Source organism: Streptomyces sp. NPDC039430, from assembly GCF_055639435.1.
In genome coordinates this window covers 36482-93503 of the sequence record NZ_JBVKAK010000007.1, presented here as the reverse complement: position 1 = coordinate 93503, position 57022 = coordinate 36482, and the positions used below count along the sequence as shown (strand labels likewise).

The following is a 57022-nucleotide window of genomic DNA, read 5'->3' as shown; positions in this document are numbered from 1 at the left end:
GGCCAGTACGCCTCCGTGGACGGCGAGCTGACGGGCCGGGAGAACCTCCGGCTCTTCGCGAAGCTGCTCCGCCTCAGGGGCGTCGCGGGCCGGGCCCGCGCCGATGAGCTTCTGGAGCGCTTCGAACTGGCGGACGCGGCGGACCGGCCGGCCCGGACCTACTCCGGCGGGATGCGGCGGCGGCTCGACCTGGCCGCCAGTCTGCTGACCCGCCCCCGGGTGCTCTTCCTCGACGAGCCGACCACCGGGCTCGACCCGCACAGCCGCGACCAGATCTGGCGGGCCGTGCGCGAACTCGCCGGCCTGGGCACCACGATCCTGCTGACCACGCAGTATCTGGAGGAGGCCGACCGGCTGGCCGACGACATCGTGCTGATCGACCGGGGCCGGGCCGCCCACCGCGGCACCCCGGCCGAACTCAAGGCGCTCATCGGCTCGTACGCGGAGGTCGTCCTCGCCGAGGAACCCACGGGGACGGCCACGGCGACGCGGCCGGCGGCGGAGACGGCCACGGCGGCGGAGACGGCGATCCTCGCGGCGGCGGCCGTACTGGACCGGCTGACCGGCGCCGAGCCGGTGCTCGACCGGGAGCGCCGCACCGCCGGGGCCGTGGCGAAGGACCCGGCGCTGACCCTGCCCCGGCTCGTGCGGGAGCTGGACGCGGCGGGGGTGCCGGTGGCCGACGCCAGCCTGCGTCCGCCGACGCTCGACGAGGTCTTCCTGCGGCTGACGGACCGTACGGACCCCCGCGCGCCCCACCGGCACGACGAGCGCCGCGCCGAACGACACGGCAGACGACACGACGAGCGGCGCACCGAACGGCACGACGGGCCACACGACAAGGAGCACGCCGCATGAGCACCCTCGCGTACGACAGCGGCGCCGTCCTCGGACGTCACCTCCAGCGCATCAGACACGCGCCGGGCGTGGTGATCCTCACCCAGGCCATGCCGATCAACATGCTGCTGTTCTTCGGCTATGTCTTCGGCAGCGCCTTGGCGGTGCCGGGTGAGCAGTACCGCGCCTATCTCGTGCCGGGGCTGCTCGCCGCGACGGCCGCGGGCGGCATCATGACCGGGATGTTCCAGGCGTCGCAGGACGTGCAGCGCGGGGTCATGGACCGGTTTCTGACGCTGCCGATGAGCAGGGCCGCCGTACCACTGGGGCAGACCGCGGCGGATCTGCTGACGACGGCCGCGGGGATGGTGCCGCTGCTGCTGGTGGGGCTCGCGGTGGGGTGGCGGATCGAGGGCGGCGTACTCGGCGCGCTCGGCGCCCTCGGGCTGCTGCTGCTCTTCCGGTTCGCGGCCAACTGGGTCGGTACGTATCTCGGGCTGCTCATCCGAAATGAGGAAGCGGCCGGTCAGCTCGGCGCCACGACATTCATCCTGCCGCTGCTCTCCAACGCGTACATCCCGGCCGAGGGGCTGCCCGGCTGGCTGCGTGCGGTCGCGGAGTGGAACCCGATCAGCGCGCTCGCGGCGGCGGTCCGCGATCTCTGCGGCAATGCCGCGCCGGCCGCGGACGCCGCCTGGCCGGTGGCGCATCCGGTGGCCGGATCGCTGTTCTGGTCGCTGCTGCTGCTCGCGCTGTTCGTACCGCTCGCGCTCCGGCGGTACGCGGGAAGCGACGCCTGAGGCGGAGAAGGCCGGGGCGGCCGGCCCGGACCGGTGTCGGGGAGTGGATTCACCGGCCGGGGCCACCGCTTCGACGCTCCGGCGCACTGCCGCGGGCCCGCTGGGGATGACGGACGAGTGGAGTGCGGCACTGCGCCGGGCAGCGTGATCACCCGAGCGCGTGCGGGAACGCCCGGACGCGCTCAGGCATGCCATAACGCCGTGAGGCGATCACCCGCTCACGGTGTTGGCGCGCCGACGCCATGGAGCCGTGAGGATCAGCGGCGGCTGCCGAACAGCGAGCGGCGCAGCCGCCGCAGCGGCGCGAAGAGCGAGACGCGCGCGCCCTTGCTCCCATGAGTCTCCGAGCGGTCACGCGACGTCAGCTCGCGCATCAGCAGCGTCGCCTCGGCCGTCTCCCGCTGTGGCACGGCGGGACCGCCGAGCACCGAGAGATGTCGGTCGAGGCGCGAACTGGACGCGCCGCTCCCGCATGTGATCGCAGGGACTCGCGCCCTGCTGTGCACCGTTATCTGTTCCATTTCACTCCCCACCCGTACGAGGGCACCCGGCCCGGGCAGGTTAACCCTATCGCCCCACCGGGACACCCGTGTATACCGCCTTTGCGACGGACCACACCCGTACGGGTAGCGACCGCCACTGCCCGATCCATCTTATTTCAGGGCGAGTTGGACACTTCGCCGTATCAGGGGCCACCGCGTGCGGCGGGGCCGGTTCCGGGTCTCACCAGGCCCCGGCGACCGGCCCCGCCCTCATCGACCGGGCGTCATGCCGCCGAGCGGAAGGCCGGCAGATAGCCGCCCGACTGACCGGCGGCGGTGGGGTGGTACGACTCGCCGATGTTGAGCCAGTTCACGCTGTGCAGCCACGCCGCGCCGGAGCAGATCTCGTGTCCGGTGAAGGCCCCGGCGACATCGGCGAAGGTGAAGCCGTGGTCGGCCGCGCGCTTGGCGGTCGCCGTGTTGAGGTAGTCGGCGGCGCTGTTGATCGCGGCCCGCTCGTTCTCGCTCAGCCCCGAGGTGCAGGTGCCGTTGAGCTGGTAGAAGCGCGGATACCCGAGGACGACCACCCGGGCCGACGGCGCCTTGGATCTGATGGCCGTGTACACCGAGTTGAGGTTTCCTGGCAGGGTGCTGTCGACGAACGCGCGTGCCTGCGCGACCCGGTTGAGGCAGGTCGCCTCCGACTGGAGCACGCAGGTGGTCATCACATCGGCGAAGCCGGCGTCGTTCCCGCCGATGCTGATGCTGATCAGATCGGTTCCCGAGTTGACCGGGCCCAGCTGACCGGCGGTCACATCACCCGTACGAGCGCCGGAACAGGCGGTGAACGCGAAGGAGGCGGGTGCGTTCGCGGCCGCCCAGAGCGCGGGGAACGCCTTGGGGGTGCGTTTGCAACTGCCGCTCCCGCTGTCGTAGCTGCCGGATCCGACGCCCGAGGAGTACGAGTCGCCGAGCGCCACATAGTCGACGGCTGCCGCCGAGTCCGCGGCCTGGGCCGTGGCGGCTCCGGTGAGAGCGAGCACGGCGCCGAGGAGGAGCGAGGACGAGAACGCTGTGATGCGGGACAGTTTCATAAGACCTCTCCTAGCAGGATTGCTGCCTCAACTTAGTTACCAGGCAGTTCACTTCACTGGAAGTGTTCATGCCAAGAACATTCCATGAGGCTTCCGGCCGGAGCATCGAATGCGCGCGCTTCGCCCCTATTCGAATAGATCTGATCGAGGAGGTTACGGAATCGACCGGCGATGTACGGCCAAAGAAGCGAAAAGCGCGCTGACGTTCCAGGTCTTGCCATAGGGTCCCAATCATCAATACCGTCGTACATCCACCCGCATCGGTCCATCGCACGAGCGGCTCAAGGGGAGGGCCCAGGAGTCGCGTCGGCCTCCGGAGCGGGTCGCGGCAGGGGGGTGACCGCACTCGATGACCGGGGGCGGTGCCAAGTCGTGCGCCGCGCGACACGTTCCACAGCTCGCCCGTCCAGCGGGAGTTCTCCGTTCCATGCCGTCATGGCCCGGGTGAGAACCCCCCTTTCGAACCGGAAACACAGCCGGACCGCCCAGGGGCGGGCGGTCCACCGGACGAGAGGGAAATCGACAAGTGAGCGCTGTTCTGCGCCCGGAATCACCGGGCGAAGATCCGTTGGCCATTCCGTCCCGGACCACGGCGGGCCGGCCGCATCCGATGGGCGAGCGCCCTTACCGGGCGGTCTCCTCGCATCTCGCGATCGCTCCGCCCGTGAGCGTCGTGATCCCGGCGATGAACGAGGCGCGCAACCTGCCGTACGTCTTCAGGTCCCTGCCCGACTGGATCCATGAAGTCGTGCTCGTGGACGGCAATTCGACCGATGACACCGTCCGGGTCGCCCGTGCGCTGCGGCCGGACGTGAAGGTCGTGGAACAGCGCGGCACGGGCAAGGGCGACGCCCTGATCAGCGGCTTCGCCGCCTGTACCGGCGACATCATCGTGATGGTCGACGCGGACGGCTCGGCCGACGGGCAGGAGATCGTCTCGTATGTGTCGGCCCTGGTCTCCGGCGCCGACTTCGCGAAGGGCTCACGGTTCGCCAACGGCGGTGGTACGGACGACATGACGCGGATCCGCAAGCTCGGCAACAGAGTGCTGTGCGCGGTCGTCAACGCCAAGTTCGGCGCCCGGTACACCGATCTCTGCTACGGCTACAACGCCTTCTGGCGCCACTGTCTGGACGAGATCACGCTGGACTGCACCGGGTTCGAGGTCGAGACCCTGATGAACATCCGGGTGGTGAAGGCCGGGATGAGGGTGCAGGAGATACCGAGCCACGAGTACGACCGGATCCATGGCGTCAGCAATCTGAGAGCCGTCCGCGACGGCCTCCGGGTGCTGCGGGTCATACTGCGCGAGCAGGGCATCCCCCGGTCGGTCCGGTCGGTCCGCCGCCGCCCGGCCGGGCTCCGGCTCACCATCCCGGCGGTCCCGGTCGTGCCCGTGGCACCCACGATGCCCCGGGGAGAGGTGCTGTGACCCGCCCTCACCAGGACGACCGCCACCGCGAACCCCCTCCGCGGTCGTTCTCCGTGGTGATCTGCGTCTATACCGAGGAGCGCTGGGACGACATCCTCGCGGCCGTCGACTCGGTACGGCAGCAGTCTCTGCCGGCCCTGGAGACGCTCCTCGTGGTCGACCACAACCCGGCGCTCCTGGCCCGGCTCGGCGGAGAGTACCGGGAGCACCGGGAGCACCCGGAGCACTCGGCGCGCGGGGAGGTGCGGGTGCTCGCCAACGCGGGCCCGCGCGGTCTCTCCGCCGGCCGGAACACCGGTATCGCGGCCGCTCGCGGTGAACTGGTCGCGTTCCTCGACGACGACGCCGTCGCCGAGCGGGACTGGCTGCGTTTCTTCGACGAGGCGTACGACGATCCGCGCGTACTGGCGGTCGGCGGGCGGACGGTTCCGGTCTGGGCCTCGGGGCGACGGCCGGAGTGGTTCCCCGAGGAGTTCGACTGGGTCGTCGGCTGTACGTACCGGGGGCTGCCGGGCGGCACGGCGCGGGTGCGCAACGTACTCGGCGGGAACGCGTCGTTCCGGCGCACCGCTTTCGACGCGGCCGGGGGGTTCGCGACGGGAATCGGACGCGACGGCGACAAACGTCCGCTGGGCTGTGAGGAGACGGAGCTGTGCATCCGGCTCGCCACGGCCGTGCCGGACGCGGTGATCCTGCTCGACGACCGGTCGGTCATCCACCACAAAGTGCCCGCGGTCCGCACGCGGCTCGACTACTTCCGTACGCGCGGTTACGCCGAGGGGTTGTCGAAGGCGCTGGTCGCCAGAAGCGTGGGCGTGCGAAAGGGGCTCGCGTCCGAACGCCGCTACACCACCCGCGTGCTTCCGGCGGGTGTGGTGCGCGGCGTACGCGACGCGTTACGGGGGCGGCCGGGCGGTCTGGGCCGCGCCGGCGCGATCGTCGCGGGGGTGACGGTGACGACCGCCGGCTATCTGGTGGGGCGCTTCCGGACCCGGCGCGGGGTCGTCGCCTTCTCGTGGGAGCCGATCGCGACGAACCCGGTCACGACGAATCAGGTCGCGACGGGCCCGGTCGCGCGTGCCGCCGCGCCGAGCGCCGGCCCCCCGGGGGCGGTCGCGTGAGCCGGGGCGGAACGGGCGCCCCCGTACCGATCCTCATGTACCACGCCGTCGGGCACCGGCCCTCGGCCGCCACGTACGCGCTCTCCGTCTCGCCCGAGGCGTTCGCGGAGCAGCTGGCCCTGCTCCACGGGCGCGGGTTCACCCCCGTCACCACGGCACGGCTCGCCGATGCCTGGCGCACGGGCGCTTCCCTGCCGAAGCGGCCCGTACTGATCACCTTCGACGACGGCTACGAGGGCGTGCACCGGCACGCGCTCCCCGCTCTGGCCCCGTACGCCTTCCCCGCCACGCTGTTCGTCTCGACGGGGTGGCTGCGCGGGCCGTACGACGAGGGCGGCGCGCCCGGCACCATGCTCGACTGGGACCAGGTGCGCGAACTGGCCGCCGCCGGTATGGAGATCGGCGGCCACAGCCACACCCATCCGCAGCTGGACCAGCTGGACGGCCGGCGGCTCGGCTTCGAGACCCGGCGCTGCCGGGAGATCATCGCGACGGAGCTGGGCGCCCCGCCCGTCTCCTTCGCCTATCCGTACGGCTACTCCAGCCGGCGCGTGCGGCGTACGGTCCGCGCGGCCGGGTTCGCGCAGTCGCTCGCCGTGGGGAACGCACTCGCCCGCCGGAGCCAGGGCCCCTACGCCCTGGCACGGGTGACGGTGCGCCGGGGAACGGGCATCGAGGAGTTCGGGCGGCTGGTGGAGGGCAGGGCGGTCGGCCGCTCCTTCGCCGGGGACCGGGCGCTGACCAAGGCGTACGCCGTGGTGCGCCGCGCCCGGCGTGCGGGGGCGATCGGCGGGGAGGTCAGCCGTACGATCACGGCCGGCCGGGGGTGACGGCCACAGGTGCGGGCGCGCGGAGCGAGCTCCGGCGCGTTCGGTCACCAGGCCCCGTCCGGTCGCCGCCACAGGGCAAAACACCGTGCATCGACCGCCCCCGTGCCGGATCATGGGCGACATGTCTGCCAAGCCTCAGGACGCCCTGCCGATCCGGCTCAACGTCGACGACAGCGACTCGCCCTCGGATGTGGTCGACGCGCTGTTCCTCGGCCGCTTCGCCACGGGCGAGCAGCCGTACTCCCACAGCTCCACGATCGACCGGGTCAGAACGGGGGTGACGCTGCTGCCGCCGGACGCGACCGTGCTGCGCGCGGCCCGCGACGACGACCGCAGCGCGACACTCGCCGAGGGCGCCGGCTGGACCCTGCTGGTGTCCCGCTGGAACCGCGGCGCCGATGTCACGGTGACGGCGGTCAGCTCGGAACTGGCCGAGAAGATCCACCACCAGGTGACCGACGGCGCGCAGGACGAGCCGGAACCGCAGCCCGAGAACGTGACCATGGGCTTCTGGTACGTCTCGCCGCGCCGCGGCCCGCACCGCACCACCCGGCAGATCGCGGCCGGTACGTGGGACGAGGTCAGGCCCAACTACACCGCGCCGGTTGCCGACGCGATGGACCGGCTGATGAAGGTGACCCCGGACGACATCGCGGGCCGGCTGCTCCTGCTGCACGGCCCGCCGGGCACCGGCAAGACGTCCGCGCTGCGCACGCTGGCCCGTTCGTGGCGCGACTGGTGCCAGGTGGACTGTGTGCTCGACCCCGAGCGGCTCTTCAACGATGTCGGCTATCTGATGGACATCGCGATCGGCGAGGACGACGGCTCGGCGAAGGGCCGCTGGCGGCTGCTGCTCCTGGAGGACTGCGACGAACTCATCCGCGGTGAGGCCAAGCACACGGCGGGGCAGGCGCTGTCACGGCTGCTGAACCTCACCGACGGGCTGCTCGGCCAGGGCAGGAACGTCCTGGTGGGGGTGACGACCAACGAGGACCTGGAGCGGCTGCATCCGGCGGTGGTCAGGCCGGGGCGCTGTCTGGCCAGGATCGAGGTCGGCTCGCTGACCCGTCCCGAGGCGCTGTCCTGGCTGAGCCGGGAGGACGGCGACTGGGAGACGGCGGTCGGCCGCGAGGGTGCGACGCTGGCGGAGCTGTACGCGCTGCGCCGCGGCACCGGCCCGGCGTCGGTCCCGGCCCAGCACACGGGCGAGGACGCGGGCCTCTACCTCTGACATCGCGCGTCCCGCGCCCGATGTCCTGTCCGTCATCCGTCACCGTCATCCGGCGGCCGGCCGTGCCGCTTCCGGTCATCTGGCGTAGACGGCCCGTACCGCTTCCTCCACTGCGGCGAGCGCGGCGGCCCGGCCGAGCCCCAGTCGCTGGGCGCGCTCCGCGTAGGCCCGCGCGGCCGCGGCGGTCTCCCGCTCGGCGGCCTCCCCCGCGGCGGCGACGAACGTACCGTTCCTGCCCCGGGTCTCGATCACCCCGTCGGTCTCCAGCGCGCGATATGCCTTGGCGACGGTGTTGGCGGCCAGCCCCAGCTCCTCGGCGAGCCCCCGCACGGTCGGGAGTCTGTATCCGACGGGCAGCGCGCCCGACCGCGCCTTCGCGGAGATCTGAGTACGCAGTTGTTCGTACGGTGCGGTCGTGGCGGCCGGGTCGATCACGATCTTCAAGGTCACGAATCGATTCTCCCCCACGACCCACCGCCACCGTGCGGTACACGGCAGGGGTGGCCGGAACGCGACGGGAGCGGGGCGCGTAAGGGGCGGCGCCCCGGTGGTACCCGGTCAACGGGCCTGCGCTCCCGCGCTTCCGGAGACAACGGAGTCGGCGGTGCCGGCGGAGTCGGCGGTGCCGGCGGCGGTGTGGCTGGTCATGGCGGAGGCGGTGGCGGTCGCCGGCAGGATGACCGACCGGTCCGGGGCGCCCGGGGTGTGGGCGATCGGGTCGTCGTCCTCGTGCCAGTGGATGACGAAGCGGTCGCCGGCGCGGTAGGCGTCGAGTCCCGCGCGGCAGTAGGCGACCAGATCGTCCGGGAGCGCTGCCAGCGGATGCCAGGAGAGGCCGGAGCACTTCTCCGGCTCGCGGTTGTACGGCTCGCCCCCGGCGCCGTACTCGGCCTCGAAGAACCAGCCGATCCGGGGCTGTCCGGCCGGTCCCCTGTGCTGCATGACCAGCGCGACGCGCAGATCGGCGGGGGTCAGCTCGACGCCGATCTCCTCGCACGCCTCACGGATCATGGCCGTACGGACGTCCTCGCCCCGCTCGACATGTCCTGAGGGGCCGTTGAGCAGGCCGTCCCCGTATCCCGTGCCGGAGCGGCGGGCGAGCAGGACCTCGTCGCCCCTGCGCAGGATCAGATGGACGTCGACCACCTCGGTATGGCGCACGGGCGGGGCCGGCCGGGCGATCAGCGCGTACCGTTCGTCGTCGACCGGGCGGCCCCAGAGGGCGGGCTCCGCGGAGAGCCGCTCATGGTGGACCCGTTCGGTGAGCGGGGCCAGGGCGGCGGTGAGCCGGGCGGCGGGCAGGCCCGTACCGCCCCAGACCCCTTCGATCAGCACCAGCCGCCCGCCCGGTCGCAGCAGCGACGCCCAGTGCCGCAGGGCCTCTTCGGGATCCGGCAGCATCCAGAGCACATGGCGGGCCAGCACCACATCGAACGTCCGCTCCCCCACCGGCGGCCGTCCCGCGTCGCCGACCAGCACCTCCGCGTCCGTATCCGCCAGCTTGGCTCTGGCCAGAGCCACCATGCGGGGCGAGAGATCGACGGCCGTCACCCGATGGCCGCGCTCCGCGGCGAGCAGGGCCAGGCTACCCGTACCGCACCCGAGGTCGAGCACCCGGGACGGTGCCCCGGGCAGCCAGTCCGCCAGCCGGGCGGCCCAGGCGGCGCGGACGGCGGGGTCCAGCAGCCCGTGATCGGGCTCCTGGTCGAAGGAGTCGGCGAGAGCGTCCCAGTCGATCGTGGTCATGCCCCGATGGTGGCAGCCACCACTGACAACGCCCCTGACCTGCTCCTGAATACGCGCCTGAGCCCGCGTACACGCCTGAGCCCCGCGACCACCGGAGTGGCGATCGCGGGGCTCAGGGGTGCGGCCGTGCGTCAGACCGTCACGTCCTCGCGGTCGCCGCGGTCACCGCGGTCGCCGCGGTCGCGGCGCAGCGCGATCAGCTTCTTCACCCCCGGCCAGGCGAGCAGCAGCACGATCACCGCGTACACCGTCACGGAGAAGGGCGTGTTGACCAGCCCGGACACGCTTCCGTCACTGATCTGGAGCGCGCGCCGCAGCTGCTGTTCGGCGGCCGGGCCGAGGATGACGCCGATCACGGCCGGCAGCACCGGCAGTCCGTAGCGCCGCATACCGAAGCCGATCAGACCGATGATCAGCAGGATGACCAGGTCCAGCGCCTCCCCGCCGACCGCGTACGCGCCGACGGCCGCGAAGAAGAGGATCCCCGCGTAGAGATAGGGGCGCGGGACGCGCAGCAGCTTGGCCCAGACCGGTGCGAGCGGCAGGTTGAGCGCGAGCAGCAGCACCATGCCGACGAAGAGCGAGGCGATCAGGCCCCAGACGAGGTCGGGTTCGCGTTCGAAGAGCAGCGGTCCCGGCTGGATGCCGTACTGCTGGAAGGCGGCCAGCATCACGGCGGCGACGGCCGTCGTGGGCAGTCCGAGGGTCAGCATCGAGACCAGCGTCCCGGCCGCCGAGGCGGAGGCCGCGGACTCGGGTCCCGCCACGCCCTCGATGGCGCCCTTGCCGAACTCGTCCTTGTGCTTGGAGAGCCGCTTCTCCGTGACGTACGAGAGGAACGTGGGGATCTCCGCACCGCCGGCCGGGATCGCGCCGAACGGGAAACCGATGAGCGGGCCGCGCAGCCAGGGCCGCCAGGTGCGGCTGACGTCCTTCTTGCCGAGCCAGGGGCGGCCGACCGGGATGGCCTCGCCCGTGGAGCGCCGCAGGTGCGCGGCGACCCAGAGGGCCTCGCCGATCGCGAAGAGCCCGACGGCGACGATGACCACGTCGATGCCGTCGGCGAGCTGGAGTGTGCCGAAGGTCAGGCGCTGCTGGCCGGTCATCTGGTCGAGGCCGACCAGACCGAGGGTGAGTCCGATGAGCAGTGAGGCGAGTCCGCGGATCCGGGAGGAGCCGAGGACGGAGGTGACGGCGATGAACGCCAGCACCATGATCGCGAAGTAGTCGGGGGCACCGATGTCCACCGCGAGCGAGGCGACGGTGGGCGCGAGGACCACCAGCAGAATCGTGCCGATCATGCCGCCGGCGAAGTGCCCGCCGGCCGCCGCGGCGAGCGCCTGTGCTCCCCGTCCGGCCTTGGCCATCGGGTTGCCCTCGATGGCGGCCACCACGGCGGCGCTCTCACCTGGGGTGTTGAGCAGGATCGAGGTGGTCGAGCCGCCGAACATCGCGCCGTAGTAGATGCCGGCGAACATGATGAACGCGCCGGTCGGTTCGAGCCCGTACGTCACGGGGAGCAGCAGGGCGACGGCCATGGCGGGGCCGATGCCGGGCAGGACCCCGATGGCCGTGCCGAGCAGCACGCCTATCGCGGCCCAGAGCAGATTCATCGGCGTGAGCGCCGTACCGAAGCCGTCGATGAGCGAGTTCAGGGAGTCCATCGGTTACAGCACCCCCATCAGCGGGCCACCGGGGAGGGGGACACCGAGCAGGTTGTTGAAGACGAAATAGGTGGCCAGCGAGAGGCCCGCGGCGATCAGCGGGTCACGGTGGTGGTGGCGGCTGCCGAGCGCGTACGCCGAGCCCCAGAAGAGCAGGGCGCCGGAGATCGGGAAGCCGAGCGGGCCGATGAGGACGGCGTTGCCGAGGAAGACACCGGCGAGCAGCAGTACGGTCCGCCAGTCGCTGGGCTCCGCGAGGTCGATGTCCTCGCCGCCTTCCGCCTCGCCCCGGCCGCCGCGCAGGACGTCGAGGGTGAGCAGTACGGCGACGACGAGCAGGCCGATGCCGACGACGACCGGGACGGTCTTGGGGCCGACGGGGCCGCGCTGGGCGATGTCGACGTTCATGGTGAGCGCGTCGGTGAGGACGAGGACACCGAGGACGAGCAGGAGGAGTCCGACGCCGATCTCGGAGTGCTCGCGCAGCCAGGAACGGGCGCCGACGCCGGAGTCCGGGGTCCCGGACGCTCCTCGCGCCTCGGTGGCCGTGTGCGGCTTGTCCGGTGTTTCCGGCGTGCCGGTGGGTGTCGTCACAGTCCCAGCTCCTTCAGGACCGAGTCCACGCGGCGGTCTTCCTCGGCGAGGAAGTCACCGAACTTCTCGCCGGTCAGGAACGCGTCGTCCCAGCCGTTCTTCTTGAGGGAGTCCCGCCACTGGGGCGAGTCGTGGAGCTTCTCGAAGAAGGCGAGAAGCTTGGTGCGCTCGGCGTCGGAGATTCCCGGCGGGGCGACGATGCCGCGCCAGTTGGTGAAGTCGGTGTCGAGGCCGGACTCGCGCAGGGTGGGGGCGTCCAGGCCGGGGATCCGCTCGGGGCCGGTGACGGCGAGAAGCCGCAGCTCACCGGATTTGATCTGGTCGAGGTACTCGCCGAGACCGGAGACGCCGAAGGCGACCTTGTTGCCGAGGATCGAGGCGAGGAGTTCGCCGCCGCCGTCGAACGGAACGTAGTTGACCGTCTTCGGGGCGATGCCCGCGGCCTCCGCCATCAGCATGGGGGCGAGATGGTCGGGTCCGCCGGGTGACGATCCGCCGCCGACGGGCACCTTGGCCGGGTTGGCCTTCCAGGCCGTCAGCAGGTCGTCGATGGACTTGAACGGGGAGTCCTTGCCGACGACGACGATGTCCGATTCCTCGGTGATCCGGGCGATCGGGGTCGTGTCGGCGAGGGTCTTGGGCGACTTGTTGGTGTGGACGGCGCCGACCACCCCGAGCCCCATGGACATCGCGAGCTTGCCGTTGCCGTGCTCACCGACGAGGCGGGTGAGCCCGACGGTGCCGCCGGCGCCGGGCAGGTTGAAGACCTCGATGTTGTGGGTCAGTTCGGCGTCCTCGGCGTTCTTGGCCAGGGTGCGGGCCGTGATGTCGTAGCCGCCGCCGGGGGTATTGGGGACCATGAAGCGCAGGCCGGGGATCTGCGTACCGGTGTCGGCGCCACTGCCCGCGGAGAGCAGCGGTGGCCCCACCAGCACCAGCAGCGCCGACCCGAGCAGGGCCAGGGGGGTGCGGGATCGCACGTGTGCCGCCTTTCGAAGTGCTGCGCGCGCAGAAGTGCGCGAAGAGCTGTGAAGTGGGCCACATGTTGCCTTCGCGTTAACAAGCTGTCTCTCTTCCGGAATCAACGGACGTTGTGGTCGTTGTGGTCGCCGCCTAGCGTGTCGGCGTGATGAAAGTGCTGGTGGTGGACGACGACTTCATGGTCGCGAAGCTGCACAGCCGCTATGTGTCCGCGATGGACGGGTTTTCGGTCGTCGGGGTGGCTCACAGCGGTGCCGAGGCGCTGCGCGCCGCCGAGCGGCTGTGGCCCGACCTGGTCCTGCTCGACATCTATCTGCCCGATATGGACGGTATCGCCGTATTGCGCGAGCTGCGGGCGGCGGAGGAACGGGACCGAAGACCCAACAGCGTCGACGCGCTGTTCATCACGGCCGCGCGGGACGCGGGCGTGATCAGGGCGGCGCTGCGCGCCGGCGCCCTGCACTATCTGATCAAGCCCTTCAGCCAGGCGGCGCTCCAGGAGCAGCTGCGCCACGTCGCCTCCCTCCGCTCGCGCCTGGCCGGCCTGGGCGAGGCGCGCCAGGAAGACGTGGACCACATCTTCGGCACCCGCCCGCCCGGCAGCCGCGGCCTCCCGAAGGGCCTCGCCCCGCACACCGCCGACCTGGTGGAACGCGTCCTGCGCGAGCACGCGGACGGCCTCTCCGCCACGGAGTGCGCGGAGGCGGGCGCGCTGTCGCGGGTGAGCGCCCGCCGCTATCTGGAGTACTTCGCGACCACGGGCCGAGCGGACATCACCCTCCGCTACGGCGGCACGGGCCGCCCGGAACGCCGCTACCGCTGGCGGGCCTGAGCGCGTCGCCGGGGTCGTCCAGCCACACCCGGTGCTCGTCATCGGCCGTGACGGTGAGCCCGAACCGTTCAAGTCCGGGCCGTCCCCGCGCGACCCACCAGCGGTGGGCCGCCTCGATCTCGTCCCAGAGCCGACGCGGTCCCGACTGACGGACCTCGAACGACTCGGCGCCCCGTACGGAGTCCACCGTGGCCCACGAGGTGACACCCGTGTCGAAGAACCACCACGTCCAGCCGTCGCCCTCGGGTGACCGCCGGTAGTAGAGGTCCGGCACCAGCAGCCCGAGGAGGAAGGTCAGCCAGCTGCCCCGGAACGTCTCCGGGTCGAGCGACGTGGACTCGCGCGGAGCGCCACCCGGCCACTCACCCGGCAGATAGTCGTCCACGGACGGGGCCCGGTACCTCTGCCGCCGGAGCCGCATGAACGCGGAAGAACGCGTGAACGTGCCCGAGGCCGAGCCGTCCCCGCCCACGACCAGCCGGGCGATCGCGCCGTCGCCGAACAGTGTGGACACCGGAGTCACGATGACTCCACCTGGCCTGCACTGCCTGATCCACGCACCGGGGACGCGCAGGACGGAACAGGTGGCGATGAGCCGGTCGTAACGCTCTGCCGGTGGTGACTCCTCGGCACCGTCGGCGTGGAGGACGCGCGGCCGCAGCCCGGCATCGCGAAGCACCCGCCGGGCCCTCGCGGCAACGCCGCCGTCCACCTCGACCGTGGTCACATTGGCGTCGCCCAGCCGGTGCGCGAGAAGCCCCGCGTTGTAGCCGGTCCCCGTACCGATCTCCCTGACCGTCATGCCCACTTCGACGTCCAGGTCGCCCAGCATGGCCGCCACCATGGTGGGCATGGTGGGCATGGAGGCCGAGGACGTGGGCACCTCGCGGCCGTCTCCTTCACCGTCGTCCCACTGCGTCACGATCGGAACGTCGCTGTACGCCAGCCGCATCCACCGGACCGCGTCCCGCGATGCCGCGCACTCCGCGTCCCCGCCGTCCTCCGTCGCCCAGAAGACGTCCGGGAGAAACAGGTGGCGGGGCACACCGAGGAACGAGTCCCGCCACCCGAGAGGGAGGGTGCCGGCCTCTTCGAGCGCCGACACCATCGCCATCCGTGCCGTCTTCGCATGAGTCACAGCGCCCGCCTACTTGTGCTTGGGGGAGGCGTCGGCCCCGCCCCGTCCTTGGAAGGCTTGTCTCCGATCAGCGGACCACCAGGCTTGGCGGGAGATCTCGGCATCCCGCTCTCGGCGTGGCTCATGCGCGATCTCCCTGGTGGCACGACTGGCTGTCGTCCGGCTCGTCCACGTCATCGTGGGCGGTCGCGGACAGCCGTCCGCCCCTGCTTTCGGCGACCCGCAACGCGTCACGTAATGCCTCACACAATCGGTGCCCCAGGAACCGGAGTTCCCAGGCTTCCGCCTTGTGATCGTTGAGCATCTCCGCGGCGTGACCGAGCACAGCCTCACCCGCGCCGAGCTGGACCGCTTCCATCTCATCGGCCAATTGCCACAGGTAGCTGTCACCCCCCTCATCGGTCACCAGGTACGAGCGTTGTCCGGACGGGCCAAGCCACGGAAGCAGCCGGGGATGCGTACTCATGCCGCCACCCCTGACCAGTGCGCGTCGCACATCGGATCCGTACGCCAGACGTACGGATCAGGTGCACGCATCAGGCCCAGTGCCGGTACATACGGATACTCCACGCGGCTCGCACCGACCGCGCGACGACGGGACGCGGAAGGCGACAACAACCGCCATAGCCAGTTCACGATCGGGGGGATTTCGTTCGTCACGTTGACGCTCCTCAGCCAGCGTTGGCCATGCCCCGGACGCTCGCATCGTCGCGGGGCCTATCAGCGCCAACTGTGCTTCGGAGTCAGGCCGCTGGCTTCCCCTACGTGGGTATCCCCTTGTTGGGTAGGCTGACGCGAAGGGGAGTGGGACACACTGTCACCAGCAGGCGCAATGGGGCACCACTATGACCGCTTACCAACCGCCGACAGCTCTACCGGGCGAACTTCTTGAGCAGCAAAAGATGCGAGCAGCGATTGCGGCTCACGACTTCGGCGTTGTCTTCTCACTAGCGCGCGAGGTGGCGAAGATCAGCTATTCGAAGATTGCCGCCGAGTGCGATATCAAGCCGGAACGGGTAGGCGCACTGGCGCGAGGCCGAGGCAGCATCACCTCGTTCGACAAGATTGCGAAGATCGCGGATGCCTTACGCATCCCGGGAGACCTGCTCGGTCTCGCTCCCCGCGAGTGGGAAGTGGCAAACCCACCCCCTCGTGCCCCGGCCGGGCAAACAGAGAACGCGATCGTCAATCGAGAGGGGACAGGCACAGTGCTGCGCAGAGAGTTCTTCAAAGCTTCGGCCGGGGCCGGATTGGTCGTAGGACTGCCGGACCTGGCTCAAGCCGGCTGCGGCCGTCGTGTAGGCAGCAAAGTACCTGTGCAGTTGCGTCAGCGGGCCGCGCGATTGCGTAGACTCGATGACATCCTCGGCGGAGGCGACACATTCCGTGTCTATCTCGGCGAGTACCAAGCCACCAAAACGATGCTTCGAGACGGCAGTTACACCGAGGCAACGGGCCATGCTCTCCTGTCGGTCCTGTCCGAACAGGCGCAGCAGGCCGGATGGGCCGCATTCGATGCGGGCAAGCATGCCGACGCCAGCAGTCTCTACGAGGACAGCCGCCAAGCCGCCGTGGAATCGGGAGACGCCTCGCTCGCTGGAAACGCTCTCGCCTTCCTCGCTTATCAGAGAGTCGATGCCGACCACACGGCAGGTACAGAAACGGCCATTCAGGCGTGCCACGTCGCGGGCCCGGACGCCGCCCCCGGCGTTCGCGCTCTGCTGAATGAACGACTCGCGTGGACTTATGCCATCTCTGGGAACGCCGGCGAGACGGAACGCGCACTCGACGCCGCCGAAGCCGCACTCGGCGAAGGAAACAAAAACCCCCAACCCGACTGGGCAGCCTGGGTGGACCGCAATGAACTCCAGGTCATGACCGGACGATGCTGGACCGAATCACGCCGGCCACTTCGCGCGGTCCCTGTCCTGGAAGACGTGCTGGCGCGATACGACAACACCCACGCACGCGACAAGAGCCTTTATCTCTCGTGGCTCGCCGACTCCTACCTGGCCGCCGGAGAAGTCGAACAGGCTGCCGCTGTCACCGGCCGCGCTCTGGAACTGTCAGCCGGGGTTGCCTCCGTGCGACCGCGCGCGCGTCTGGCTCCGATCCTTCGACAGCTCAGGGATCACTACGACGTGCCGGCTGTGGCCGACGTTCTAGAAAGAGCGAAACCCTGAGAGGTCAGTCCGCAGAGTCCAGGTCCGTGGTCTTTTCCACCCACCGCAGATAGGCATCCGATCCCGCGACGATCGGCACAGCCGAGATTTCCGGGTTCTTCCACGGATGGTGCCGCAGCAAATGCGCCTCAAGATCGGCATAACGATCGGCGCGGGTCTTGAACAAGAGCTGCCACTCCTCCGCGGTCCCGAACTCGCCCTGATGCCAGAAGGTGGAGATCACGGGCCCGACGATCTGGGCACCGGCCGCGAGCCGCCCTTCCACCACCGAGCGTGCCAGCCTCTCGGCCTCCTCCCGGTTCTCCGTCGCCGTCGACACCTGAAGCAGATCAACCATGCGCCGAGCCTAACGCGGCACACCTACGCCTGAAGCGCTAATCCTTGTGGCCCGTCGTGGCGACGGTGACGCCGAGGCCGATCATCGTGAGCCCGCCGGCCCCGCCGACCAGGGAGAGCCGCCGCGGTGAGCGGGCGAACCAGTTCCGTGTGGTGGCCGCGACCAGTCCCCATACGCTGTCGCACGCCACCGCGATGACGTTGAAGACCAGCCCGAGCAAGAGCATGTGAACCGTGGCGTGCCCCCGCTCGCGGTCGACGAACTGCGGCAGCACGGCCGCGAAGAACACGATGGTCTTGGGGTTCGCCACGCCGACCGCGAACCCCTCCCACAGCGTGCGCAGGCCGCTGTGCGCGGGGCCTTCCCCCGCGAACGCGGCGCGCATGGAGTCTCGTTGCCGCACCGCCTTGACGCCGAGGTACACCAAGTACGCGGCGCCCACGAGCTTCAGCGTCGTGAAGACGAGGACCGAGCGCTCCACGACGGCCCCGACGCCGAGTGCCACGGCCACGACGAGCACACACGCTCCGAGCGTGTTCCCCACGACCGTGGTCAGCGCGGCCCGGCGCCCCTGCGCCAGGGCCCGTCCGATCACGAACAGCACGCTGGGGCCGGGGATCACGATCAGCAGGAACGACATCGCCGCGAACGCGAGGAGTCGGTCTATGGACACCATGCGGCACATGTAAGCACGGGGACGGCTCGCGCCCGCAGCCCTTTTCCGCACGCCGGATCGCCCCGCGCACTTCGTAGAAAGCGCTTCACCCAACTTCTGTGCGAAGCATTGACGAAACATCGGGGCCCGCTCTAGCTTCATCGCGTCGTACTTCGTACGTCATATATGAGACACGAGATGTGAGAGCGCCCATGGCCTTCGCCCCGAGTCCGATCCCCTCCCGCACCCAGTACGTTCTGGAAGCGATCAAACACGGCATCCTCACCGGCGGTCTCAGCCCCGGTCAGGCCCTGGTCGAGACCGAACTGGCCGCGCAATTCGGGGTGTCGAAGACTCCGGTGCGGGAGGCGCTGAAGACCCTGGCGGGCACCGGCCTCGTCGTGATGAGCCAGTTCAAGGGCGTCACCGTCCGTACGGTCGACGCGGCCATGGCCCATGAGGTGTATGACGTACGGCTGTTGCTGGAGCCGGAGGCGCTCCGTCGCTCCCTGGCCCTGCGCGCTTCGCTGGAGCCTGCCAGGGAAGCCCTGGTCAAGGCCGACGAAGCGGTGGACCGGGCCGAACGGTCCCTCGCCAACAGGGAGTTCCACCGGGCGCTGTATCTCCCCTGCGGCAATCCGCTGCTGGCCCGGATGCTCGACGAGGTACGGGACCAGGCGGCCCTCGTCTCGACCGTCGCGTGGGCCGCCGTCCCGTCCTGGGAGCAGGAGGCCGGGGAGCACCGGGAGATCCTGCGGCTCGCGCTCGCCGGTGACGCCGACGGCGCCGCCCGTGCCCTGCACGACCACATCGCCTCGTTCGTACAGCGGGCGTTCCCCGAGGGAGACCACGCATGACGACCAGCCCCGATCTCGCCTCCTCGCGGGACGCGCTCGCCGATGTCGTGGCGATCCCCGTCACCCCGTTCCGCGACGACGACACGCTCGACATCACCGCCCATCGCGCCCTGCTGCGCCGGCTGCTCGACAGCGGCGTCCGCACCCTCACCCCGAACGGCAACACCGGTGAGTACTACGCGCTCAGCCCCGACGAGCGCCGCGCCGTCACCGAGCTGACCATCGAGGAGGCGGCGGGCCGGGCCTCGGTGCTGGTCGGCATCGGACTCGACCTGCCGACCGCGGTGGCCGCGGCGAGGCACGCCCGCGAGGCCGGGGCCGGGATGGTGATGGTCCATCAGCCCGTCCATCCCTATGTCTCGCGGGCCGGCTGGATCGACTACCACCGCACCATCGCGGACGCGGTGCCCGAGCTTGGCGTCGTCCCGTACATCCGCAATCCGCAGCTGAGCGGTGCGGACCTCGCGGCGCTCGGGGAGCTGTGCCCCAATGTCATCGGGGCGAAGTACGCCGTACCGGACGCGGCGGGCTTCGCGGCCTTCGCGCGGGACGCGGGTCTGGAGCGGTTCGTCTGGGTGGCGGGGCTCGCCGAGCTGTACGCGCCCTCGTACTTCGCGGGCGGGGCCACCGGCTTCACCTCGGGCCTCGTCAATGTCGCCCCGGCCGTCTCGCTGGGGATGCTGGAAGCGCTGCGGGCCGGGGACTACGCGGCCGCCATGAAGGTGTGGGAGCAGATCAGGCCGTTCGAGGAGCTGCGGGCCGCGCGGCAGTCCGCCGACAACGTGACGGTGGTGAAGGAGGCGCTGGCCGCGCTCGGTCTCTGCCGGCGCGACATCCGCCCGCCGAGCCGCGCCCTGCCCGAGGAGCGGCGCGCCGAGGTGGCCGCGATGGTGGCGGGGTGGGCGATATGACCGTACGGCGAGAGGGCGCGGCCGGAGGGCCGGCCGACGGGACGGCACGGCCCCCGGACGGAACGGCACAGGCCCCCGGCGGCACGGCACGCCGCCGCGACGGGACCGCGGAGCCCGAGGGCCCCGCCGTACGCCCCGAGGACCTGCGCAGTCATCGCTGGTACGGCGGTGACGGATCGACGGGCCTGCGCTCCTTCAGCCACCGCGCCCGCACCCGCCAGCTCGGCTATCTCCCCGAGGAGCACCTCGGCAAGCCGGTCATCGCGATCCTCAACACCTGGTCCGACATCAACCCCTGCCATGTCCATCTGCGGGAGCGGGCGCAGGCGGTGAAGCGAGGGGTGTGGCAAGCCGGCGGATTCCCGCTGGAGTTCCCGGTCTCCACGCTCTCCGAGACGTTCCAGAAGCCCACGCCCATGCTCTACCGCAATCTGCTGGCGATGGAGACGGAGGAGCTGCTCCGCTCCTATCCGGTCGACGGCGCGGTGCTGATGGGCGGCTGCGACAAGACGACTCCCGCGCTGCTGATGGGCGCGGCGAGCGTCGATCTGCCGGCCGTCTTCGTACCCGCCGGGCCCATGCTGCCGGGGCACTGGCGCAATGAGGTGCTCGGCTCGGGCACGGACATGTGGAAGTACTGGGACGACAAGCGCGCCGGGCTGATCGGTGACGCCGAGATGGCCGAGCTGGAGAACGGGCTGGCCCGGTCGCCCGGCCACTGCATGACCATGGGCACCGCCTCCACGCTCACCGCCGCCGCCGAGGCACTGGGCGTCACCATGCCGGGGGCCTCCTCGATCCCGGCCGTGGACTCCGGACACGACCGGATGGCCGCGGCCTCCGGCCGGCGCGTGGTGGAGCTGGTACGCGACGATCTGCGGCTCTCGAAGATCCTGACCCGGGAGGCGTACGAGGACGCGGTGGCCACCGTTCTCGCGCTGGGCGGCTCGACGAACGCGGTGATCCATCTGATCGCGATGGCGGGACGCTCGGGCATCCGGCTCACCCTCGACGACTTCGACAGGACCGCGCGTACGGTGCCGGTGCTGGCGAACCTCCGTCCCGGCGGCCGGTATCTGATGGAGGACTTCCACTTCGCCGGCGGACTGCCCGCGTTCCTGGGGCGGCTGACGGACGTCCTGCACCTGGACCGGCCGACCGTCGCGCACCCCACCCTGCGGGAACAGCTCGACGGCGCGCTCGTACACGATCCGGAGGTGATCCGGCCGCGCGACAACCCGCTCGCGCCGGAGGGCGGGGTGGCGGTCCTGCGGGGCAATCTCTGTCCCGACGGCGCGGTCATCAAGCACATCGCCGCCGAACCGCGCCTGCTCAAGCACACCGGTCCCGCCGTGGTCTTCGACGACTACCGGACGATGCAGCGGACCATCAACGACCCGGGGCTCGGCATCACCCCCGATCATGTGCTGGTGCTGCGCAACGCGGGCCCCAAGGGCGGGCCCGGCATGCCGGAGTACGGGATGCTGCCGATCCCGGACTATCTGCTCAAGCAGGGCGTGCGGGACATGGTCCGGATCTCCGACGCCCGGATGAGCGGCACGAGTTACGGCGCGTGCGTCCTGCACATCGCGCCCGAGTCCTATGTCGGCGGGCCGCTCGCGCTGGTGCGCACCGGCGACACGATCACACTCGACGTCGGCGCCCGCAGCCTCCATCTCCACCTGTCGGACGGGGAGTTGGCGCGGCGGCGCAGCGAGTGGACAGCGCCGCCCGAGCGCTACCAGCGCGGCTACGGCGCGCTCTACAACGAACAGATCACCCAGGCCGACACCGGCTGCGACTTCGCCTTCCTGGCGAAGCCCGGCGAGGTGCCCGACCCGTACGTGGGCTGAGACGGCCCGTCACACGACCGCCCGTCACACGACCGCCCGCCGCACCAGGATCCGTCGCACGAAGATCCGTCGCACGAAGATCCGTCGCACGACCGCCCGTCCTCCTCCGCCCCTCATTCACCCGCCCCAGTCACCCCCTCATTCACCCGGATCCACCGGTTCGACCTGTCGAACACCGTCTGCGAAGCGCTTCACCAACGGAACGGAGAAGCAGTCATGGCCTCAGCTGTGGCGCAGGAATCACCAGGGGCTCCACCGCCCCGGACGCCCGGAAAGCCGGGAAAGCCCGGGAAGCCGGGGCGCCGTACGGGAGCCACACCACGCCGTCTCCCGTATCTGCTGATCGCCCCCGCCGGACTGCTGATGCTGGGTTTCATCGCCTACCCGATGCTCAGCGTCTTCTACTACAGCCTGCAGAACCACAACGTCACCAAGCCCTGGCGGAACGGCTTCGCCGGACTCGACAACTTCCGGCGGATCCTCACCGACGATCCGCTGTTCTGGGACAGCCTCGTCTTCAGCGGCAAATGGGTCGTCACGGAGGTCACACTCCAACTGGCCCTGGGGCTGGTGCTGGCACTGCTCGTCAACCAGACCTTCATGGGCCGCGCGGTGGCCCGCGCCCTGGTCTTCTCGCCCTGGGCCGTCTCCGGCGTACTGACGACGACCATCTGGCTGCTGCTCTACAACCCGTCCACGGGCGTCGGCCGCTATCTCGCGGACGCGGGCATCGGTGAGTACGGCTCCTCCGTGCTCTCCGACACCGGCACCGTCTTCTGGGCCGCCGTACTGGCCGAACTCTGGCGCGGTGTGCCGTTCTTCGCGATCCTCATCCTCGCCGATCTCCAGTCCATCCCGGGCGATCTCTACGAGGCGGCCTCGGTCGACGGGGCGAACAGGTTCCGGCAGTTCTTCCACATCACACTCCCCCACCTCAGGGACGCGATCATCCTCTCCACTCTGCTGCGCGCCGTGTGGGAGTTCAACAACGTCGATCTGCTGCTGACCCTCACCGAGGGCGGCCCCGCCGGGGTCACCACCACACTGCCGCTGTATGTGGCCGTCACCGGCTTCGAGGCACACGACTTCGGCTACGCGACCGCGCTGACGACCATCGCCTTCGCGATCCTCCTCTTCTGCTCGATCCTCTATCTCCGCCTGAGCAAGTTCGGAGGCGACCACAAGTGACCGCTGTCATCACCGAGAAGGGCCTGCCCGCCGCGCCCGCGGACGGCGGCCGGAAACCCCCGCCCCCGCGGCGGAGGCGGCGCGGGCGACGCGAGCGGGCCTTCGACGAGGTCCCACGGTGGCAGATCTATCTGCCGCTCGGCCTCTATCTGCTCTTCACGCTCGTCCCCTTCTACTGGATGCTGCTCTTCTCGCTGCGGCCCGCGGGCTCCACCTCGCTGGTGCCGTGGCCGGTCACCTCCGACCACTTCGAGAAGGTCTGGAACGAGCGCGGTTTCTCGGTCTTCTTCCAGAACAGCGCGCTGATCGGGGTCTTCACCCTGATCTGTACGACGGGGGTCGCGCTGGCCGGCGGCTACGCCCTGGCGCGCTTCGACTTCCGTATCAAGCAGGGCTTCATGCTGGCGCTGCTGTGCTCGCAGTTCATCCCGGGCGCGCTGATGCTCGTCCCGCTCTTCCAGATCTTCAAGAACCTGTCGCTGATCAACTCCCCGCTGAGCGTGGTCATCGCGGAGACGGTCTTCCAGCTGCCGCTGTCGATCATCCTGATCAGCGGCTTCATCAAGAACGTGCCGTACTCCCTGGAGGAGGCGGCCTGGGTGGACGGCTGCTCACGGTTCCAGGCGTTCCGTATCGTCGTCCTGCCCATGCTGCGGCCCGGTCTGATCGCCGTCGGCTCCTTCGCCTTCGTCCACAGCTGGAACCACTTCCTCTTCGCGCTGATGTTCCTGATGGACCAGGACAAGCAGACGATCCCGGTCGGCCTGTCCACGCTCATCGGGGCGGACAGTGTGGACTTCGGGGCGCTCGCCGCGGGCGGCGTGATCTCCGCGGTGCCGGTCGTCATCGTCTTCGCGTTCATCCAGAAGTGGCTGATCACGGGCTTCAGCGCGGGGGCGGTGAAGGGATGAGCCTCCCCGTCGTACTGGCAGGGGCGCGCGGTCACGGCCATACGCATCTGCGCAACATCCGCCGTCTCGAACACACCGGACCGGTACGGCTCGTGGGCGTCTGCGAGCTGGCACCGCTGAGCCCGCGCGAGCTGGCCGACGCCGGTTACGGCGCTTCCGGGCCGACGCGACCCGCCGGTCACGGCGCTTCCGGGCCCGCGCAGTCCGCCGATTTCGGCGAGCTGCTGGAGCGCACCGGCGCGCGGATCGCCGTCATCTGCACGCCCATCCACACCCACACCGAGCTCGCGCTCACCGCCGCCGCCCACGGGGCGCACACCCTGCTGGAGAAGCCGACCACGGCCTCGTACCAGGAGTACGCGCGGCTGCTCGCCGGTCTTGAGGAGAAGGGCACGGCCTGTCAGGTCGGGTTCCAGTCGCTCGGCTCCCACGCGGTCGACGCGATCAGGGAGCTGGTCGCGGACGGCGCGATCGGGGCGCTCCGCGGGATCGGCGCCGCCGGGGCGTGGGTACGCGACGAGGCGTACTTCCGGCGGGTCCCCTGGGCCGGGCGACGGACCCTGGACGGGCGGGACGTCGTGGACGGGGTGCTCACCAACCCGCTCGCGCACGCGGTCGCGACCGCCCTGCGCATCGACGGCAGCGACCGGGCCGAGGACCTCGCGGAGGCGGAGCTCGAACAGTACCGGGCCCATGACATCGAGGCCGACGACACCAGTTGTCTGCGGCTGCGGACGGCGAAGGGGACCCGGATCACGGTCGCCGTCACGCTGTGCGCGGAGCGGAACGCGGAGCCGTACGTCCTGGTCCACGGGACGAGGGGCCGGATCACCTTCTGGTACAAGCAGGACCGGGTGCTGGTGGAGCGTACGGGCGCGGGCCCGGTCGAGACCGTCCACGCGCGTACCGACCTGCTGGAGAACCTGGTCGCGCATCTGCGCGACGGCGACCGGCTGCTCGTACCGCCCCGCCGTACGGGCGCCTTCATGCGGATCGTCGAGGCCGTCAGGACCGGACCGCTGCCCGAGCCGCTGCCCGCGGACGCCTGGTACAGCGCGCCGGGAGAGAAGGCGCCGCGCCGGATCGTCAAGGGCGTCGACGCGCTGACCGAGGCCGCCGCCGAATCCCTCGCCACCTTCTCCGAGCTGGGCGCGGACTGGGGCGTGCCGCCGGAGCGGGTGCTTCCGCGGTGAGCGGGGCACGGCTCTCCCGGGCGGAGGAGGTGACGGTACTGCGCTGTGACGTCGGTCCCGTGGCCGAGTACGTCCACCGGCCCCGGCTGCCCGGCACCCTGTCGCCGCGGCCGTATCTGCATCCCGTACGGACCCTCGGCGGTGTCACGGTCACGGAGCTGGGGCCCGCCGACCACGCGCACCACCTGGGCGTCTCCATGGCGGTGCCGGATGTCGCCGGGACCAACTTCTGGGGCGGCCGGACCTACGTACGCGACCAGGGCCCCGTATGGCTGGCCAACCACGGCGCGCAGCGGCACACGGGCTGGCTGCTGCGGGACCCCGACGGCTGTGTCCAGGAGCTGTGCTGGACACACGGCGAGCGCCAACTGCTCACGGAGCGCCGCACGATCAGCGCTCTCGCCCTCTCCGGAGACGCGTGGGTCCTCGACTTCACCTCGTCGCTGACCAATGTGTCGGGCGGGGAGCTGTCGTTCGGCAGCCCGGCCACCAACGGCCGTACGGGAGCGGGGTACGGGGGGTTCTTCTGGCGCGCGCCCAGGGGCGACACGGCGGAGCCGGCGCCCGAGGCCTTCACCGAGGACGCGTCGGGCGAGAGCGCGGTGCACGGGCGCACCGCGCCATGGCTGGCGCTGGCGGGCCGGGACTGGACCCTGGTCTTCGCCGGGGCGAACCGGGAGACCCGGGAGGACCCCTGGTTCGTCCGTACCGCCCAGTACCCGGGGGTCGGCTCCGCGCTGGCCTGGCGGAAGCGGCTGCCGCTGCCGGCGGGCGGGAGTGTCTCCCGGCGCGTGGTGACGGTCGTCGCGGACGGCCGGCTCGACCGGCAGGCCGCCGCCGCGCTCGCGCGGAAGGCGGTGGCGGTATGAGCGCCGTCCCGGCAGCGGGCCCCGCCGGGACAGCCGCCTTCGACGACTTCGACGACTTCCCCAGCACCGTCTGACGCACGCCTGTGAGGAGAGCCGCATGACGCACCCGCACCCGCACCCGCCGCACCAGCGCCCGCCGCACCCGCACCCGCCGCACCCGCACCCGCTCAGCAAGCGCAAGCGCTTCCGGACCGGAGCCGCCGCCTGTCCGACCGCCCTGGCCACCCTGCTCGCGGTCTTCGTCGCGACGCCCGCCGCCGCCGCACCGGGGCCGCGTCCGGCCACCGGTACCGGCACCGTACTGAACGTCCCGGCCGCCTACCGCACCATTCAGGCCGCCGTGGACGCCGTACCCGCGGGCAACACCGGGCGGGTGACCATCTCCATCGCGCCCGGTACGTACCGCGAACAGGTCCGGGTGCCGGCGAACAAGCCCCATCTGCTCTTCCAGGGCACGGGAAGCGACCGGTCGAAGTCGGTCATCGTCCACAACACCCCGAACGAGTACGGCGGCTCCAGCGGCAGCGCCACCGTCCTGATCGCGGCGGACGATGTCACCGCCCGCAATCTGACCTTCGTCAACGACTTCGACGAGGCGGCGCACGAGCTGAACAGCGAACAGGCGCTGGCGATGAAGACGACCGGCGACCGGATCGTCTTCGAGAACACCGCCTTCAAGGCCAACCAGGACACGCTGATGACGGACAGCCCCGCGCTGACCCGGATCAGCAGGGTCTATGTCCGGGACTCGTACATCGAGGGTGACGTCGACTTCCTCTACGGGCGGGCCACCACCGTCATCGACCGCTCCGTCATCAGGGCGCTCAGCCGCGGCTCCGCCACCAACAACGGCTACATCACGGCGGCCTCGACCTGGAAGGGCAACCCGTACGGGTTCCTGATCACCAACAGCCGGGTCACCAGCGACGCGCCCGCGCGCTCCTTCCACCTCGGCAGGCCCTGGCACCCCGGCGGCGAACCGGACGCGATCGGACAGGTGCTGTTCCGGGACACCGAGCTGCCCGCGGCCGTCAAGTCCGCCCCGTGGACCGACATGAGCGGCTTCCCGTGGCGTGAGGCGCGCTTCGCCGAGTACCGGACGTACGGCCCGGGGGCGGCCGTGACGCCCGACCGTCCGCAGCTGTCGGACGCGGACGCCGCCGTTCACCAGGTGTCGGACTATCTGACGGGCACGGATGGCTGGGCACCGCACCGATGAATTCAGCACCGGTGAATTCAGCAGAGAACCGACCGAGAGAGAAGAGCCGGCCATGAGGATCTCCAGGACATACAGAGGACGGGCGGTCGCGGCCGTCTCCCTGACGGCGGTACTCGCCCTGACGGCGACCGCGTGCGGTGACGACGGAAGCGGCGGGAGCGGCGGCGAAGGCTCCGGCAAGGGGGAGATCACCCTCTGGGACAACAACACGGGTGAGCGCAGGGAGATCTGGGCCCGGATCATCAAGGACTTCGAGAAGCAGAACCCGGACATCAAGGTCAAGTACGTCGGTCTCCCCATCGACCAGGTCCAGGCGAAGTACGACACGGCGATCGAGGGCGGCGGGCTGCCGGACGTCGGCGGCGTCGGTACCGCCTATCTCTCCAACCTGGTGATCCGGGACGTCCTGGAGCCGCTCGACGACCGTATCGACGCGGGCCCGCTCAAGGGCAAGCTCGTGCCGGCGCTGGTGGACAGCGTCAAGGCGGCGGGCGGCCGGGGCGACACCATGTACTCGGTGCCGACCTCCACCAACAACGGCACGCTCTGGTACCGCACGGACCTGTTCGCGCGGGCCGGGCTCGAACCGCCCACCACCTGGCCGGCGTTCTACGCGGCGGCCGGGAAGCTCACCAAGGCGGGGACGGACCAGTTCGGTTACACCATCCGGGGCGGCGCGGGCTCCATCGCCCCGGCGATGGACGCGATGTACGGCCAGTCCGGCATCACGTCGTTCTGGAACGGTGACAGGACGACCGTCAACGATCCCAGGAACGTCGCGGCGCTGGAGAAGTACGTCGCCCTGTACAAGAAGGTGACGCCGTCCGCCGACGTCAACAATGACTTCATCAAGATGGTCGCCCAGTGGGACAACGGCACCATCGGCATGCTGACCCACAACCTCGCCTCGTACCAGGACCATGTGAAGGCGCTGGGGGAGGAGAAGTTCAAGGGCCTCCCCTACCCGGCCCAGGAGAACGGCACGCGCGTCCAGGTCTCCAACCCGGTGGACGGTCTCGGCCTGTTCAGGAACAGCGAGAACAAGGCGGCGGCCTGGAAGCTCATCGAGTTCGCCGCCTCCCACGCGTCGAACAGCGCGTGGAACGAGTCGGCGGGGTCCATCCCCGCGAACACCGATGCCGCCGACGACGCGTGGATCCAGCAGGCGGAGCCGACCGCCGCCGCGATGAAGGCACTCAGCGACGGCTCCACGAAGATCGTCAATCTGCCGTACTACCTGCCCGACTGGAACACCATCAGCAAGTCGGGAAACGAGCCGGACTTCCAGAAGGTGCTGCTCGGTGACATGTCCGCGAAGGAGTTCGCGGACAAGATCGCCAAGGAGCTGAACGAGGCCCAGGCGGAGTGGAACGAACAGACCAAGAGCTGACCCGACCGAGGAGGAGTCATGCGCAGAGGGAGACTTCACGCACTCATCGTGGCGGCGGGGCTGGCGTGCGCCCTGGCGCTGTCCCCGGCCGCCCTGGCGGCACCGGCACCGGTACGGCCCTCCCCCGAACGGGCCGTCCTCGCCCAGGACGACGGCTGGGGCTCGGCCGGCGGCGGCACCACCGGGGGCAGCGCCGCCGACCCCGCGCACATCTACACCGTCACCACCTGGGCCGAGTTCAGGAAGGCACTGTCCGATGCCGTCGGGAGCCCGTCGGTCATTCGGGTCAAAGGCACCCTGGACGCGCTCAGCGACCCCCGGGGAACCCCCCTCACCTGCGACGACTACGCGGCGGACGGCTACTCCTTCGCCGAGTACCTCGCCGCGTACGATCCGGCGGTCTGGGGCCGCGAGACCCCGGTCAGCGGCCCACAGGAGGACCTGCGCGCCGCCTCGGCCAAGAACCAGGACGCGCAGATCAAGGCGTACGTCCCGGCCGACACGACCATCGTCGGCGTGGGCCGGGACGCCCGTATCCTCGGCGGCAGCCTCCAGGTGAAGGACGCCGACAACGTCATCATCCGCAATCTCACCTTCGAGGACACCTTCGACTGCTTCCCGCAGTGGGACCCGACGGACACCGAGCTCGGCAACTGGAACTCCGAGTACGACAACCTGGTGCTGTCCGGTGCCACGCACGTGTGGGTGGATCACAACACCTTCACGGACGGCCGCCGCCCGGACAGTGAACAGCCGTACCACTACGGCCGGCTGTACCAGCAGCACGACGGGGAGCTGGACATCGTCCGGGGCTCCGATCTGGTCACCGTCTCCTGGAACGTCCTCGCCGACCACGACAAGACCATGCTGATCGGCAACAGCGACGGCGCGGGCGCCACCGACCGCGGCAAGCTGCGGGTCACCCTGCACCACAACCAGTTCAGGAACCTCGTCGAACGGGCGCCCCGGGTGCGTTTCGGCCGGGTCGACGCGTACAACAACCACTACGTCGTCCAGCCGTCCGGCTACGGGTACTCCTTCGGGATCGGCGCCGAATCCCAACTGGTCGCGGAGAAGAACGCGTTCACGATGCCGGCGGGCGTGAGCCCCGGGCGGATCCTGAAGAAGTGGAACGACGCACCGGTCACCACCGCGGACAACCACGTCAACGGGAAACCCGTCGATCTGCTCGCCGTCCACAACGCGGAGGTCCCCGGGGAGACACTGCGCCCGGACGCGGGCTGGACGCCGACGCTCCGCACCAAGGTCGACGACCCGCGCGCGGTCCCGCGGCTGGTCGACGGCGCGGCGGGCGCCGGAAAGCTCCGCTTCGCGCCGGGCACCGGAAAGCTCCGCTGACCGCACGCGTCAGGGGGCGGGCATGGTTCCCACGACGACGGTGGCGTGCAGCTCCTCGCAGCTCGCCACCCTCGGGACCAGCCCGCTCCCGGCGACGGTCCCGACGGCGCGCGCCGCCTGGTGCTCGCTCGTCTCGACCAGCAGGCTGCCGCCCGGGGCCAGCCAGCGCGGCGCCCCCGCGGTCACCCGCCGCAGGACGTCGAGCCCGTCCGCGCCGCCGTCGAGCGCCACCCGCGCCTCATGGATACGGGCCTCGGGGGGCAGCAGTCCGACTTCCTCGGTGGGTACGTACGGCACGTTGGCGAGCAGGACGTCCACGCGGCCCCGCAGCGTGGCGGGCAGCGGATCGTACAGGTCGCCCTCGTACACCCGGCCGCCGACGGCGGCGACATTGCGCCGGGCACAGCGCACCGCCGCCGGGTCGATGTCGGCGGCGTGCAGCTCGGCCCGGTCCAGGGTCCCGGCCAGCGCCGCGCCCAGCGCGCCCGAGCCGCAGCACAGGTCGACCACGACAGCCGGCCGGCCGAGGCCGGTGGCGGCGACGGCGGCCTGCCGTACGAGGAACTCGGTACGGCGGCGGGGTACGAAGACCCCCGGATCCACGGCGATCCGCAGCCCGCAGAACTCCGCCCAGCCGAGGACGTGTTCCAGGGGCAGACCACCGGCGCGCCGGTCCACCATGGCGGCGAGATCGTCCGGCGTCGCCGCCGTGGAGATGAGCAGCCGTGCCTCGTCCTCGGCGAAGACACAGCCGGCGGCGCGGAGCCTGGAGACGATGACGGACTCGGAGGAAGGAGCTGACATGAAGGGGGAGCCTTTCGGGATTGCCGATGGGCACTCCCGGCGGTCAGCTATGCCTGAGGGACCGCGCGGCCGTGAGAAGGGAGCACCCGACCTGATACAGCGGTAATGGGTCTCGCCTCCTTCGGTGGATACGTCCGCGGCTCGTACTGCGCTGGTCACCCTACCCGAGCCGGGCCCCCGGCGCGGGGAGAGCGGGCTGCCCCGATGGTCCGCCCGAGGTCACACGCTGATGCCGTAGCCCAGTTCCTCGGCTCCGGCGTGCCAGAAGGAGTTCTCGTCGGCAACGGCCTCGGCGTCGAGTGCCCTGAAGCGTTCCAGCAACGCCTCCGTGAGCGCGTCGGCGGCCTGCTCCGCCAGGTCCACGGCCTCGTCATCGCCAGGACCGTCGCCTGGCCCCTCGTATTCCCCGGCCTCGGCGGCGGCCTTCTCATAGGAGCGGTCGAAGGCGACGAACGCCTCGACGCTGGAGTTCACCAGCTACGGAACGCCGTCTTCCGGCAGCCACCACAGAGAGCCGTCGGCACGCCGTACGCCGAGCGCGCTCAGCCCGGGGTCGACCGCGACCAGGGCATACCGCGCACCCTCACGCGTGCGTTCCGTGAAAGGGACGTCCTGCCATACCCCGGGGTAGGGGCAGTGAGCGCATCCGGCAACGGCCGAGGCGATTTCAGCGTCGTTCATGCCGCGAATCCAGCCCGTGCCGCCGGCGGTCCGCCAAGCCGGCGCAAGCCGGTGAACCCGCGCGGTCAGCGCACCAGGCGCGGGACATCGGCTCTTCCGGCCCGCCGGCCCGCCCCTTCCTGAGCGGTCTCTTAGCGCTTGCTTAAGCGGAGCATAAGGATCGCCGTCGCCCCCTCCCAGCAGCCGATTTCACGGTTCCTGGCGGCTAGTTTGCTGATCGCTGGGGCGGTACGGCGACGGGGAGGTCACCTGCCGCTCCGGCTGCCCCCTCCCCGTGCCGCCGCTCCGAAGGAGAACCAGTTCATGTCCGTTCGACGTACGGCCACCGGGATCGTCGTCCTCGGCCTCGCCCCGCTCGCGCTGGCCGGGCTCGCCGCCGTGCCGGCCGCCGCCCACGGTTCGATGACCGATCCGGTCAGCCGGGTCGCCGCGTGTTTCGCCGAGGGACCGGAGAGCCCGCGGTCGGCGGCGTGCAAGGCGGCGGTCGCGGCCGGCGGAACGCAGGCGCTCTACGACTGGAACGAGGTCAACATCGCCAACGCGGCCGGGAACCACCGGCAGTTGATCCCGGACGGCAAGCTGTGCAGCGCGGGCAAGGACAAGTACAAGGGGCTCGATCTGGCGCGCGGCGACTGGCCGTCGTCCGAACTGGCACCGGGCAACCGCACCTTCCGCTACAAGGCGACCGCGCCGCACCGCGGCTCCTTCGAGCTGTATGTCACCAAGGACGGCTACGACCCGGCCAAGCCGCTGACGTGGTCGGACCTGGAGGAGAAGCCCTTCCTCAAGGTCACCGATCCGAAGCTGGAGAGCGGGGCCTATGTCTTCGACGGCATCGTCCCGAACAAGTCGGGCCGTCATCTGATCTACTCCATCTGGCAGCGCTCGGACAGCCCCGAGGCCTTCTACACCTGCTCCGACGTGGTCTTCGGGCAGGACGACGGCGGTGCGGGCGGCGCCGCGCCGGCCGCCTCCGCGCCCACCGACGAGAAGATCGCGGAAGGTACGGAGAAGTCCACCGTCGAACACAACGGCCATGGTGACCTCGGTACCGACGCGACGGAGGTCTCGGCGAAGGACACCCCGGCCACGGCCGCCCCGGCCACCCCGGAGAAGCAGCCGGACACCGGCACGGACACCTACTCCGACACCGACACCGACACCGATGCCGGCGCCAATGCCGGAGCCGACGCCCAGGCCAACTCCCCCGTGGCGAAGGGCGCCGGCGGTCAGGACACCCTCGCGGAGACCGGCGGTGACAGCGCCACCTCCTACCTCGCGATCGGTGGCACGGCGGCGCTCGCCATCGGTGCCGCGGTGGCCTTCGGAACCGCTCGCCGCAAGGCCGTGCCGGCCGGGCGTCACGGCCGCTGACCCCCGCCGCACGGCACCGCGACTGCCTTCCGCCTCCGGGACTCCCCGGTGGCGGAAGGCAGTCGTGTGTCCGCGGGGGGTACGGATCAGCCGATCACCGAGGCGCAGGTGGTCGGGGTCGCGCGGGCGGGATCGAGCGCGTTGTTCACCTCGTGGAAGGCGATCCTGTCGATCGTCCCGATCGCCACATGCTCGGAGAGATCGGCCGGGCACAGATCCTGGAGCAGCACATTGCGTACGTTGGGGCCGGTCAGGAACTGTGACCGGTACGGGGTGACCACCTCGTCGTACCGGGTGGCTATGACGGTGTAGCGCACTCCGGGAACGGTGTCGCCGCCCGCGTTGAGCTTGGTGAGGAAGGCGGAGCCGGCCACCTGGTCGGCGAGCCCGGGGGTCTTCTCGTTCAGCAGCTCGCCCGCTCCGGGGAAGTACGGCAGCAGCCGGGAGAGCCCGAGCAGGGTGCTGCCGCGGTTGGAGGGGGCGAGGCCGACCAGGGCGTTCACCTTCGCCGCCCCACCGAGGAACTTCAGGTAGTAGCGCGGCATCATGCCGCCCTGGGAGTGGCCGACGACATCGGCCTTCGCGGCTCCGGTGGCCGCGAGCACCTTGTCGACATAGGTGGCGAGCTGTCCGGCCGAGGCGTCGATGGGGCCGAGGCCGTGGAAGAACGGGACGCCGGGGAGCTGTCCGTAGTCGAGGGAGAAGACGCAGTAGCCGCGGTTCACCAGATACGGGGCGAGGCCCAGCCAGTTGTCGATGGCGTTCCCGAGGGTGCCGTGGACGAGGACGACGGGGCGGGGATGGGCGGCGGAGGGCTTGCAGGAGTAGTCGTTCCAGCCGCTGCTCGACGACGCGGAGACAGCCGGGACGGCGGGAGCGGACACGGACGTGGGGGCGGTGGGGGTGGCGGTGGCCGCGGTGGGGGCCGCGGCGACGGCGGGGGTGGCCAGTGATGTAGCGGCCAGCAGCAGCGCGGTCAGCGGTCCGAGCGCGCGCTTCCAGGGCAGCATCGTGTGATCTCCTTGCGGCTCAAGGGAATTGGCGATGTCTGTCAGCCCTGTGGCCCGGACCACAAAGGTGCTTCCGCTATGAAGTTACGCATGAGTAAGGTGAAGAAGGGAAGTTACGCGTCGGTAAAAAGTGCGACGCGTGACGCCACCCGTCGCCAAGAGGCAGGAGAGCCGCCGGAGAGCCGCCGGAGGCGGGTGACGGGTGACGGCGCTACGCGGCCAGCGACCCCGGCACGATCGCGCGCGGGCCGAACTTCGCTCGGGCCCGGTCGGCCACCGCCTCGATCCGGCGGGCCCGGTCGTCCACCGGGTCGAACGTCAGCTGCTGGGTGGCCTGTCCGGCCGGGACCAGCCCTTCGGCCCGTACCGAGAGAGCCCGTACGCGCGCCCGTTGCAGCCCGAGCGACTCATGGATCCGGTACGCGACGCCGGCGAGCGCCGCCGAGTGGGCGGTCGGCTCGGGCAGCGCGCGCGTACGGGTGGTCGTGGAGCGGTCCGCGTACCGCACGGTGAGTGTCAGCGAGCGGCACACCTGGTCCGTGCCGCGCATCCGGACGCCCAGTTCCTCGGTGATCGAGAGCAGCGCGCGCCGGTGCCGCTCCTGGTCCAGCTCGTCGCGGAAGAAGGTCCGTTCGGCGGCGAGCGAGCGGGCGGCGGCGTTCGGGGCGACCCCCGTACGGTCCACGCCGTGGGCCTTCTCGTACAGTTCACGCCCCATCCGCACCCCGGTGATCCGCTGGAGTGTCGACAGCGGCACGGCCGCGGTCTTCCCGATGGTGTCGAGTCCGTACGCGCGCAGCGCGCGGGCCGTCGCGGCGCCGATGCCGGGCAGTTCGCCGACCCGGCCGGGTTCCAGGAACCGCTCGACCGCGCGCTCGTCGTCCGCCACCACGAACGTCGTGCCCGGCGTGGCCCGGCGCGCGGCCATCCGCGCCAGCATCGGGGTGGGGGCCACCCCGATCGTGCAGCCGGTGCCGAGGTGCGCGAGCGCGCGGACCCGCAGTACGGAGGCGATCCCGGTGGCGTCCTGTCCGAAGTACCGTTCCGCACCGCGCACATCGACGAGCGCGGTGTCCGGCGGCAGCGCCTGGACGGCGGGGCTGATGTCCTCGATCAGTCCGACCAGCGCGGGCAGCGTCGCCTCGGCCCCGCCCCCGCCCCGGGGTTCCGGCCTCCCCCGGGCCCCGTGCGGTTCCGGCCTTCCCTGCGGTTCCGGCCTTCCCTGGGGTTCCGGCCTCCCCTGGGGTTCCGGGCCGGAGTGGAACCGTATGCAGAGGATCATCCCGCGCTCCCCGGGCTGGAGTGCCACAGTTTCCGTCCGGTCGGCAGCCCTTCGCCGGGCGGCTTGAGGTCCGCCCAGGGGTTCATCTCATAGCCCGTGGGCAGATGGATGCGCCGGCCGTCGTCCCCCTGGGGACCGCCCGAAGACGACGCCGGTGCCGGGGGCGCGTCCAGCGCGGCCGCGACCGCGTCCAGCCCGCCCTTCTCGCGCAGTTCCACCAGCTCCGCCAGATTCCAGGCCGCCGCGCCCACCACGCTCAGACTCCGCGGACCGCGCCGCTGCACCACCCCGCGCACCAGCAGCAGCCAGGAGTGGAAGACGGTATGCGCGCACGCCTCGTGGCTGTCGTCGAAGAAGGCCAGATCGACCAGGCCCGTACCGTCGTCCAGCGTCGTGAAGATGACCCGCCTGCCGGAGCGGATCGGCGGGGTCTGGGTCGCCACCTTGGCGCCCGCGACCAGCACGGTCCTGCCGTGCGGCACCTCCCGCAGCCGCTTGGCCGACATCACCCCCAGCTCCTTCAGGAACGCGTAGTGGTCTCCCATCAGATGGCGGGAGGCGTCCATGCCGAGGACACCCAGCTCGGCGCTGAGACGCTCCGCGTCCCCCAGGTCGGGCAGCCCGGCGGGGGCGGTGCGCCGTCCGCCCTCCAGCGGGAGCTGGTCTCCGTACGCGCCCGCTCTCCGCTGCGCTCCGTGCAGTTCGGACAGATGCAGCAGCAGATCGCGCCGGTTGGCGCCGAACCTGTCCAACGCGCCCACCTGCGCGAGCCGTTCGGCCACCGGCCGGGCCGGTCTGGCCCGCTGCCAGAAGTCGAGCAGCGAGGAGTACGGCTGTCCCGCCTCGATCCGGGCCGCCTCCGCCTCGCTGATGCCATGAACGTCGGAGAGCGCCAGCCGCACCCCCCAGACACCACCGGCCCTACCGGCCCCCGAGGCCCCACCATCAGACACCAGTTCGATTCTATGAGCGACCGTCGAACGGTTCACATCCAACGGCAGCACCGGCACCCCCCGCCGCCGCGCGTCCGCGAGCAGCAGCCGCTTCGGATACATCCCCGGATCATGGGTGAGCAGCCCGGCGTAGAAGGCGGCCGGATGGTGCGCCTTGAGCCAGGCCGACTGATAGGTCGGTACGGCGAACGCGACGGCGTGCGCCTTGCAGAAGCCGTACGAGCCGAACGCCTCGATGATCTCCCAGGTCCGCGCGACGACCTCGGGCGTGTATCCCCTCCGCCGCGTCCGCCGCTCGAACCAGGCGCGGATCCGGGGCCCCGACCCCGGGTCGGACAGCCCTCGCCGTACCTTGTCCGCCTCCTCCCTGCCGCAGCCGGTCATGATGTCCACCATCCGGATGATCTGCTCGTGGAAGACGACCACGCCATAGGTCTCACGCAGCGGTTCCTCCAGGTCGGGATGGGGGTGGCGGACGGGCGCGCGGCCGTGTCTGGCCTCGATGAACGGCCGCACCATGTCGGCGGCCACCGGCCCCGGCCGGAAGAGCGAGATGTCGACCACCAGATCGTGGAAGGTGGCGGGCTGGAGCCTGCCGACCAGATCGCGCTGGCCGGGCGACTCGATCTGGAAGCAGCCCAGGGTCTCGGCGGACTGGATCAGCCGGTAGGTCTCGGGGTCGCCCTCCGGCACCTGCTCCGGGTCGTCGATGTCCAGCCGCTCGCCGGTGGCCCGTTCGATCTCCCCGACGGCGTGCGCCATCGCCGACTGCATCCGTACGCCCAGCACATCGAGTTTGAGCAGCCCCAGCTCCTCGACGTCCTCCTTGTCGAACTGCGACATGGGGAAGTGCTCGCCGCTGGTCGGCATCACCGGGGTACGGCGCAGCAGCGAGGCGTCCGAGAGCAGCACTCCGCACGGGTGCATGGCGACCCCGCGCGGCAGCGCGTCCAGCGCCTCCACCAGCTCCCACAGCCGGCCGTGCTTCGCCCCGTCCCGGCGCAGCTCCCCGGCCAGCCCCCGCAGTTCGGGCAGCTCCTCCATCGCGGCGCGGGCGTCCCTGGCCCGGATGTGCGGGAAGGACTTGGCGATCCGGTCGATCTCGGCCGGGTCCATGGAGAGCGCGGCGCCCACGTCCCGTACGGCATGACGGACCCGGTAGGTCTCGGGCATGGCGACGGCCGCGACCCGTTCGGGGCCGAAGCGGTCGAGGATCGCCCGGTAGACCTCCAGCCGTCGCGCGGACTCCACATCGATGTCGATGTCCGGGAGTCCGCGCCGCCGGGTGGAGAGAAAACGTTCCATCAGCAGTCCGTGCGCGACCGGGTCGGCGTGGGCGATCCCCAGCAGATGGTTGACCAGGGAGCCCGCGCCCGAGCCGCGCGCGGCGACCCGGATGCCCATGCCCCGTACGTCGTCGACGACCTGGGCGACCGTGAGGAAGTAGGAGGCGAAGCCGAGCTCCTCGATCGTGCGCAGCTCGGCGTCCATCCGGGCCCAGTACGTCCGGTGGTCGCGGCGCCGGTCGTAGCCGCGCAGCACCATCCCGGCGGCGCAGCGCGAGCGCAGCACCCGCCCGGCGGTACGGCGGTCCGCGCCGACCAGCCGCGGTTCGGGGAAGTGGACGGTGCCGAGCCCCAGATCGTCCTCGGGGTCGACCAGACAGCCGGCGGCGGTCTCCTCGGTCAGGGCGAGCAGCCGGTGCGCGGTGTCGCGGCGGAATCCGGCGGCCTCGGCGACCAGCTCGGCGGTACGCGCCATCCCCGCCGGGTCCTTGAGCCAGCGCTCCCCGCTGTCCAGCCCCCGGCGCGGGTCGATGGGGACCAGCCTGCGGGCCGCGTCGAGGACATCGGCGACCGGGCCCTGCCCGGCGTCGGCGTAGCGCACGGCGTTGCTGAGCACCGCGCGTACGCCCTGCTCGGTGGCGAAGCCGAGGGTACGGGCGGCGTGCCGCAGCGAGCCGGGGCCCGTGCCCGTACGCCCGTGGTGCACGACCTCCAGCCGGAGCGCGTCGCCGTAGATCTCCCGCCAGGGCGCGAGCAGCCGGGCGGCCCGGTCGGGGCGGCCCGCCGCGAGGGCGCGGCCGATCTCGGAGCCGGGTCCGAGCAGCACGGTGAGGCCCGTGCCGAAGTTGTCCCGCCAGGGCAGCAGCGGACCGCCGCCGCTGTGCGCGCCGCTCCCCGAAGCGTGCCCGGTGTCCGCCGAGGCGTGCGCGGTGGAGACGAGCCGGCACAGCTCCGCCCAGCCCCGCGCGCCGTCGCGGGCGAGGAAGACCGCGCGGGGCGCGGACTCGTCGATGAAGGCGCCGCCGCGCACGGGCGTACGCCTGCGCCCGGCCGGGCCTGTTTCGCGCGCTCGCTCGCCCACCGCCAGCTCCACCCCGAAGAGCGGCCGTATCCCCTCCGCGGCGCACGCCTTGGCGAAGCGGACCGCGCCCGCGAGGGTGTCGCGGTCGGTCAGGGCGAGGGCGTCCATGTCCCGCTCGGCGGCGCGCGCGGCCAGCCGCTCCGGGTGGGAGGCCCCGTACCGCAGGGAGTACCCGGAGACGGTGCGCAGATGCGTGAAGCCGGGCATCCGCACCTCCTGGATCAGTCCGTTCTCAGTCCGCTCTCACCTCCCCCGCCTCTCCACCATAGACCAAGTTTCGAACGTGCGTACGATACTGCCGCGAGGGCCGGGCACCGGTCGCCCCATCGGCCGCGCGAACCCTTCCCACCTGCGCCGACACCAGGGGACGGCGGCGCCGTGAACGCCCGGAGGGGCCCGGTCCACCACGGACTGTGGTGGACCGGGCCCCTCCTCTCAGCGGGTTCGGTCAGCCGATCTCGGCACCGTACGCGGCGAGCGCCTCCGGCACCGGCTGGAAGAACGTCTCACCGCCCGAGGAGCAGTCACCGCTGCCGCCCGAGGTCAGCCCGAGCGCGGTGTCGCCCGAGAAGAGCGAGCCGCCGCTGTCGCCCGGCTCGGCGCAGACCGAGGTCTGGATGAGCCCGTTGACGATGTCGCCGCCGCCGTAGTTCACGGTGGCGTCGAGCCCGGTGACCTCACCGTCGTGCACCTGGGTGGTGGAACCGCTGCGGGTCACCTGCTGGCCGACGGTCGCGTCACCGGCCTGCGTGATCGCCTGCGTGCTGCCGTTGTAGAGGTTCACCTCGCTCGGGTGCTCCACCTCGGCGGTGTACTTGACCAGGCCGTAGTCGTTGTCCGGGAAGCTGGAGCCCTCGTTCGTCCCGATCTCGGTGCCCTGCGCGTCCGACCAGGTCTGGATGGACTCCGTGCAGTGCCCGGCGGTCAGGAAGTACGGCGCGCCGTCCTTGACCACGTTGAAGCCGAGCGAGCAGCGCCCGCCGCCGCCCGTGATGGCGTCACCGCCGGAGACGAAGGGCTTGAACTCCCCGGCCGTCTTCTTCAGCTCGGCCTTGTCGCCGAGCGTCTTCACCACACCGCTGAGCTTGTCCCAGGACGCGCCCTTGACCGTACGGTCGGCCGTGACGACCACCTTGTTGGTCACCGGGTTGACGGCCCACGACGTGCCCGGGATGGTCGCCCGGTCCGCGAGGGTCTGCCGGGCGTTCTTCAGCTCGGCCAGGGAGTTCTGAACCAGTCTGGCCTTGGCGCCGGCCTGGCGTACGGTCTCGGCCGCACGCTCGTTGACGACATTGACCACGAGCGCCTTCGACTCGGCGTCGTAGTACGTGCCGGCCGCGTCCGCGCCCAGGGTGTCGTCCAGGGTGGACGCGAGAGTTCCGGCCGCCGTGGCGGTCAGCGACTTCACCGTGAACCGGGGTGTGCTCTCACTGGCGTTCGCAGTCTGGAAGGTGACACCCGCGAGTACCAGAGCGACCGCGGCACCTCCCGCCATCGTCACTCGCTTCTTGGATATACGCCGATGATTCAACGTCAGCCTCCTGTGGGGGGACCGCGTCAGGCCATGTGGGGTGTACCTGACACGGAGGTTGAGGCGCCCACTATTCCGAGACTGACCAGTAACACACAAGGTCGACTTCAGGACGGACGCTCGCGGCGTCCCTGGTACACCGCGTCACCGGCCGACCGCTTCCCCGCAAGGGCAGTTCCATATGCGAACACCCGGTGCGATCACCGCGTCATCAACGGGTGAGGACTAGTCCTGTCTTGAAATCGCCCCTGTTCCCCTGGCTCGATCCGCGCCTGGCCGACCGCCGTCAACTCGGCAGCAGGTCGCGCTCACCCGCCGGTACGGCGATCGGGAGGGTGTTGCCGGGCGGCGGGAACGGGCAGATGAAGTGGTCCGCGAAGGCGCACGGCGGCAGCAGGGAACGGTTGAAGTCGACCGTCACCGTCCCGTCCGCCGCCGGGGCGGCGGGCCGCAGAAAGCGGAAACGGTAACTCCCCTTCCCGCTCGTGGTGTCGGCGAAGACCGCCCAGAGCGAGCCGTCCGCCTCGATCGCGACCTGGAGGGTGTGCTCCGTACCGTCGACGGTGAAGACGATCTCACCGCCGAGCCCGAGGCCCCGTTCCCTCCCGTCGGCGTTCTCGACCCGGACGGTGCGGCTCGTGCCGTACGGCCGGAAGCGGCCCGGCAGCGTCCAGTCCGGGTCGTAGGGCGTCGCCTCGATGCCCCGGAACGCGCGCCGCGCGGCGGACTCCGGGTCGAAGGCGCGGACGGCCCAGAGCCCTTCGCGGCGCAGCACGACGAGCCTGCGCCCGCCGGCCGCGATCCGGGACTCCTCGAACGGACCGCTGTCCGCCGTCAGCCGGATCTCCCCGGCGAGCGGCCGGCCGTCGGCGGTCAGACCGTCTCCGTCCGCCGCCGTCAGCACCACCTCGTCCGCGCCCTCGTTGCCCTCGTCCGCGCGCCACACCCCGGGAATACCCGGAAGTTGACCCTCCGGATAGTCGGCGAGCCAGTGCGTGCCGGTGAGCGAGAGCGGTCCGTACGGCGCCGAGACCGTGGCCGTACGGCGCTCGCGCCAACTCTCCCAGTCCTGCGCGGCGGTGGCGGACTCCGCGGATACATCGGATACATCGGATACCGGGGATACGGCGGATACGTCCGTGCTCATGCTGCTGACCCCTTCCATTCAGGTACGGGAAGCCCCAGATGTGAGCGCAGGGTGGTGCCCTCGTATTCCGTACGGAAGGCCCCGCGCTCCTGGAGAAGCGGCACGACCCGGTCCACGAAGTCGTCCAGACCCCCCGGGGTCAGCTGGGGCACGAGAATGAAACCGTCCGCCGCCCCGGTCCTGACGAAGGTGTCGAGGCTCTCGGCGACGCTCTCCGGGGTGCCGATGAAGGACTGCCGCGCGGTGGTCTCGATGACGGTCTGCCGGATGGAGAGCCCCTTGGCCTCGGACAGCGCCCGCCACTTGGCGGCGACCGCGAGCGGATCACCGGCCCGCACCCGGCCCTGGACCAGCGAGGAGTCCGGGTCCGGATCGATCCCGGGCAGCGGCCCGTCCGGGTCGTACGCCGAGAGGTCCCGCCCCCAGACCTGCTCCAGGGCGAGGATCGCGTTCTGCGGGGAGACCTGCTGCGCGCGGATCTCGGCGGCCCGCTCCCGCGCCTCCGCGTCACTGTCGCCGAGGACATAGGTGACCCCCGGCATGATCTTGAGATCGTCCGGGTCCCTGCCGTACTTCGCCAGCCGGGACTTGGTGTCGGCGTAGAACTCGCGGCCCGCCTCCAGAGTGCCGTGCCGGGTGAAGACGACATCCGCGGCGGAGGCGGCGAACTCCCGGCCCTCCGCCGAGTCGCCCGCCTGGATGATCACCGGGTGCCCCTGCGGGGAGCGCGGGACGGTGAACTCCCCCTCGATCTCGAACTGCCGCCCGGAGTGGGCGAACGGGCGCGGTGTGCCGTACGGGACGCCCGGCGCCGGCGGCGTCCAGGAGTCCCACAGCTCCCGCGCGGTCGCGACGAACTCGGCGGCCCTGGTGTAGCGGTCGGCGCGGTCGAGATAGCCGCCGCGCCGGAAGTTCTCCCCGGTGAAGGCGTCCGAGGACGTCACCACGTTCCAGGCCGCGCGGCCCGCGCTGAGATGGTCGAGGGTGGCGAGCCTGCGGGCCAGTTCGTAGGGCTCGTTGAAGGTGGCGTTCACGGTGGCGGCGAGACCGAGCCGGTCGGTGACGGCGGCCAGCGCGTTGAGCACGGTGAGGGATTCGGGGCGGCCGACCACGTCCAGGTCGTGGACGAGGCCCTTGTGCTCGCGCAGCCGCAGCCCCTCGGCCAGGAAGAAGAAGTCGAACTTCCCGCGCTCCGCCGTACGGGCCAGCGCCTCGAAGGAGGAGAAGTCGATCTGGGACCTGGAGCGGGGATCGGTCCATACGGTGGTGCTGTTGACCCCGGGGAAGTGCGCGGCGAGATGGATCCGGTGGCGGGCGGTACGGGAGGTGTCGGTCGTCATGAGGTTCCCCCGGCGGACGCGTACTGGTTGGCCGGGCGTGCGAGGCTCAGATGTTCGCGGAGCGTGCCGCCCGGATGGAAGGTGCGGAACAGACTGCGGTGCTGGAGCAGCGCCACCGTCCCGTTGACGAGCCGTTCGAGATCGCGCCGCGGCTCGGCGGGCGTGAGGTGGAAGCCGTCCACGGCGCCGGTGCCATGCCAGGTGGTGATCAGGTCGGCGAGATCGACGGGGCCGCCGCGGTAGTGCGGCCCGGTGTCGCCCGCGGTGGTGCGCGGCGCGCTCTCCAGACCGGGCTCCCCCGGCCGTTCGCCGTCGCCGAGATCGATGGTGAGCGCGGCGAGCACCCGCAGCGTGTCGGGGTCACGGCCGTGACCGGCGGCCCGTGCCCGGAGCGTCTCCCGTACCGCCGCCGCCTCGTCGGGCCGGCCGGCCCCCACCAGGACGACATCCGCGTGGCGCGCGGCGCTCTCCCCGCTGTGTCCCCCGGTCACGTCGACCACGGTGACGGGGTGGCCCTGCGGCGGGCGCGGCACGATGGACGGGCCGCGGACCGTGAACGTGGCGCCCTCGAAGTCGACGTAGTGCAGCTTGTCGCGGTCGATGAAGCGCCCTGTCGATATGTCGCGGATCTCGGCGTCGTCCTCCCAGCTGTCCCAGAGCCGGGCGGCCACATCGGCCACCTCGCCGGCCTCCTGCCACAGGGCGGGAGCGGGAGCGGCGGGGCGGCGGCCGAACAGCCGGGCCTCCGCCGGGGTGGTGGACACATCGACCAGCCAGCCGGCCCGGCCACGGCTCACCCAGTCCAGGGTGGCCACGGCCGCCGAGACATGGAACGGCTCGGTGTGGGTGGTGGTGACGGTGGGCACGAGCCCGATGCGTTCGGTCGCGGGCGCGACCCGGGAGAGCACGGCGAGCGCGTCGAGGCCGGGGCGCGCGAAGGAGTCCTGGAGCGTGACGAAGTCGAGCGCGCCCCGCTCGGCGAGCCGGGCGAGTTCGACGTACCACGCGGCGTCGTAGGCCCGCTGACCGCCGATCTCGGCGGCGAGATACAGCGGCCGGTGCGACGGGCGATACGGCGGGCGGTGCTCCGGGCTGAGTTGCGGAGTGAGCTGCGGGGTGAGTCGTGGAGTGTGCCGAGGTCGGTGCGGAGGCCGGGTGGCGGACATGGCGGGCCTTGCCTTTCAGCTTCGGACGGGCTGCCCGTCCGGTGGTCGAGGAGCCGAAGCGGCCGTGGACGGTGCGCCCGCGGGCGGTACGGCCGGAGGCGGTGTGGCCGGAGGTGATGTGGCCGGAGATGGTGTGGCCGGAGGCGGTGTGGCCGGAGGCGGTGTGGCCGGAGGCGGTGTGGCCGGCGGCCGCGCGAGGCCGGCGAGCAGGGTGAGCGCGGCCCGCGCGGTGGCGTCGTTCTGCCGGAACGCGGGGCCTCCGGTACGCGGCCGGGTGAAGGCGCCGCTGGACCGGGCGGTGGTGTTCGGACCGAGAGCGAAGCGGCGGGGATGCGGGGTGCCGTCGCGCTCCAGCAGCCGCCCGTCGTCGGGATCGACCCGGACCAGCCCCGCCGAGACCGCCGCGGCCCCCTCCTCGTACAGCGCGCGCAGCAGCGGGCTCCGGGTGCGTTCGGGCGAGGGGTCGGGCAGCCGGGCCTCGACGAGTGCGCGCGCCTCGACGTACTCCCCCGGTACGACCGCGCTGCCCGCCCGGAAGATCCCCCGCCGCCCGTCGGTCTCGACCGACATGTCCGCGCCCAGGAAGCGGACGACGCCGGCCCGGGAGAGCGCGAGCAGCTGGCGCAGCCGGGGCCCCGGCGGGCCGGAGGCGACATAGCTGAAGAAGCCGTGCCAGCTGCCGCCGGAATCACCGAGGTCGCCGAGGCGGATCAGCTGGCCGTAGACGGAGAGCAGCCCGAGGAAGACGGCGAGGTCCGCGCTGTGGGCCGGGTCGTGTCTTCGGCCGAGATCCGCGCGTATGTAGTCGCGCAGCCCGTCCTGGAGCGCGTCGTACGAGGGGAAGCGCAGCCCGTCCAGCGGCCGGTCGAGGGCGGCGAGATCGAGCCGGTCGGCGGGGTCGGGTACGGCCGCGCCGACCAGGGCCTCCAGCTCGGGGCCGCCGGGATCGACGGCGGCGTACTTCTCCTCGAAGTCGGTCCAGTCGACGCGGGTGCGCTCGGGGTGCGCGGTGAACAGGCGGTGGTAGTAAGCGAAGCCGAGTTCCTTGTCGATCAGCGGCCGGACATCGCGCCGGAAGTCGGGCGGCACCGGCCGGCTCAGCAGCGCCTCGATCTGCTCGGGCCCGAGGAAGCGGGGCAGCGGGGGCCGCTCGCCGTCCAGCCCGTAGCCGATCTTGGAGTGGTACGGGACACCGCGCCGCGATCCGACGTACAGGACCGGTTCGCGCCCCGAGGGGTGGTAGACCAGCTCCCCGTCGTCGTGGCCGGCGCTGCCCGAGTAACGTCCGCCGCGCCCTTCGGTGACGAGCACCATCAGATCGACGAAGGCGAGTCCGAAGCCGCGGACGAGGACGGGTTCACCGGCGGGCAGCGCCGACAGATCACTGTCGGCGGTGAAGTCGGGCGGCAGATGGACCAGTCCGTGCGCTTCGGCGAAGCGGCTCAACTCCACCTGTTCCGCGTCCGGTTCGGCGTCGAGATGGCCGAGGGTCAGCACGACGAGGTCGGCGAGGAGCGGTTCGGTACGGTCCGCAAGCCAGACGCGCTGGCGTCCGCCGCGCGGGCCGCTGACGCGCACGGCGTCGGTGCGGTGCTGGTGGACGGTGACCCCGGGCGGCAGGGCGGCGACGGTCTGTTCGTACACCCAGCTCAGATAGGCGCTCTGCACCCGGCGGCTGGGGAAGGTCTGGCCGGTGAGGGCGGCGATCTCGGCGCGGAGCCCGGACCCGGACGGAGCGAGCGCCTCCGCGGCCGCCTCGGCCGCCTCCGACTCCGCGGAGAGCCGCGCCCTGCCCTCCCTGATGTCCCGCGCCCACTCGTGCAGCGCGGGTCCGTGCCGTACAGGACCGGCCAGGGCCACCGTGTCATCGGTGAACATGGTCACGTCCTCGGCCATGGAGTTCATCCAGAGCAGCGGCGACTGATCACGGCGCCAGACCCGCCCGGCACCCGGCGGATGCGGGTCCACGAGATGGATGTCCAGCGGCAGACCGTCGTACAGGGAGCGCGCGTTGGCGGCGATGCGCTCCAGAAAACCCGTGCCGCGCGGGCCTGTTCCGACCACGACGACAGCTGGGGTCATGGACGGGGTGCGGACGGTGACCGAGGACACAGGCATGCGAAGGCTCCGTGGATACAGCGATCGAACACGGGAGTGCCTTCACAGAAAACGCAGGCGGACCGGCCCCTCAGCACGATCCACTTGTCCGTACGAGGCTAAGTGGTGTGTACGGTCAGTTGTCAAGCTTGTCCGTACTGTGAGCCGACCGTCTCAGCTTGGTTGACGCGGAAACGGATGCCTGTTCCACTTGGCTCATGTATTCGCAGCAGTGGCTGGTCACGCGCTCCCACATCGACTTCGGTCGCGTGTGGTCCTCTTCCTGTTGAGCTGACGCCCTGCACGGCCTCCCCGTACTTCCGGCGCCCGCGCGCCGTTTACCGCGTGCCTTCACACGCAGAGCGCCACGCTTCCCCCTCCCCTCGCACGGCCGCCCGTCAGCCGCAGTCGCAGCAACTACAGGCGTCACAACAGTCGCAGCCATCACAACAGTCGCAGCAGTCGGACCGGTCGCAGCAGCCCTCACGCTTCTTGCGTGACCAAGGGCCCTCGTACTCGTCCGCACAACAGATTCTGCAGGTACAGCACAGCCCGGCGAAGACCGCGCAGCCGGCCAGGAACCCGCGCTTGCCCGGCCCCGGCGGTGGCTGCCCGAAGCCGGGTGGCAGCCCTCCGTCCTGACGGACCGGACCCCCCGGGCCGGCCGGGGTGCCCGGTCCGTCATGCCCTTCGTGCGCACAGGCCGTCGTGCCGAAAGCGCGGTCCACCGAGGCGCGCAGTTCGTGCGCCAGCAGCACATGCGCCAGCCTGCCGTCGGTGAACTCCGCGTCCCGCAGCGCGAGCCGGATGCCGTGCACCGCGTCGTCGGCGAGCCGCCGCGCCTCCGCCCGGGACGTACCGGTCGCGGTGAGCGGATTCCACGCGCCCGACGCGGCGTCGGCCGGCTGGTCCTCCACGGCGTCCAGCAGATGCGCGAGCCGCCCGAAGAGCCGGCCGGCCTCGGCCAGCGGGGCGCTGTTGCCCGGCCGGCCCGCCAGTACGGCGGTGTACGCGAAGGCGGCGGCGGTCGCCGTCTCGGTCGGCTCGGTGACGGCGAGCAGAGGGGTACCGGAACCGGCCAGCGCCTCGATCCCCTGCTGCCGTTCGACGGCGTCGACCAGGACGGCCGTGTCGAACCCCAGCTCCGCGCCGGTGCGAGCGCCCGCCCTGTCCCACCCGTGGGCGACCCGGCGCGCGGCGGCGGCCAGCGGCCGGCGCCCCAACAGCCCGTCCCCGTCCGCGACGTGGTCCCGGATCTTCGCCGAGGCGAGCACCAGTGACACGGAGGCGGCGAGCCGCGCGCCCTCGCCGCTGGCTATCGGCGCCGTACGCATGCCGCGCAGCGGGCAGGGGCCCGCGGTACGCCGCTGCCGCGCGGCGCGTTCGGTCTGAGCCTCCGTCAGAACCGAGACGATCAGCCCGTCGTAGTTGGTGACGACCCGGGAGAACTGCCCGTGGTCCGCGCGAAGTGCCAGACAGAGTCCGCAGAGATGGGCCATCCACTCGGTTCTGAGCCCGTCGGCGAGCCGGTGCGCGCATGGTCTGACGATTCCGAACACGACAGTCCCCCGAGAGTCGTTCACAAGTGCGTGACGCATCGTACCGAGCGAGCGGTTCACCCGTACGTCCCCAGCCTCACCCATCTGGCCGGAACGTAATATTTTGTACCGACTCAGGCCCTGTACGCTGGAAGAACCTTGACGAACCGCCACATCTTCTGCACCAGTACCGTCACGAATCATCTGCGCGCCGACTATCCCCTTGGCGCGGGATCCGCATGATGGTCGACCATAGGGATAGGGAACGTCATGTGACCGCGGTGAAAGGAGGCGTCCATGGGATCGGTGCGCAAGGCGAGTGCCTGGCTGGGCCTCGTCGAGGACAACGACGAGCGTTACTACGACGACGAGTACGCCGAGAGTGCGGAGAACGGCGACAACTGGCGGACCGACCCGCGCGTACGGGTCGTCGCCGAAGCCGCCCCGGAGCAGGACCGCAGAATCGCCACCGTCTCCCCGGACAGCTTCCGGGACGCCCGGACCATCGGCGAGCTCTTCCGGGCCGGCACCCCGGTCATCATGAACCTCACGGCCATGGAGCCCGCCGACGCCAAGCGCGTGGTGGACTTCGCCGCCGGGCTGATCTTCGGGCTCCGCGGCTCGATCGACCGCGTGGCCACCCGGGTCTTCCTGCTGAGCCCCGCCGACACCGAGATCGTCACCGGTGAGGCCGCGGGCCACGGCAAGGACGGCTTCTTCAACCAGAGCTGAGCAGGGCGCTCACCGGTTCGCCCGGTACCGACGGGGTCACCGGAAGGCGTCGAGGCCGGTGAGCGCCTTGCCCAGCACGAGCTGATGCATCTCGACGGTGCCCTCGTACGTGAGCACCGACTCCAGATTCGTCGCATGGCGCATCACGGGATACTCCAGCGAGATCCCGTTGGCGCCGAGGACGGTCCGCGAGGTACGGCAGATCTCGATCGCCTCCCGCACATTGCTGAGCTTGCCGAAGCTGATCTGCTCGGCGCGGAGCCGGCCCGCGTCCATGCGCCGCCCCAGATGGTGGGCGAGCAGGATGCCCTTGTGCAGTTCGAGGGCCATGTCGGCCAGCTTGGCCTGGGTGAGCTGGAAGCCGCCGATCGGCCGGCCGAACTGCTCCCGGGTCCTGGCGTACTGAAGCGCCGCCTCGAAACTGGCACGCGCCGCGCCCATCGAACCCCAGACGATTCCGTACCGCGCGTGGCTCAGACAGCTCAGCGGACCGCGCAGTCCGATGACCTCCGGCAGGACGGCGTCGGCGGGCAGCCGTACGTCGTCGAGGACCAGTTCACTCGTGACCGACGCACGCAGTGACCACTTGTGGGTGATCTCCGGGGCCGAGAATCCGGGGGTGCCCGCCGGGACGAGGAAGCCGCGGATGGCGGGGCCCGAGGGGCTGGACTCGTCGGTCCGCGCCCAGACGACGGCGACCCCCGCCACCGAGCCGTTGGTGATCCACATCTTGCGGCCGTTGAGCACCCAGTCGGTGCCGTCCCGCTTGGCGTGGGTACGCATTCCGGCCGGGTCGGAGCCGTGGTCGGGCTCGGTGAGTCCGAAACAGCCGATGATCTCGCCCGCGGCCATGCCGGGCAGCCAGCGCCGCTTCTGCTCCTCGGAGCCGAAGCGGTGGATCGCGTACATGGCGAGCGAGCCCTGCACGGAGACGAGGGAGCGGATCCCGGAGTCGGCGGCCTCCAGCTCCAGACAGGCGAGTCCGTACTGGACGGCGGTGGCACCGGCGCAGCCGTACCCGGTCAGGGACATCCCGAGCGCGCCGAGCCCGCCGAGTTCCCGGGCCAGCTCACGGATGACGGGCAGCTCGCCGCGTTCGTACCACTCGGCGATGTGCGGCAGGACCCGGTCGGCGGCCCAGGTCCGTACGGTGTCCCGGATCGCGAGATCCTCCGGTTCGAGCAGATCGTCGAGGCCGAGGGGGTCGCCAGGGTCGAAGGGCGGGGGCTTGGCGACCGACGACGCGGACGGTGCGGACGGTGCGGACGGTGCGGACATGGGACGGCCTCCGGCGGCTCGCACGGCTCTGACGGGCGGTAACTAGCGGCGCTAGTTACGGCTCGGTGACGACCGTACGACGCAGCGTGCCGCGCGTCCAGACGCACCCCGGTCGCCGCGTCCGCGCGTCAGCCGTACCGGCGCGCCCCGACGCGGGTGCGTACGCCGGGACGCCTAACGGGAGGCGCGGCCCGCCGGGACCGCCGCCTCCGAGGACTCACGGGCCGCCGTCGGCGCTCTGCGCGGGTGGGGAGGCCGTCGCTCCTGCGGGCGGGACGGCCGCGTCTCCCCGGACTCCGGCACCTCTTCGGACGCTTCTTCGCGCGCCTCATGCGCCTCATGCGTCTCGCGCGTCTCCTGAGGCGCGTGAGACGCGCATTCCATGATCCTCGGCAGCCGCAGCGCGGCCAGCGCGCCGAGCAGCAGCAGCCCCGCGCTGACGAACAGCGTGACGTGCAGACCGTGGACGAACGAGTGGCGCGCGGCCATACGCAGGCTCTCCCCCGCCGGTCCGCCGAGCCGGGCGGCCACCTCGTAGGCCTCACCGAGCGAGTCGGAGGCCGCCGAACCGGCCGACGCGGGCACCCCCTTCACCGACGCCAGCGCGGGCGCGTACACCGCGTTCATCACGCTGCCGAGCAGGGCGATCCCCATGCCCGCGCCCAGCTGGTACGAGGTCTCCCCGATGGCCGCGGCGCCGCCCGCCTGATCCGCCGGAGCCTCGCTGAGCATCGACTCGTACGCGCCGAAGAGCGTGGTCTGAAGCCCGAAACCGAGCAGGACGAACCCCGCGGTCAGCAGCCCCGGCCGGTCGTGCTGGCCCATCAGCACCAGCAGCAGCACGGCGCCCGCGGTCAGGACGAAGCCCCAGGCCACCATCCGGCGCGGCCCCACCCGGCGCAGTGTGACCGAGCCGGTGACCCCCGCGGCCATGGCGGCGAAGGTGAGCGGCAGCAGCCGCAGACCGGTCTCCAGCGGACTGAGCCCGAGCACCAGCTGGAGGTACTGGACGGCGATCAGCTCCAGGCCGACCAGCGCCAGCATGGCGAGGACGATGCAGCCGACGGAGACGGAGAACGTGGGCCTGGCGAACATCCGCATGTCGATCAGCGGATGCGCCCTGCGCCGCTGCCTGCGGACGAAGAGGACGAGAAGGGCCGCGCCGACGCAGAGCGGGCCGAGGGTCTCGGGGCCGAGCGGCCCCTCACCGGCGCCGAGCCGCTTCACCCCGAAGACCACCCCGAGCACTCCGGCGGCGGCCATCAGCGCGCCGAGCACGTCCCAGGGCCCGTCCCCACAGCCCTTCGACTCGGGCAGCACCAGCCGGCCGAGCGGCAGCAGGAGCGCCAGCAGCGGGAGATTGACCAGGAAGACCGAGCCCCACCAGAAGTGCTCGACGAGGAAGCCGCCGAGCACCGGGCCGAGGGCCGCCCCGATGGCGGCGACCGCCGTCCAGACGCCGATGGCCATGGCGCGCTCGCGCCGGTCGGGGAAGACGTCGCGCAGGATGGAGAGCGTCGCGGGCATGATCATCGCGCCGCCGACCCCGAGCAGGGCGCGCGCCGCGATCAGCACCAGCGGCGTATCGGCGAGGGCCGCGACGGCCGAGGCCACCCCGAAGAGCGCGTAGCCGATGAGCAGGACCCGGCGTCTTCCGACGCGGTCGCCCAGTGTGCCGAAGAGGATCAGCAGCGCGGCGCAGACCAGTGGATACGCGTCCACGATCCAGAGCAGCTCGACACCGCTGGGCCTGAGGTCGGCCGTGACCGCCGGGACGGCGACATGCAGCACGGTCGCGTCGAGCGCGACCAGCAGCAGGCTCACACAGAGGACGACCAGGACGACCCAGCGGTTGGCACCCCCGCGGACCCCGGCCGCGCGCAGCCGTGCGCCGGCCGTGGTGCTCCCGGACATCTGAGTACCTCCCAATGCGTCCCTCGCGCTCGGCGGGCCAACGGGGACACGGGGTCCCTCGGAGCGGCCCGGCATCGACGGGCGAGTGAGCCGCCAGCGTACGCGAGTGGACGTGCGTGGCGCGTGGCGCATCTCTCACCGGTCCGGCCGACCAGTGTGGCGTACGCCACTCGGGTGGAGTGACACGCCACTCCCACCGGCCGGGGCCGGGCCCCGGGCGCGCACGAGCGGGAGGGAAATTCCGTGCGACGCCACGGTGAACTAATTCTGTTCCGCACAAAGACGGTTCCGGTAAGGGCGTGTCCATTAATAGGGCCGAAGGTCCCTTCGATTTCCGGAACGCCCGCTGATAAACCACTCTCCGAGACGCACTCCACATCACATCGTCATCACAAAGAGACCGGATCGACCTGTTCACTCGCTCACTCGCTGTAACGTCGATTGGGTGCGTACCGACATCTTTGCCCGTCTGGACCGGGAGCCGGAACCGCCGAAGATAGAGATCCCGCGGATGAGCCGCACCCGCAAGGCTCTCTTCGGCGGGACGCTGGCGTTCTATCTCGCCATCGTCGTTGCCGTGCTCGTCTCGTCCTCGCTGGTGATCCTCGACTGGAAGGTCATGCTCTTCCGGCCCTATCAGCAATGGCCGGAACTGCATCCTTTCCTCGACTACTTCGTGGTGCTGGGGCAGCGCGGCCCCACGGCCGTGATGATCGCGGCCTGGCTGGGCTGGCGCTCCTGGCGGCAGCACACGCTGCGGCCGCTGCTGGCCCTCGGCACGGCGTTGCTGCTGCTCAACGTGACCGTCGGGGCGGTCAAGCTCGGCCTGGGCCGGCTCGGCCCCCACTACGCGACGCAGATCGGCTCGGCCGAGCTCTTCGCGGGCGGCGATATATTTCCTTCGGGCCACACCGCCAACGCCGTGGTGACCTGGGGAATCCTGGCCTATCTGGCCACCACTCCCCGGGCCAGGCGCTATCTGTCGGTCATGTCGGCCGTGGTCGCCCTGGGGGTCGGCGCGACGACCGTCTACCTCGGTACGCACTGGCTGAGCGATGTGCTGCTCGGCTGGGCCGCGGGGCTGCTGATCCTGCTGGCGCTGCCGCTCTTCGAGCCGCTGATCGGCCGGGCCGAGCTGACGATCTTCGCGGTCCGCGAACGGTGGCGCGCGCGCCGCAGGACCACGCCGTCGACCCCGGTCGCCTCCGGGGGCCCGCGGCCCGCACCGGTCCCGCACGAGGCGGCGCTGGGTGACGAGCCGCCGTGCGGGCCCATCGGGGCAGGTCACGGCGGCCACCCCGGTGCCGGCCGCACCGCCGGCACCGTCACGGGCACGGGTCAGCTCACCCAGACGAAGCCGCACACGGTGCGCTCGGAGCGTACGCCGATCACCCCGGCCGGCAGCCGTCGGCCGGGGCACTCGCGGCCCATGACGGGCGGCTGACCGCCCCCGGGGACCGCGGGGACGGTACGCACGGCCCCACCCCGCGTACGGATGAAGGCCCCGGCTCCGGCCGGGGCCTTCATCCGTACGGTGCGGTACGGGTGCGGTGCCCTGGGCCCCGCCCGGAGGACCGTCGGCCGGAAGGCCGTCAGGGAGCCGTCGGGAGCCCGTCAGGAGCCCGGGGCGGGGCCCGCCGGTCAGCCGAGCCAGCAGCGGATGACCCGGCCCGCCTCGACCTCGAAGTTGAGCCGGCCCGCGACGAACTCCATGGTGATGATCGAGCCCGGGGGCAGCGACCTGACGGTGGTCCAGCCGCGCTCGCGGGCGCGCCGTCCGGCGCTCTCGGAGTCGAGTCCGACATAGGACTCGGGGGCGTCGTCGGGCTGTCGGGGTGGAGTCGGTATCGGTGACATACCACTCACCGTAGGCGCCGGGGACGGTCGAAGGAAGGCGATCGGATACCTCACCCGTATGCTTCTCGTCTCTCCGCGGTCACACTTGTGTCACAGGTTCCGACGCGCTCCGGATGCGAACCGCGTCACTCTTACGGCCCCTTCACATCCGACTTCTTAGAAATTCCATACCTCGAAGATCACATAAATAGGCCGCCCGGAATTCCACCGCCCGCGGCCGTCGTTTTCCGGCCGACCTCGGAAATCAATTGATGGACCGTTGAGGAATTCACGAGTCCCCCGCACAATCCGCCGCCCGCCGACACGTACCCATACCCGTACGTTCCCGCCGGCGCGGGCATGTCAGCCGAGGGCGCGCGACAGCCGGTCCCGCAGGGTCCTGATGTGGCCGGTCAGCTCCGGTGGCTCGATCACCTCGAAGTCGAAGCCGAGCAGTGCCAGGTGGATCGCCATCACATCCAGGCTCGCCGCCCCGGCGCGCAGCAGACAGCTGTGCTCGTCGACCGCCTCCAGGACGCCCGTGGACGGTGACACCTCCTGGGCCGCCTCCGCGGCGGACACGCGCAGCCGGATCACGGCCGCCGTGGCGTAGGCCCGGGTGGAGACGCCCCGTGAGACATACGCGGCGAGGTCCTCGGCGGGCGGGGTACGCGGGGTGAAGCGCGGTCCGTGCGGCGGCGTGGGCGTGATCCGGTCCACCCGGAACGTACGCCAGTCGGCGCGGTCCAGGTCCCAGGCGACCAGATACCAGCGGTGTTCCGTGCACACCAGCCGGTGCGGCTCGACGGCGCGGCGGGTGACGGAGTCCTCGTGGTCACGGTAGGCGAAGCGCAGCCGCTCGCTGTCCCGGCAGGCGTTGGCCAGTTCGGTGAGGACGCCGGGGTCGGCCAGGGATCCCCGGGGCCCGCGCAGCATCGGCACGGTGAAGGTGCTGAGGGCGCCGACCCGGCGCCGCAGCCGGTTCGGGAGCACCTGCTCCAGCTTCGCCAGGGCGCGTACGGAGGTCTCGCCCATGCCCTCCACGCCGTTGCCCGCGGCGGTGCGCAGGCCGACGGCGACGGCGACGGCCTCCTCGTCGTCCAGCAGCAGCGGCGGCAGCTCGGCCCCCGCGCCGAGCTGGTAGCCGCCGCCCGTGCCGGGGCTGGCGTTGACCGGATAGCCGAGTTCGCGCAGCCGGTCGACATCACGCCGTACGGTGCGCGGGGTGACGCCGAGCCGGTGCGCGAGGTCGGCGCCCGACCACTCGCGGTGGGCCTGGAGCAGTGAGAGCAGACGCAGCAGTCGTGCCGAGGTCTCCAACATGGGCCCGAGTCTGGCAACCCTCGCGGACAGCTTCTGTCCGCGAGCCCGGAACCGGTCCGCGCCGGTCAGCGTGTCGACGTCGGCACGGGCGCGGCGGGCACGGGCACGGGGTCCAGCCGTACGCAGAAGTCGTTGTCCTGGGTGTAGCCGGGCGCGGCCAGCCAGCCGTCCGTGCCGTGCGCCGCGGGGACGCGGTGTGCCGGATAGACATGAATGGCCCGCTTGTCCCAGATGTCGTCGAGGATGCGGGAGATCCGTATGCCGGTGGCGTCCGGCGCGGGCAGCAGCCACAGATCCCAGTGCCACCGGTCCTGGCCCGGCATGCTCCGCCCGCCCGGCCCACCGCGCTCGCCCGGCGCTCCGGCCAGCGGTCCGTACGGCAGGGTGAAGGCGAACACCCCGCCCCGGCCGGTCACGGCCACCCGGTGCGTACGGTCGCCGCCGCGCAGCCGGGCCTCGGCCCGCGCGTGCTCCCCCAGCCCGGCTCCGTACAGCACGCCCTCGACCGACATCCCGGCCGGCTCGCAGCGGACCGTCCCGGCCTCGGCGTGCGGTGCGCGGAGCCAGGTCCTGAGGGCGAGCCGGCCGTCCGCGGTGGGATACGGGACACGGGCGGCGACCGGGCCCGCCCCCGGCACCCGGTCGATCAGCGCCCGTACGTCCCTGATCCCGGGCCGCACGGGCTGGTCGCCCGAGGCGCCCGTGAAGATGTCCCAGTGCCCTTCGGCCAGTTCGACGGTGCTGGGCAGGACGGCGCGCAGCCGCGTCGTCCCGGCCCCGCCGACGGCGGCGGGACCGGTCAGCGGCAGCCGTACCTCGTCGTCGCCGCCACCCCGCCCATCGCCACCCCGCGCACCACTGCCGGGCGCCCCGTCGTCGCCCGCGCGGCGGCGCAGCACCAGCGTCGCGCCGGGGCGGGCCGTGCCCGTGATGTCGAAGGTGATTCCCCCCGCCGAGTCGGCGACGCAGTCGGCGGTGCACACGGCGGGCGACGCCCGCCGCCCGATGGGTCTGCTGGTCATACGGTTCTGCCCTTTCGGATCACATCTGCGGCCCCGGTCCTCGCGGTTTGCGCCGGTCACGGTCCGGGCCGAGTGGGGGGATGCCGACTGGGTAGACGCGGAAACGACCCACATGGTGCCGAGTCGGAACAGATCCGTACGTTCACGCGCCGATACGGCACCGGCGAACCGGCCGGACTCGCGCCGGACGGGGCGAACCGCGTGGACTCGCCCCCGGACGCCGCGCGCGTGCCACACGGACGGGGCGCCGGGCCACCGAAGGGAGCAATGAGATTCAGCCACCCCATTGATTCGCTGATTTCCCGATTTGTCGACCTGTCCATCTGTCCGCACGCGGATCCGCGCTTCGGCGTACCGAATCAACTGCCTTTCGCCCGGCAGATGTTGGGCCGTACCGCGCCGTTCCGGCCGACGGCTCACGCGCCGCCCGGGATGGTTCGATTCCGTACCCCTTCGCGCGTGACCCGGGCGACGGCTCGCCCGTTGTCTTCTGTACGAGCCGGGAACAGCCCGGCCCACGCACCGAGTTCGAGGAGCCACCCGTGCCGCGCATGCTCGATGTCAGCGAGGACGTACGCGCCGAGATCGGCGACGAAGAAGCCGACCGGCTGCTCTCCGGCGAGAACTCCCCGGGCAGCTACGACTGCACGTCCTGCCGGACCCCCGGCGACTCCGAACAGGAGCGGACCAGCACCGTGCTGTTCGTCGGCGACGAGACCGCCGTGCTCGCCTTCGCCCACGCCACCTGCATTCCCTCCCAGGTCGTCCAGGTCGCCGAGGACCAGCTCCAGGGGGCGGTCCGGTCGATCACCGGCGGCGACCCCCAGCCCGAGGGAGCGCGGGGAGTGCCCGCCGCGGGCTCCAACCAGGCCGTGCTCGGGGTCACCAGCGGTCTGGTGCTGATCGAGGGCGATCTGCACCCCGCGCTGGTCGTCGAGCCGACCGCCCCGATCGTCCGGCCCGGCTCGGAGGCCACCATCGACGAGTTCCTGCCGCTCCTCATCGAGCAGGGCTTCCAGCCGCTCGGTGATCTGAACCAGGTGCCCGCCCAGCTGCCCGGCTGGTCGGTGCTGCTCGCCATGGGGCAACTGCACGCCGTACTCCAGCCGGGGACCGGCGGCGGCACCCCGACCGCGTGGTGGCAGGCCCATCAGCCGCTCCAGGTGACCGAGGGCTGGCGGACCGCCGCCAACAAGTCGCACACCGTCCTGGTCTTCGCCGCGCCGGTCGGCTCCATCGGCCAGCAGCCCCGCGAGGACCTGCTGCGCGACGCCCTGGAGAAGGCCGCGGCCAACGGCAAGCTGGTCGCCGCGGCGATGCCGCTGGCCGGCACGTGACCGAGGCCACGCGCCGCGCCCGCCCGCCGTACCGCACCCCGGCGACGGCGAATTCCCAGGACAGCCCGCATCCGACGGGCAGCGGGGTCGTTGGCACGTACGTGCACTCATACGACCCCACCCGCCAGCAATACCAGAGCCATATCCCTTCCATGCGCCCCGCGCAGGATGTCGCCGACGGGTTCTCCACGACCCCGATCTACGACGCGCTGTACTCCGAGTTCCGCCGGTCCTTCAGGGCACTGCCCGGTGACCGCAGCAATGAGGAGAACCTCGGTTTCACGGCCTTCGGCACCGGACTGCACGCCGCGCGTGGCGGGTACGGCGCCCACTCAGGACTCGGGCATACGCCGTACCCCGGGTCCTGGCAGCGTGATCCACGGCAGCACTCGGGACGGCCGGCTCAGGCGGCGCTTCCCCCCGCCCTTCCCCCGGGCCCCCGCCGGGGCAGATGACCGCGCCGAGAGCGGTGGGGGGGGGGGGGGGGGGGAAGCCCGTCCAACAAAACCACCATTTCCAACGTGGTCCCCGTTTTCCTTTTCCTCACCTCCTCGCTCTGCATTTCTTCTTTCTTACTTTGTCA

The 57022-nt window shown here is 71.3% G+C and carries 50 protein-coding genes and 1 pseudogene (1 of these 51 only partly in view); 23 read left to right on the top strand and 28 right to left on the bottom strand.

The features are described from left to right. Positions 1-858, top strand: partial view of an ATP-binding cassette domain-containing protein gene (locus tag ACZ7LS_RS19120; protein ID WP_385135221.1) — the 3' portion only. The gene continues 255 nt to the left of window position 1, outside the view; the window shows 858 of its 1113 coding nt (coding positions 256-1113); its start codon lies off the left edge, out of view; its stop codon occupies positions 856-858. Beyond that, positions 855-1637: an ABC transporter permease gene (locus tag ACZ7LS_RS19115; protein WP_385135219.1), complete on the top strand. Its 783-nt coding sequence runs from the start codon at positions 855-857 to the stop codon at positions 1635-1637. The genes ACZ7LS_RS19120 and ACZ7LS_RS19115 overlap by 4 nt, the downstream gene beginning before the upstream one ends. A 257-nt stretch (positions 1638-1894) precedes the next feature. Here the strand turns inward: ACZ7LS_RS19115 and ACZ7LS_RS19110 are convergent, their stop codons facing one another. Further along, positions 1895-2158, bottom strand: coding sequence for a hypothetical protein (locus ACZ7LS_RS19110; protein ID WP_382670993.1), 264 nt, complete (start codon positions 2156-2158; stop codon positions 1895-1897). A gap of 245 nt (positions 2159-2403) precedes the next feature. Continuing rightward, positions 2404-3213 (bottom strand): SGNH/GDSL hydrolase family protein, encoded by an 810-nt coding sequence (locus tag ACZ7LS_RS19105; protein ID WP_382520198.1) that lies wholly within the window; start codon positions 3211-3213, stop codon positions 2404-2406. Positions 3214-3739: 526 nt separating this feature from the next. Here ACZ7LS_RS19105 and ACZ7LS_RS19100 point away from each other — a divergent pair. The 4 genes from ACZ7LS_RS19100 to ACZ7LS_RS19085 all read left to right on the top strand — a co-directional run bounded on the left by ACZ7LS_RS19100 (position 3740) and on the right by ACZ7LS_RS19085 (position 7827). Next, complete coding sequence (locus tag ACZ7LS_RS19100; protein ID WP_382520200.1) at positions 3740-4645, top strand: glycosyltransferase family 2 protein; 906 nt, start codon at positions 3740-3742, stop codon at positions 4643-4645. Then, positions 4642-5766 (top strand): glycosyltransferase family 2 protein, encoded by a 1125-nt coding sequence (locus ACZ7LS_RS19095; protein ID WP_385135216.1) that lies wholly within the window; start codon positions 4642-4644, stop codon positions 5764-5766. Before ACZ7LS_RS19100 ends, ACZ7LS_RS19095 begins: the two co-directional genes overlap by 4 nt. A 35-nt stretch (positions 5767-5801) precedes the next feature. Continuing rightward, the gene (locus ACZ7LS_RS19090; RefSeq protein ID WP_382971349.1) at positions 5802-6596 is read left to right on the top strand and encodes a polysaccharide deacetylase family protein; all 795 of its coding nucleotides are present in this window, start codon (positions 5802-5804) and stop codon (positions 6594-6596) included. Between the two features lie 121 nt (positions 6597-6717). Continuing rightward, on the top strand, positions 6718-7827 hold the full coding sequence (locus tag ACZ7LS_RS19085; protein WP_351419968.1) for a DUF5925 domain-containing protein: 1110 nt from the start codon (positions 6718-6720) through the stop codon (positions 7825-7827). 75 nt (positions 7828-7902) lie between these two features. Here ACZ7LS_RS19085 and ACZ7LS_RS19080 read toward each other — a convergent pair whose 3' ends face one another. From ACZ7LS_RS19080 to ACZ7LS_RS19060, 5 genes are all read right to left on the bottom strand, one after another. Beyond that, entirely contained in the window at positions 7903-8277 is a 375-nt protein-coding gene (locus ACZ7LS_RS19080; protein ID WP_030354975.1) for a GntR family transcriptional regulator, read from the bottom strand. A gap of 108 nt (positions 8278-8385) precedes the next feature. Further along, the gene (locus ACZ7LS_RS19075; RefSeq protein ID WP_385135214.1) at positions 8386-9573 is read right to left on the bottom strand and encodes a methyltransferase domain-containing protein; all 1188 of its coding nucleotides are present in this window, start codon (positions 9571-9573) and stop codon (positions 8386-8388) included. A 131-nt stretch (positions 9574-9704) separates the two neighbouring features. Next, positions 9705-11237 (bottom strand): tripartite tricarboxylate transporter permease, encoded by a 1533-nt coding sequence (locus tag ACZ7LS_RS19070; RefSeq protein WP_382520206.1) that lies wholly within the window; start codon positions 11235-11237, stop codon positions 9705-9707. Positions 11238-11240: 3 nt separating this feature from the next. Beyond that, complete coding sequence (locus ACZ7LS_RS19065) at positions 11241-11723, bottom strand: tripartite tricarboxylate transporter TctB family protein (protein ID WP_382520301.1); 483 nt, start codon at positions 11721-11723, stop codon at positions 11241-11243. A gap of 104 nt (positions 11724-11827) precedes the next feature. Then, a complete protein-coding gene (locus tag ACZ7LS_RS19060) occupies positions 11828-12811 on the bottom strand; it encodes a Bug family tripartite tricarboxylate transporter substrate binding protein (protein WP_382520208.1) in 984 nt (327 codons plus the stop codon). Positions 12812-12960: 149 nt separating this feature from the next. Here ACZ7LS_RS19060 and ACZ7LS_RS19055 point away from each other — a divergent pair, with 149 nt between their 5' ends. Then, positions 12961-13644 carry a response regulator gene (locus ACZ7LS_RS19055; protein WP_382671135.1) on the top strand — a complete coding sequence of 228 codons (684 nt, stop codon included), beginning with the start codon at positions 12961-12963 and terminating at the stop codon, positions 13642-13644. Here the strand turns inward: ACZ7LS_RS19055 and ACZ7LS_RS19050 are convergent. Both ACZ7LS_RS19050 and ACZ7LS_RS19045 read right to left on the bottom strand, forming a co-directional pair. After that, a complete protein-coding gene (locus ACZ7LS_RS19050; RefSeq protein WP_385135212.1) occupies positions 13586-14782 on the bottom strand; it encodes a methyltransferase domain-containing protein in 1197 nt (398 codons plus the stop codon). The genes ACZ7LS_RS19055 and ACZ7LS_RS19050 overlap by 59 nt on opposite strands. 121 nt (positions 14783-14903) lie before the next feature. Next, a complete protein-coding gene (locus tag ACZ7LS_RS19045) occupies positions 14904-15248 on the bottom strand; it encodes a hypothetical protein (protein ID WP_382670972.1) in 345 nt (114 codons plus the stop codon). 379 nt (positions 15249-15627) lie between these two features. Between ACZ7LS_RS19045 and ACZ7LS_RS19040 the strand changes: the two genes are divergently transcribed. After that, positions 15628-16965 (top strand): XRE family transcriptional regulator, encoded by a 1338-nt coding sequence (locus tag ACZ7LS_RS19040; protein WP_385135210.1) that lies wholly within the window; start codon positions 15628-15630, stop codon positions 16963-16965. A gap of 4 nt (positions 16966-16969) precedes the next feature. Here ACZ7LS_RS19040 and cutA read toward each other — a convergent pair whose 3' ends face one another. Next, entirely contained in the window at positions 16970-17302 is a 333-nt protein-coding gene (cutA, locus tag ACZ7LS_RS19035) for a divalent-cation tolerance protein CutA (protein WP_382971258.1), read from the bottom strand. A gap of 37 nt (positions 17303-17339) precedes the next feature. Further along, positions 17340-17978, bottom strand: coding sequence for a LysE family translocator (locus ACZ7LS_RS19030; protein ID WP_385135208.1), 639 nt, complete (start codon positions 17976-17978; stop codon positions 17340-17342). Between the two features lie 191 nt (positions 17979-18169). Here ACZ7LS_RS19030 and ACZ7LS_RS19025 point away from each other — a divergent pair, with 191 nt between their 5' ends. From ACZ7LS_RS19025 to ACZ7LS_RS18980, 10 genes and pseudogenes are all read left to right on the top strand, one after another. Continuing rightward, complete coding sequence (locus tag ACZ7LS_RS19025; RefSeq protein ID WP_382670957.1) at positions 18170-18814, top strand: GntR family transcriptional regulator; 645 nt, start codon at positions 18170-18172, stop codon at positions 18812-18814. Next, positions 18811-19725, top strand: a complete 915-nt coding sequence (locus ACZ7LS_RS19020; protein WP_382520214.1) for a dihydrodipicolinate synthase family protein — start codon at positions 18811-18813, stop codon at positions 19723-19725. Before ACZ7LS_RS19025 ends, ACZ7LS_RS19020 begins: the two co-directional genes overlap by 4 nt. Continuing rightward, positions 19722-21578, top strand: a complete 1857-nt coding sequence (araD, locus tag ACZ7LS_RS19015; RefSeq protein ID WP_382670952.1) for an L-arabinonate dehydratase — start codon at positions 19722-19724, stop codon at positions 21576-21578. The genes ACZ7LS_RS19020 and araD overlap by 4 nt, the downstream gene beginning before the upstream one ends. A gap of 216 nt (positions 21579-21794) precedes the next feature. Further along, the gene (locus ACZ7LS_RS19010; RefSeq protein WP_382520218.1) at positions 21795-22766 is read left to right on the top strand and encodes a carbohydrate ABC transporter permease; all 972 of its coding nucleotides are present in this window, start codon (positions 21795-21797) and stop codon (positions 22764-22766) included. Positions 22767-22774: 8 nt separating this feature from the next. Next, positions 22775-23677 (top strand): carbohydrate ABC transporter permease, encoded by a 903-nt coding sequence (locus tag ACZ7LS_RS19005; RefSeq protein WP_385135240.1) that lies wholly within the window; start codon positions 22775-22777, stop codon positions 23675-23677. After that, positions 23674-24870 carry a Gfo/Idh/MocA family protein gene (locus ACZ7LS_RS19000; protein ID WP_382877628.1) on the top strand — a complete coding sequence of 399 codons (1197 nt, stop codon included), beginning with the start codon at positions 23674-23676 and terminating at the stop codon, positions 24868-24870. Before ACZ7LS_RS19005 ends, ACZ7LS_RS19000 begins: the two co-directional genes overlap by 4 nt. Next, positions 24867-25739, top strand: coding sequence for a DUF6807 domain-containing protein (locus tag ACZ7LS_RS18995; protein ID WP_385135206.1), 873 nt, complete (start codon positions 24867-24869; stop codon positions 25737-25739). The genes ACZ7LS_RS19000 and ACZ7LS_RS18995 overlap by 4 nt, the downstream gene beginning before the upstream one ends. Before the next feature lie 250 nt (positions 25740-25989). After that, a pseudogene (locus ACZ7LS_RS18990) lies at positions 25990-26958 on the top strand (pectinesterase family protein); the annotation flags it as partial. A 52-nt stretch (positions 26959-27010) separates the two neighbouring features. After that, positions 27011-28348, top strand: coding sequence for an ABC transporter substrate-binding protein (locus tag ACZ7LS_RS18985; RefSeq protein WP_382520225.1), 1338 nt, complete (start codon positions 27011-27013; stop codon positions 28346-28348). 18 nt (positions 28349-28366) lie between these two features. Beyond that, positions 28367-29707: a pectate lyase family protein gene (locus tag ACZ7LS_RS18980; protein ID WP_385135204.1), complete on the top strand. Its 1341-nt coding sequence runs from the start codon at positions 28367-28369 to the stop codon at positions 29705-29707. A gap of 9 nt (positions 29708-29716) precedes the next feature. On the opposite strand, the gene ACZ7LS_RS18975 is transcribed toward ACZ7LS_RS18980, so the two are convergent. From ACZ7LS_RS18975 to ACZ7LS_RS18965, 3 genes are all read right to left on the bottom strand, one after another. Beyond that, complete coding sequence (locus ACZ7LS_RS18975) at positions 29717-30511, bottom strand: putative protein N(5)-glutamine methyltransferase (protein WP_385135202.1); 795 nt, start codon at positions 30509-30511, stop codon at positions 29717-29719. Between the two features lie 219 nt (positions 30512-30730). Continuing rightward, the gene (locus ACZ7LS_RS18970; protein ID WP_385135200.1) at positions 30731-30985 is read right to left on the bottom strand and encodes an SUKH-4 family immunity protein; all 255 of its coding nucleotides are present in this window, start codon (positions 30983-30985) and stop codon (positions 30731-30733) included. 3 nt (positions 30986-30988) lie between these two features. Continuing rightward, entirely contained in the window at positions 30989-31192 is a 204-nt protein-coding gene (locus tag ACZ7LS_RS18965) for a hypothetical protein (RefSeq protein ID WP_385135198.1), read from the bottom strand. Between the two features lie 303 nt (positions 31193-31495). Here ACZ7LS_RS18965 and ACZ7LS_RS18960 point away from each other — a divergent pair, with 303 nt between their 5' ends. Then, complete coding sequence (locus tag ACZ7LS_RS18960; protein WP_385135197.1) at positions 31496-32566, top strand: lytic polysaccharide monooxygenase auxiliary activity family 9 protein; 1071 nt, start codon at positions 31496-31498, stop codon at positions 32564-32566. 86 nt (positions 32567-32652) lie between these two features. Here ACZ7LS_RS18960 and ACZ7LS_RS18955 read toward each other — a convergent pair whose 3' ends face one another. From ACZ7LS_RS18955 to ACZ7LS_RS18915, 9 genes are all read right to left on the bottom strand, one after another. Next, positions 32653-33576: an esterase/lipase family protein gene (locus ACZ7LS_RS18955; protein ID WP_382670931.1), complete on the bottom strand. Its 924-nt coding sequence runs from the start codon at positions 33574-33576 to the stop codon at positions 32653-32655. Between the two features lie 211 nt (positions 33577-33787). Beyond that, positions 33788-34858 carry a DNA polymerase Y family protein gene (locus tag ACZ7LS_RS18950; RefSeq protein ID WP_385135195.1) on the bottom strand — a complete coding sequence of 357 codons (1071 nt, stop codon included), beginning with the start codon at positions 34856-34858 and terminating at the stop codon, positions 33788-33790. Then, entirely contained in the window at positions 34855-38385 is a 3531-nt protein-coding gene (locus ACZ7LS_RS18945) for a DNA polymerase III subunit alpha (RefSeq protein ID WP_385135193.1), read from the bottom strand. Before ACZ7LS_RS18945 ends, ACZ7LS_RS18950 begins: the two co-directional genes overlap by 4 nt. Positions 38386-38626: 241 nt before the next feature. Continuing rightward, the gene (locus ACZ7LS_RS18940; protein WP_385135191.1) at positions 38627-39709 is read right to left on the bottom strand and encodes a S1 family peptidase; all 1083 of its coding nucleotides are present in this window, start codon (positions 39707-39709) and stop codon (positions 38627-38629) included. A 286-nt stretch (positions 39710-39995) separates the two neighbouring features. Then, positions 39996-40856, bottom strand: a complete 861-nt coding sequence (locus tag ACZ7LS_RS18935) for a DUF1684 domain-containing protein (protein WP_382520241.1) — start codon at positions 40854-40856, stop codon at positions 39996-39998. Further along, a complete protein-coding gene (locus ACZ7LS_RS18930) occupies positions 40853-42196 on the bottom strand; it encodes an NtaA/DmoA family FMN-dependent monooxygenase (protein ID WP_382520243.1) in 1344 nt (447 codons plus the stop codon). Before ACZ7LS_RS18930 ends, ACZ7LS_RS18935 begins: the two co-directional genes overlap by 4 nt. Further along, positions 42193-43362, bottom strand: a complete 1170-nt coding sequence (locus tag ACZ7LS_RS18925; protein ID WP_385135189.1) for an LLM class flavin-dependent oxidoreductase — start codon at positions 43360-43362, stop codon at positions 42193-42195. The genes ACZ7LS_RS18930 and ACZ7LS_RS18925 overlap by 4 nt, the downstream gene beginning before the upstream one ends. A gap of 15 nt (positions 43363-43377) precedes the next feature. Then, the gene (locus ACZ7LS_RS18920; protein WP_385135187.1) at positions 43378-45480 is read right to left on the bottom strand and encodes an FAD/NAD(P)-binding protein; all 2103 of its coding nucleotides are present in this window, start codon (positions 45478-45480) and stop codon (positions 43378-43380) included. Positions 45481-45857: 377 nt separating this feature from the next. Next, positions 45858-47057, bottom strand: coding sequence for a DUF5685 family protein (locus tag ACZ7LS_RS18915; RefSeq protein ID WP_382671132.1), 1200 nt, complete (start codon positions 47055-47057; stop codon positions 45858-45860). Positions 47058-47294: 237 nt separating this feature from the next. On the opposite strand from ACZ7LS_RS18915, the gene ACZ7LS_RS18910 reads away from it, so the two are divergent. Next, positions 47295-47729: a cell division protein SepF gene (locus ACZ7LS_RS18910; protein ID WP_382520248.1), complete on the top strand. Its 435-nt coding sequence runs from the start codon at positions 47295-47297 to the stop codon at positions 47727-47729. Between the two features lie 36 nt (positions 47730-47765). Here ACZ7LS_RS18910 and ACZ7LS_RS18905 read toward each other — a convergent pair whose 3' ends face one another. Next, entirely contained in the window at positions 47766-49007 is a 1242-nt protein-coding gene (locus ACZ7LS_RS18905) for an acyl-CoA dehydrogenase family protein (protein WP_382670913.1), read from the bottom strand. Between the two features lie 174 nt (positions 49008-49181). Beyond that, the gene (locus tag ACZ7LS_RS18900; RefSeq protein WP_382873938.1) at positions 49182-50921 is read right to left on the bottom strand and encodes an MFS transporter; all 1740 of its coding nucleotides are present in this window, start codon (positions 50919-50921) and stop codon (positions 49182-49184) included. A 445-nt stretch (positions 50922-51366) separates the two neighbouring features. Between ACZ7LS_RS18900 and ACZ7LS_RS18895 the strand changes: the two genes are divergently transcribed. Then, positions 51367-52365, top strand: a complete 999-nt coding sequence (locus tag ACZ7LS_RS18895) for a phosphatase PAP2 family protein (RefSeq protein WP_385135186.1) — start codon at positions 51367-51369, stop codon at positions 52363-52365. 197 nt (positions 52366-52562) lie between these two features. On the opposite strand, the gene ACZ7LS_RS18890 is transcribed toward ACZ7LS_RS18895, so the two are convergent. The 3 genes from ACZ7LS_RS18890 to ACZ7LS_RS18880 form a co-directional block, all read right to left on the bottom strand. Then, positions 52563-52778: an I78 family peptidase inhibitor gene (locus ACZ7LS_RS18890; RefSeq protein WP_382520255.1), complete on the bottom strand. Its 216-nt coding sequence runs from the start codon at positions 52776-52778 to the stop codon at positions 52563-52565. Positions 52779-53120: 342 nt separating this feature from the next. Beyond that, positions 53121-54080, bottom strand: a complete 960-nt coding sequence (locus ACZ7LS_RS18885) for a helix-turn-helix transcriptional regulator (protein WP_385135184.1) — start codon at positions 54078-54080, stop codon at positions 53121-53123. A 65-nt stretch (positions 54081-54145) separates the two neighbouring features. Then, a complete protein-coding gene (locus tag ACZ7LS_RS18880; RefSeq protein ID WP_385135182.1) occupies positions 54146-55102 on the bottom strand; it encodes a hypothetical protein in 957 nt (318 codons plus the stop codon). Positions 55103-55644: 542 nt separating this feature from the next. Between ACZ7LS_RS18880 and ACZ7LS_RS18875 the strand changes: the two genes are divergently transcribed. Beyond that, positions 55645-56439 carry a hypothetical protein gene (locus ACZ7LS_RS18875; RefSeq protein WP_382520260.1) on the top strand — a complete coding sequence of 265 codons (795 nt, stop codon included), beginning with the start codon at positions 55645-55647 and terminating at the stop codon, positions 56437-56439. Beyond that, on the top strand, positions 56436-56894 hold the full coding sequence (locus tag ACZ7LS_RS18870; protein ID WP_471064935.1) for a hypothetical protein: 459 nt from the start codon (positions 56436-56438) through the stop codon (positions 56892-56894). The genes ACZ7LS_RS18875 and ACZ7LS_RS18870 overlap by 4 nt, the downstream gene beginning before the upstream one ends. Positions 56895-57022: the final 128 nt, after the last annotated feature.

Excerpts from the sequence above, each read along its gene's own strand:
- ACZ7LS_RS19115 (WP_385135219.1), top strand. The coding sequence starts at position 855 with ATGAGCACCCTCGCGTACGACAGCGGCGCCGTCCTCGGACGTCACCTC.
- ACZ7LS_RS19110 (WP_382670993.1), bottom strand. The coding sequence starts at position 2,158 with ATGGAACAGATAACGGTGCACAGCAGGGCGCGAGTCCCTGCGATCACA.
- ACZ7LS_RS19105 (WP_382520198.1), bottom strand. The coding sequence starts at position 3,213 with ATGAAACTGTCCCGCATCACAGCGTTCTCGTCCTCGCTCCTCCTCGGC.
- ACZ7LS_RS19090 (WP_382971349.1), top strand. The coding sequence starts at position 5,802 with ATGTACCACGCCGTCGGGCACCGGCCCTCGGCCGCCACGTACGCGCTC.
- ACZ7LS_RS19085 (WP_351419968.1), top strand. The coding sequence starts at position 6,718 with ATGTCTGCCAAGCCTCAGGACGCCCTGCCGATCCGGCTCAACGTCGAC.
- ACZ7LS_RS19075 (WP_385135214.1), bottom strand. The coding sequence starts at position 9,573 with ATGACCACGATCGACTGGGACGCTCTCGCCGACTCCTTCGACCAGGAG.
- ACZ7LS_RS19070 (WP_382520206.1), bottom strand. The coding sequence starts at position 11,237 with ATGGACTCCCTGAACTCGCTCATCGACGGCTTCGGTACGGCGCTCACG.
- ACZ7LS_RS19055 (WP_382671135.1), top strand. The coding sequence starts at position 12,961 with ATGAAAGTGCTGGTGGTGGACGACGACTTCATGGTCGCGAAGCTGCAC.
- ACZ7LS_RS19045 (WP_382670972.1), bottom strand. The coding sequence starts at position 15,248 with ATGAGTACGCATCCCCGGCTGCTTCCGTGGCTTGGCCCGTCCGGACAA.
- ACZ7LS_RS19040 (WP_385135210.1), top strand. The coding sequence starts at position 15,628 with ATGACCGCTTACCAACCGCCGACAGCTCTACCGGGCGAACTTCTTGAG.
- cutA (WP_382971258.1), bottom strand. The coding sequence starts at position 17,302 with ATGGTTGATCTGCTTCAGGTGTCGACGGCGACGGAGAACCGGGAGGAG.
- ACZ7LS_RS19030 (WP_385135208.1), bottom strand. The coding sequence starts at position 17,978 with ATGGTGTCCATAGACCGACTCCTCGCGTTCGCGGCGATGTCGTTCCTG.
- ACZ7LS_RS19025 (WP_382670957.1), top strand. The coding sequence starts at position 18,170 with ATGGCCTTCGCCCCGAGTCCGATCCCCTCCCGCACCCAGTACGTTCTG.
- ACZ7LS_RS19020 (WP_382520214.1), top strand. The coding sequence starts at position 18,811 with ATGACGACCAGCCCCGATCTCGCCTCCTCGCGGGACGCGCTCGCCGAT.
- araD (WP_382670952.1), top strand. The coding sequence starts at position 19,722 with ATGACCGTACGGCGAGAGGGCGCGGCCGGAGGGCCGGCCGACGGGACG.
- ACZ7LS_RS19010 (WP_382520218.1), top strand. The coding sequence starts at position 21,795 with ATGGCCTCAGCTGTGGCGCAGGAATCACCAGGGGCTCCACCGCCCCGG.
- ACZ7LS_RS19000 (WP_382877628.1), top strand. The coding sequence starts at position 23,674 with ATGAGCCTCCCCGTCGTACTGGCAGGGGCGCGCGGTCACGGCCATACG.
- ACZ7LS_RS18985 (WP_382520225.1), top strand. The coding sequence starts at position 27,011 with ATGAGGATCTCCAGGACATACAGAGGACGGGCGGTCGCGGCCGTCTCC.
- ACZ7LS_RS18980 (WP_385135204.1), top strand. The coding sequence starts at position 28,367 with ATGCGCAGAGGGAGACTTCACGCACTCATCGTGGCGGCGGGGCTGGCG.
- ACZ7LS_RS18975 (WP_385135202.1), bottom strand. The coding sequence starts at position 30,511 with ATGTCAGCTCCTTCCTCCGAGTCCGTCATCGTCTCCAGGCTCCGCGCC.
- ACZ7LS_RS18965 (WP_385135198.1), bottom strand. The coding sequence starts at position 31,192 with ATGAACGACGCTGAAATCGCCTCGGCCGTTGCCGGATGCGCTCACTGC.
- ACZ7LS_RS18960 (WP_385135197.1), top strand. The coding sequence starts at position 31,496 with ATGTCCGTTCGACGTACGGCCACCGGGATCGTCGTCCTCGGCCTCGCC.
- ACZ7LS_RS18955 (WP_382670931.1), bottom strand. The coding sequence starts at position 33,576 with ATGCTGCCCTGGAAGCGCGCGCTCGGACCGCTGACCGCGCTGCTGCTG.
- ACZ7LS_RS18950 (WP_385135195.1), bottom strand. The coding sequence starts at position 34,858 with ATGATCCTCTGCATACGGTTCCACTCCGGCCCGGAACCCCAGGGGAGG.
- ACZ7LS_RS18945 (WP_385135193.1), bottom strand. The coding sequence starts at position 38,385 with ATGCCCGGCTTCACGCATCTGCGCACCGTCTCCGGGTACTCCCTGCGG.
- ACZ7LS_RS18935 (WP_382520241.1), bottom strand. The coding sequence starts at position 40,856 with ATGAGCACGGACGTATCCGCCGTATCCCCGGTATCCGATGTATCCGAT.
- ACZ7LS_RS18930 (WP_382520243.1), bottom strand. The coding sequence starts at position 42,196 with ATGACGACCGACACCTCCCGTACCGCCCGCCACCGGATCCATCTCGCC.
- ACZ7LS_RS18925 (WP_385135189.1), bottom strand. The coding sequence starts at position 43,362 with ATGTCCGCCACCCGGCCTCCGCACCGACCTCGGCACACTCCACGACTC.
- ACZ7LS_RS18920 (WP_385135187.1), bottom strand. The coding sequence starts at position 45,480 with ATGCCTGTGTCCTCGGTCACCGTCCGCACCCCGTCCATGACCCCAGCT.
- ACZ7LS_RS18915 (WP_382671132.1), bottom strand. The coding sequence starts at position 47,057 with ATGCGTCACGCACTTGTGAACGACTCTCGGGGGACTGTCGTGTTCGGA.
- ACZ7LS_RS18910 (WP_382520248.1), top strand. The coding sequence starts at position 47,295 with ATGGGATCGGTGCGCAAGGCGAGTGCCTGGCTGGGCCTCGTCGAGGAC.
- ACZ7LS_RS18905 (WP_382670913.1), bottom strand. The coding sequence starts at position 49,007 with ATGTCCGCACCGTCCGCACCGTCCGCACCGTCCGCGTCGTCGGTCGCC.
- ACZ7LS_RS18900 (WP_382873938.1), bottom strand. The coding sequence starts at position 50,921 with ATGTCCGGGAGCACCACGGCCGGCGCACGGCTGCGCGCGGCCGGGGTC.
- ACZ7LS_RS18890 (WP_382520255.1), bottom strand. The coding sequence starts at position 52,778 with ATGTCACCGATACCGACTCCACCCCGACAGCCCGACGACGCCCCCGAG.
- ACZ7LS_RS18885 (WP_385135184.1), bottom strand. The coding sequence starts at position 54,080 with ATGTTGGAGACCTCGGCACGACTGCTGCGTCTGCTCTCACTGCTCCAG.
- ACZ7LS_RS18880 (WP_385135182.1), bottom strand. The coding sequence starts at position 55,102 with ATGACCAGCAGACCCATCGGGCGGCGGGCGTCGCCCGCCGTGTGCACC.